At 70.8% G+C, this 57,671-nt stretch carries 50 protein-coding genes and 2 riboswitches (1 of these 52 running past the window's edge); of the genes, 33 read left to right on the top strand and 17 right to left on the bottom strand.

The features are described 5' to 3' along the window. The 9 genes from KE274_RS15580 to KE274_RS15620 all read left to right on the top strand — a co-directional run bounded on the left by KE274_RS15580 (position 1) and on the right by KE274_RS15620 (position 10,934). On the top strand, positions 1-159 hold the full coding sequence (locus tag KE274_RS15580) for an ABC transporter ATP-binding protein (RefSeq protein ID WP_439957718.1): 159 nt from the start codon (positions 1-3) through the stop codon (positions 157-159). A gap of 71 nt (positions 160-230) precedes the next feature. Further along, a riboswitch (glycine riboswitch) is annotated at positions 231-325 on the top strand. Position 326: 1 nt separating this feature from the next. Further along, positions 327-422, top strand: a riboswitch (glycine riboswitch). Between the two features lie 54 nt (positions 423-476). Then, positions 477-1,592 carry a glycine cleavage system aminomethyltransferase GcvT gene (gcvT, locus tag KE274_RS15585; RefSeq protein ID WP_211545402.1) on the top strand — a complete coding sequence of 372 codons (1,116 nt, stop codon included), beginning with the start codon at positions 477-479 and terminating at the stop codon, positions 1,590-1,592. Further along, entirely contained in the window at positions 1,589-1,966 is a 378-nt protein-coding gene (gcvH, locus tag KE274_RS15590) for a glycine cleavage system protein GcvH (RefSeq protein ID WP_211545404.1), read from the top strand. Before gcvT ends, gcvH begins: the two co-directional genes overlap by 4 nt. A 61-nt stretch (positions 1,967-2,027) precedes the next feature. After that, a complete protein-coding gene (gcvP, locus tag KE274_RS15595) occupies positions 2,028-4,868 on the top strand; it encodes an aminomethyl-transferring glycine dehydrogenase (RefSeq protein WP_249186544.1) in 2,841 nt (946 codons plus the stop codon). 215 nt (positions 4,869-5,083) lie between these two features. After that, positions 5,084-6,736 (top strand): peptide ABC transporter substrate-binding protein, encoded by a 1,653-nt coding sequence (locus tag KE274_RS15600; protein ID WP_211545408.1) that lies wholly within the window; start codon positions 5,084-5,086, stop codon positions 6,734-6,736. 101 nt (positions 6,737-6,837) lie between these two features. After that, positions 6,838-7,764 (top strand): ABC transporter permease, encoded by a 927-nt coding sequence (locus KE274_RS15605; RefSeq protein ID WP_211545410.1) that lies wholly within the window; start codon positions 6,838-6,840, stop codon positions 7,762-7,764. Continuing rightward, positions 7,757-8,698 carry an ABC transporter permease gene (locus tag KE274_RS15610; RefSeq protein WP_211545412.1) on the top strand — a complete coding sequence of 314 codons (942 nt, stop codon included), beginning with the start codon at positions 7,757-7,759 and terminating at the stop codon, positions 8,696-8,698. Before KE274_RS15605 ends, KE274_RS15610 begins: the two co-directional genes overlap by 8 nt. Beyond that, positions 8,695-10,368, top strand: a complete 1,674-nt coding sequence (locus tag KE274_RS15615) for a dipeptide ABC transporter ATP-binding protein (RefSeq protein ID WP_211545414.1) — start codon at positions 8,695-8,697, stop codon at positions 10,366-10,368. Before KE274_RS15610 ends, KE274_RS15615 begins: the two co-directional genes overlap by 4 nt. A 2-nt stretch (positions 10,369-10,370) precedes the next feature. After that, positions 10,371-10,934, top strand: coding sequence for a PH domain-containing protein (locus tag KE274_RS15620; RefSeq protein ID WP_211545416.1), 564 nt, complete (start codon positions 10,371-10,373; stop codon positions 10,932-10,934). Positions 10,935-10,943: 9 nt separating this feature from the next. Here the strand turns inward: KE274_RS15620 and KE274_RS15625 are convergent, their stop codons facing one another. After that, on the bottom strand, positions 10,944-11,735 hold the full coding sequence (locus KE274_RS15625) for a CPBP family intramembrane glutamic endopeptidase (RefSeq protein ID WP_211545418.1): 792 nt from the start codon (positions 11,733-11,735) through the stop codon (positions 10,944-10,946). A gap of 102 nt (positions 11,736-11,837) precedes the next feature. Between KE274_RS15625 and typA the strand changes: the two genes are divergently transcribed. The 4 genes from typA to KE274_RS15645 all read left to right on the top strand — a co-directional run bounded on the left by typA (position 11,838) and on the right by KE274_RS15645 (position 17,589). Beyond that, positions 11,838-13,751, top strand: a complete 1,914-nt coding sequence (typA, locus tag KE274_RS15630; protein ID WP_211545420.1) for a translational GTPase TypA — start codon at positions 11,838-11,840, stop codon at positions 13,749-13,751. Between the two features lie 176 nt (positions 13,752-13,927). Further along, the gene (locus KE274_RS15635; protein WP_211545422.1) at positions 13,928-14,812 is read left to right on the top strand and encodes a phospholipase; all 885 of its coding nucleotides are present in this window, start codon (positions 13,928-13,930) and stop codon (positions 14,810-14,812) included. 108 nt (positions 14,813-14,920) lie between these two features. Continuing rightward, the gene (glsA, locus tag KE274_RS15640; protein WP_211545424.1) at positions 14,921-15,967 is read left to right on the top strand and encodes a glutaminase A; all 1,047 of its coding nucleotides are present in this window, start codon (positions 14,921-14,923) and stop codon (positions 15,965-15,967) included. Then, positions 15,964-17,589, top strand: coding sequence for an MFS transporter (locus KE274_RS15645; protein WP_211545426.1), 1,626 nt, complete (start codon positions 15,964-15,966; stop codon positions 17,587-17,589). The genes glsA and KE274_RS15645 overlap by 4 nt, the downstream gene beginning before the upstream one ends. Positions 17,590-17,596: 7 nt before the next feature. Here the strand turns inward: KE274_RS15645 and KE274_RS15650 are convergent, their stop codons facing one another. Next, positions 17,597-18,145, bottom strand: coding sequence for a helix-turn-helix domain-containing protein (locus KE274_RS15650; RefSeq protein WP_211545428.1), 549 nt, complete (start codon positions 18,143-18,145; stop codon positions 17,597-17,599). A 102-nt stretch (positions 18,146-18,247) separates the two neighbouring features. Here KE274_RS15650 and KE274_RS15655 point away from each other — a divergent pair, with 102 nt between their 5' ends. The 6 genes from KE274_RS15655 (at position 18,248) to KE274_RS15680 (ending at position 22,659) form a co-directional block, all read left to right on the top strand. Continuing rightward, the gene (locus tag KE274_RS15655; RefSeq protein WP_211545430.1) at positions 18,248-18,964 is read left to right on the top strand and encodes an AzlC family ABC transporter permease; all 717 of its coding nucleotides are present in this window, start codon (positions 18,248-18,250) and stop codon (positions 18,962-18,964) included. Next, the gene (locus tag KE274_RS15660) at positions 18,961-19,275 is read left to right on the top strand and encodes an AzlD domain-containing protein (protein ID WP_211545432.1); all 315 of its coding nucleotides are present in this window, start codon (positions 18,961-18,963) and stop codon (positions 19,273-19,275) included. The genes KE274_RS15655 and KE274_RS15660 overlap by 4 nt, the downstream gene beginning before the upstream one ends. Positions 19,276-19,315: 40 nt before the next feature. Continuing rightward, a complete protein-coding gene (locus KE274_RS15665; RefSeq protein WP_211545434.1) occupies positions 19,316-19,726 on the top strand; it encodes a histidinol dehydrogenase in 411 nt (136 codons plus the stop codon). 9 nt (positions 19,727-19,735) lie between these two features. Continuing rightward, a complete protein-coding gene (fdxA, locus tag KE274_RS15670; protein ID WP_017203330.1) occupies positions 19,736-20,056 on the top strand; it encodes a ferredoxin in 321 nt (106 codons plus the stop codon). Between the two features lie 10 nt (positions 20,057-20,066). Continuing rightward, complete coding sequence (gene dapC, locus KE274_RS15675) at positions 20,067-21,179, top strand: succinyldiaminopimelate transaminase (protein WP_211545436.1); 1,113 nt, start codon at positions 20,067-20,069, stop codon at positions 21,177-21,179. A 190-nt stretch (positions 21,180-21,369) separates the two neighbouring features. Continuing rightward, on the top strand, positions 21,370-22,659 hold the full coding sequence (locus tag KE274_RS15680; RefSeq protein ID WP_211545438.1) for a citrate synthase: 1,290 nt from the start codon (positions 21,370-21,372) through the stop codon (positions 22,657-22,659). Positions 22,660-22,789: 130 nt separating this feature from the next. Here KE274_RS15680 and KE274_RS15685 read toward each other — a convergent pair whose 3' ends face one another. Continuing rightward, complete coding sequence (locus KE274_RS15685; protein ID WP_211545440.1) at positions 22,790-24,193, bottom strand: DEAD/DEAH box helicase; 1,404 nt, start codon at positions 24,191-24,193, stop codon at positions 22,790-22,792. 236 nt (positions 24,194-24,429) lie between these two features. Next, positions 24,430-25,383 (bottom strand): 2,3,4,5-tetrahydropyridine-2,6-dicarboxylate N-succinyltransferase, encoded by a 954-nt coding sequence (gene dapD / locus KE274_RS15690; protein ID WP_211545442.1) that lies wholly within the window; start codon positions 25,381-25,383, stop codon positions 24,430-24,432. A gap of 66 nt (positions 25,384-25,449) precedes the next feature. Here dapD and dapE point away from each other — a divergent pair, with 66 nt between their 5' ends. The 3 genes from dapE to KE274_RS15705 all read left to right on the top strand — a co-directional run bounded on the left by dapE (position 25,450) and on the right by KE274_RS15705 (position 27,990). Next, positions 25,450-26,523: a succinyl-diaminopimelate desuccinylase gene (gene dapE, locus KE274_RS15695; RefSeq protein ID WP_211545444.1), complete on the top strand. Its 1,074-nt coding sequence runs from the start codon at positions 25,450-25,452 to the stop codon at positions 26,521-26,523. After that, entirely contained in the window at positions 26,505-27,722 is a 1,218-nt protein-coding gene (locus KE274_RS15700) for a hypothetical protein (protein ID WP_211545446.1), read from the top strand. Before dapE ends, KE274_RS15700 begins: the two co-directional genes overlap by 19 nt. Before the next feature lie 94 nt (positions 27,723-27,816). Continuing rightward, positions 27,817-27,990, top strand: a complete 174-nt coding sequence (locus tag KE274_RS15705; protein WP_136033199.1) for a DUF3117 domain-containing protein — start codon at positions 27,817-27,819, stop codon at positions 27,988-27,990. Positions 27,991-28,075: 85 nt separating this feature from the next. On the opposite strand, the gene KE274_RS15710 is transcribed toward KE274_RS15705, so the two are convergent. Then, positions 28,076-28,714, bottom strand: coding sequence for an O-methyltransferase (locus KE274_RS15710; RefSeq protein WP_211545448.1), 639 nt, complete (start codon positions 28,712-28,714; stop codon positions 28,076-28,078). Positions 28,715-28,804: 90 nt separating this feature from the next. On the opposite strand from KE274_RS15710, the gene KE274_RS15715 reads away from it, so the two are divergent. Continuing rightward, on the top strand, positions 28,805-29,179 hold the full coding sequence (locus tag KE274_RS15715) for a twin-arginine translocase TatA/TatE family subunit (protein ID WP_211545450.1): 375 nt from the start codon (positions 28,805-28,807) through the stop codon (positions 29,177-29,179). Positions 29,180-29,189: 10 nt separating this feature from the next. On the opposite strand, the gene KE274_RS15720 is transcribed toward KE274_RS15715, so the two are convergent. Genes KE274_RS15720 through KE274_RS15735 form a run of 4 tightly spaced genes read right to left on the bottom strand, consistent with a single transcriptional unit; the run spans position 29,190 to position 32,613 of the window. Continuing rightward, the gene (locus tag KE274_RS15720) at positions 29,190-29,684 is read right to left on the bottom strand and encodes a YcxB family protein (RefSeq protein ID WP_211545452.1); all 495 of its coding nucleotides are present in this window, start codon (positions 29,682-29,684) and stop codon (positions 29,190-29,192) included. Positions 29,685-29,702: 18 nt separating this feature from the next. Further along, positions 29,703-30,824: an Mrp/NBP35 family ATP-binding protein gene (locus KE274_RS15725; protein ID WP_211545454.1), complete on the bottom strand. Its 1,122-nt coding sequence runs from the start codon at positions 30,822-30,824 to the stop codon at positions 29,703-29,705. Continuing rightward, on the bottom strand, positions 30,821-31,345 hold the full coding sequence (locus KE274_RS15730; RefSeq protein ID WP_211545456.1) for a DUF1003 domain-containing protein: 525 nt from the start codon (positions 31,343-31,345) through the stop codon (positions 30,821-30,823). The genes KE274_RS15725 and KE274_RS15730 overlap by 4 nt, the downstream gene beginning before the upstream one ends. Then, the gene (locus KE274_RS15735; RefSeq protein ID WP_211545458.1) at positions 31,345-32,613 is read right to left on the bottom strand and encodes a magnesium transporter MgtE N-terminal domain-containing protein; all 1,269 of its coding nucleotides are present in this window, start codon (positions 32,611-32,613) and stop codon (positions 31,345-31,347) included. Before KE274_RS15735 ends, KE274_RS15730 begins: the two co-directional genes overlap by 1 nt. Positions 32,614-32,697: 84 nt before the next feature. On the opposite strand from KE274_RS15735, the gene KE274_RS15740 reads away from it, so the two are divergent. Then, a complete protein-coding gene (locus KE274_RS15740; RefSeq protein WP_249186538.1) occupies positions 32,698-33,486 on the top strand; it encodes a general stress protein in 789 nt (262 codons plus the stop codon). Positions 33,487-33,502: 16 nt separating this feature from the next. Continuing rightward, positions 33,503-34,162 carry an alpha/beta hydrolase family protein gene (locus KE274_RS15745; protein ID WP_211545460.1) on the top strand — a complete coding sequence of 220 codons (660 nt, stop codon included), beginning with the start codon at positions 33,503-33,505 and terminating at the stop codon, positions 34,160-34,162. A 264-nt stretch (positions 34,163-34,426) separates the two neighbouring features. On the opposite strand, the gene KE274_RS15750 is transcribed toward KE274_RS15745, so the two are convergent. The 3 genes from KE274_RS15750 to KE274_RS15760 are packed head-to-tail and all read right to left on the bottom strand — an operon-like array spanning position 34,427 to position 37,818. Then, positions 34,427-35,332 (bottom strand): phosphotransferase, encoded by a 906-nt coding sequence (locus tag KE274_RS15750; RefSeq protein WP_211545462.1) that lies wholly within the window; start codon positions 35,330-35,332, stop codon positions 34,427-34,429. Between the two features lie 6 nt (positions 35,333-35,338). Continuing rightward, positions 35,339-36,760 carry an aminopeptidase P family protein gene (locus KE274_RS15755; protein WP_211545464.1) on the bottom strand — a complete coding sequence of 474 codons (1,422 nt, stop codon included), beginning with the start codon at positions 36,758-36,760 and terminating at the stop codon, positions 35,339-35,341. Between the two features lie 35 nt (positions 36,761-36,795). Continuing rightward, positions 36,796-37,818, bottom strand: coding sequence for an endonuclease/exonuclease/phosphatase family protein (locus KE274_RS15760; RefSeq protein WP_211545466.1), 1,023 nt, complete (start codon positions 37,816-37,818; stop codon positions 36,796-36,798). Between the two features lie 98 nt (positions 37,819-37,916). Here KE274_RS15760 and KE274_RS15765 point away from each other — a divergent pair, with 98 nt between their 5' ends. Next, positions 37,917-38,789 carry a PHP domain-containing protein gene (locus tag KE274_RS15765; RefSeq protein ID WP_211545468.1) on the top strand — a complete coding sequence of 291 codons (873 nt, stop codon included), beginning with the start codon at positions 37,917-37,919 and terminating at the stop codon, positions 38,787-38,789. A 102-nt stretch (positions 38,790-38,891) separates the two neighbouring features. Here the strand turns inward: KE274_RS15765 and KE274_RS15770 are convergent, their stop codons facing one another. Continuing rightward, positions 38,892-40,415 carry a DEAD/DEAH box helicase gene (locus tag KE274_RS15770; protein ID WP_211545470.1) on the bottom strand — a complete coding sequence of 508 codons (1,524 nt, stop codon included), beginning with the start codon at positions 40,413-40,415 and terminating at the stop codon, positions 38,892-38,894. Positions 40,416-40,609: 194 nt separating this feature from the next. On the opposite strand from KE274_RS15770, the gene KE274_RS15775 reads away from it, so the two are divergent. Continuing rightward, positions 40,610-41,323 (top strand): ferritin-like fold-containing protein, encoded by a 714-nt coding sequence (locus KE274_RS15775; protein WP_211545472.1) that lies wholly within the window; start codon positions 40,610-40,612, stop codon positions 41,321-41,323. 18 nt (positions 41,324-41,341) lie between these two features. Here the strand turns inward: KE274_RS15775 and KE274_RS15780 are convergent, their stop codons facing one another. Both KE274_RS15780 and KE274_RS15785 read right to left on the bottom strand, forming a co-directional pair. Beyond that, positions 41,342-41,629 (bottom strand): hypothetical protein, encoded by a 288-nt coding sequence (locus KE274_RS15780; protein WP_211545474.1) that lies wholly within the window; start codon positions 41,627-41,629, stop codon positions 41,342-41,344. A 6-nt stretch (positions 41,630-41,635) separates the two neighbouring features. Beyond that, positions 41,636-41,860 (bottom strand): DUF3107 domain-containing protein, encoded by a 225-nt coding sequence (locus tag KE274_RS15785; RefSeq protein ID WP_101846597.1) that lies wholly within the window; start codon positions 41,858-41,860, stop codon positions 41,636-41,638. Positions 41,861-42,010: 150 nt separating this feature from the next. On the opposite strand from KE274_RS15785, the gene KE274_RS15790 reads away from it, so the two are divergent. Further along, positions 42,011-45,223 carry an ATP-dependent helicase gene (locus KE274_RS15790; RefSeq protein WP_211545476.1) on the top strand — a complete coding sequence of 1,071 codons (3,213 nt, stop codon included), beginning with the start codon at positions 42,011-42,013 and terminating at the stop codon, positions 45,221-45,223. Positions 45,224-45,225: 2 nt separating this feature from the next. After that, positions 45,226-48,714 (top strand): ATP-dependent DNA helicase, encoded by a 3,489-nt coding sequence (locus tag KE274_RS15795; protein WP_307872232.1) that lies wholly within the window; start codon positions 45,226-45,228, stop codon positions 48,712-48,714. On the opposite strand, the gene KE274_RS15800 is transcribed toward KE274_RS15795, so the two are convergent. Further along, positions 48,660-50,042 (bottom strand): phosphotransferase, encoded by a 1,383-nt coding sequence (locus KE274_RS15800; protein WP_249186539.1) that lies wholly within the window; start codon positions 50,040-50,042, stop codon positions 48,660-48,662. The genes KE274_RS15795 and KE274_RS15800 overlap by 55 nt on opposite strands. Positions 50,043-50,106: 64 nt before the next feature. Between KE274_RS15800 and nudC the strand changes: the two genes are divergently transcribed. Both nudC and KE274_RS15810 read left to right on the top strand, forming a co-directional pair. After that, a complete protein-coding gene (nudC, locus tag KE274_RS15805) occupies positions 50,107-50,988 on the top strand; it encodes an NAD(+) diphosphatase (RefSeq protein ID WP_211545478.1) in 882 nt (293 codons plus the stop codon). Next, positions 50,985-52,706, top strand: coding sequence for an ATP-dependent helicase (locus KE274_RS15810; protein ID WP_211545480.1), 1,722 nt, complete (start codon positions 50,985-50,987; stop codon positions 52,704-52,706). The genes nudC and KE274_RS15810 overlap by 4 nt, the downstream gene beginning before the upstream one ends. Positions 52,707-53,527: 821 nt before the next feature. Here KE274_RS15810 and KE274_RS15815 read toward each other — a convergent pair. Continuing rightward, positions 53,528-54,961, bottom strand: coding sequence for a zinc-dependent metalloprotease (locus KE274_RS15815; protein ID WP_211545483.1), 1,434 nt, complete (start codon positions 54,959-54,961; stop codon positions 53,528-53,530). Positions 54,962-55,079: 118 nt separating this feature from the next. On the opposite strand from KE274_RS15815, the gene KE274_RS15820 reads away from it, so the two are divergent. Then, positions 55,080-56,171 (top strand): YlbL family protein, encoded by a 1,092-nt coding sequence (locus tag KE274_RS15820; RefSeq protein ID WP_211545485.1) that lies wholly within the window; start codon positions 55,080-55,082, stop codon positions 56,169-56,171. Between the two features lie 82 nt (positions 56,172-56,253). After that, positions 56,254-57,671, top strand: the beginning of a protein-coding gene (locus tag KE274_RS15825) for a UPF0182 family membrane protein (RefSeq protein WP_211545487.1). The gene runs 1,504 nt beyond the window's last position; the window shows 1,418 of its 2,922 coding nt (coding positions 1-1,418); the start codon lies at positions 56,254-56,256; its stop codon lies beyond the right edge, outside the window.

A 57,671-nucleotide genomic window follows, 5' to 3' on the forward strand; every position in this document is an offset into this window, starting at 1 on the left:
GTGCTCTACAAGGGCGACGTCGTCGAACGAGGACCCGCGGACCAGGTCATCCTGCACCCGCAACACGAGTACACCAAGACCCTCCTCGCCGCCGCCCCCGAACCCGACAACCTCGGCCGCCTCCGCGACGAAGTCCGCACCGAACTCGCGGGGCTGTGATCCGGGTCCGCACGGTACGGGACGCGGACGTGCGTCGGGCTAGACTGAACCCACAATCGAAGACAGGCCGAAAGACCGACGCGGGAGAGCCCCGGCGCACGCAGCCGGGCACCGAAGGAGCAAGCCTCCCCGCCAATCTCTCAGGTACGCGTACCGCGGAGGTCCGGCCGCTCTGAAAAGCGATCCCGATGTCGGGGATCCGCCGACGGTGAAAGCCCGCGTGCTCGTGCGGGCGAAGCTCTCAGGCCCATGACAGAGGGGGAGTTCCCTGGAACGGCGCCGTCGCCGTTCCGCCCGACCCAGCCCGGGAGAACTCCATGTCCGAACCCCGCTACACCCCGCTGCGCGAGCGCCACGAGGCCCTCGGCGCGTCGTTCACCGACTTCGGCGGCTGGCAGATGCCGGTGCGCTACACGTCCGACCTCGCCGAGCACCACGCGGTGCGACAGGCGGCGGGCATCTTCGACATCTCGCACATGGCCGAGTTCACGGTGCGTGGCGTCGACGCGGGTGCCTACCTCGACTACGCGCTCGCGGGGCGCCTGTCGGCTCTTGCGGTCGGCAAGGCGAAGTACTCGCTGCTCCTCACGGCCGAGGGCGGCATCGTCGACGATGTGATCGTGTACCGCCTGGCCGACGACGACTACCTCGTCATCTCGAACGCGGGAAACCGGGACGCTGTGCGCGATGCGCTCGCGGAGCGGGTCGCCGACTCCGGGGCCCCGCACGTCGAGGTCGCCGACGTGTCCGACGACTACGCGCTGATCGCGGTGCAGGGCCCGCACGCCGAGAAGATCCTCGCGGCGACCCCCGGTATCGCCGACGTGAGTGCGCCGTGGGACTCCCAGCGCTACTACGCCTGGGCCTCGGCGACTTTCGCGGGGGAGCCGCTGCTCCTGGCACGCACGGGGTACACCGGGGAGGACGGCTTCGAGCTGCTCGTCCCCGCGGCCCACGCGGTTGCGCTGTGGGACGCCGTGCTCGACGCCGGCACGCCCCACGGCCTCGTTCCCGCGGGTCTCGCGGCGCGCGACACCCTGCGCCTGGAGGCCGGGATGCCCCTTTACGGCCACGAGCTGAACCGGGAGACGTCTCCCGCGCAGGCGGGCCTCGGCCGCGTCGTGGTCGCGGCGAAGGACCGCTTCGTCGGCAAGGACGCCCCGGCTCCCGCACCCGACGCACGCGTGCTGGTCGGCCTGACCGCCGAGGGGCGACGTGCCGGTCGCGCCGGCTACGCGGTCGTCGACGCCGATGGCGCCCCGCTCGGGGAGATCACCAGCGGCGCCCTGAGCCCGACGCTGGGGCATCCGATCGCGATGGCCTACGTCGACCCTTCTTCCGCGGAAGAGGGAACCGCAGTATTCCTTGATGTGCGGGGGACCCGTATCCCCGCGACCGTGACCGCCCTGCCTTTCTACCGGAGGAACTCATGACCGACCTCAGCGCACTCCGCTACACCGACGAGCACGAGTGGATCGCCGGTGACGGCGACACCGTGACCATCGGCATCACCGACTACGCCGCCGAGAAGCTGGGTGACGTGGTGTTCGTCGAGCTGCCCGCCGTCGGCACCGAGATCACCGCGGGCTCCGTGGTGGGTGAGATCGAGTCGACCAAGTCGGTCGGCGAGCTGTACGCCCCGGTGGCCGGCACGGTCGTCGAGGTCAACGACGCGGTGGTCGACGACCCGTCGCTCGTGAACGCCGAGCCGTTCGAGGGCGGCTGGCTCCTCAAGGTCTCGGTCGCCGCCGGCGCCCTGGACGGACTGCTCGACCGCGACGCCTACGTCGCACTCACGGAGGGCTGAGACAGAAGTGGTTGCTTTCGCCGATCGTCACATCGGACCCACCGAGACCGCCCAGCGCACGATGCTCGACGCGCTCGGCCTCGGCGGCGCGGAGGAGGGCCCCACGAGCCCGGTCGAGACGCTCATGCGCCAGGCCGTCCCCGCCTCGATCTACCTGGCGCCGGAGGCCGCGGTCGCGGAATCGCGTATCCCTGTCGCCGCGAGCGAGACCGAGGCGCTCGACGAGTTGCGCGCTCTCGCGTCGCGCAACACGGTCCGCCGCACGATGATCGGCCTCGGGTACTACGGCACCATCACGCCGCAGGTGATCCAGCGCAACGTGCTGGAGAACCCGTCGTGGTACACGGCCTACACGCCGTACCAGCCGGAGATCTCGCAGGGGCGCCTGGAGGCGCTCATCAACTTCCAGACCATGGTCGCCGAGCTCACCGGGCTCAGCACCGCGAACGCGTCGATGCTCGACGAGTCGACCGCGGTGGTGGAGGGCATGCTGCTCGCACGCCGCGCCTCGAAGTCCGCGTCGAACGTGTTCGCGGTCGACGCCGATGCGCTGCCGCAGACCAGGGCCATGCTCGCATCGCGCGCGGAGGCCCTCGGCATCGAACTCGTGACGGTCGACGTCGCCGCGGGTGAGGAGCTGCCGGACGAGCTGTTCGGCGTGTTCGTGCAGTACCCGGGCGCCTCGGGTCGCGTGTGGGACCCGACGGCGGTGTTCGAGGCGGCTCACCTCGCGGGTGGCCTCGCGGTGGCCGCGGCCGACCTGCTCGCGCTCACGCTGCTGACCGCCCCCGGCACGCTCGGGGCCGACGTCGCGGTGGGCACGACGCAGCGCTTCGGTGTGCCGATGGGCTTCGGCGGACCGCACGCCGGGTACATGGCGGTGCGCTCGGGGCTCGAGCGCCAGCTGCCCGGTCGCCTGGTGGGCGTGTCGGTCGATGCCGACGGCAAGCCCGCGTACCGGCTCTCGCTGCAGACGCGCGAGCAGCACATCCGCCGCGAGAAGGCCACGTCCAACATCTGCACCGCGCAGGTGCTGCTGGCCGTGATGGCGTCGATGTACGCGGTGTACCACGGGCCGGACGGGCTGCGCGCGATCGCGGGGGACGTCGCCGCCAAGGCCACGCTGCTGCGCGACTGGCTGGTCGAGGCCGGGGCCGAGGTCGTGCACGAGCACTTCTTCGACACGCTCACGGTGCGCGTGCCCGGCCGCGCGGCGGAGCTCGCCGCGCGGGCACGTGACGAGCACGGAATCCTGCTGCGCGTGGCGGACGCCGACACGATCGGTGTCGCGGTGGACGAGACGACCACGTTCACCGACCTGCACCGGGTGGCGCTGGTGTTCGGCGGCAAGACGGAGCGGGCGTTCGCGTTCTTCGGCGGCGGGACGAACGCACTGCCGACGGCTCTGCGCCGCGAGGACGAGTACCTTACGCACCCGGTGTTCCACGCGCACCGCAGCGAGACCGCGATGATGCGCTACCTGAAGACCCTGTCCGACCGCGACTACGCGCTCGATCGCGGCATGATCCCGCTGGGGTCCTGCACCATGAAGCTGAACGCGGCGACGGAGATGGCGGCGATCACGTGGCCGGAGTTCGCCGGCATCCACCCGTTCGCTCCCGCGGACGACGTGCAGGGCTACCTCGAGCTGATCGATCAGCTCGAGAGCTGGCTCGCCGAGATCACCGGGTACGACGCGGTGTCGCTGCAGCCCAACGCGGGTTCGCAGGGCGAGCTCGCCGGGCTTCTCGCGATCCGCGGCTACCACCACGCGAACGGCGACACCCACCGCACGGTGTGCCTCATCCCGTCGTCGGCGCACGGCACGAACGCGGCGTCGGCCGTGCTCGCCGGGATGCGGGTCGTGGTCGTGGCGAGTGATGCGCTCGGCAACGTCGACCTCGACGACCTGCGGGCCAAGATCGCGCAGCACGCCGAGGAGCTCGCGGCGCTGATGATCACCTATCCCTCGACGCACGGCGTGTACGAGGAGCAGGTGGTCGACATCACGACCGCGGTGCACGAGGCCGGCGGCCAGGTGTATGTCGACGGTGCGAACCTCAACGCGCTGCTCGGTTATGCCCGCTTCGGCGACCTGGGCGGCGACGTGTCGCACCTCAACCTGCACAAGACGTTCGCGATCCCGCACGGCGGGGGCGGCCCCGGCATCGGGCCGGTCGCGGCGAAGGCGCACCTGGCGCCGTACCTGCCGTCGCACCCGCTCGCGCAGCGCGCCGAGCACTTCGGCGGATACACGTTCGACGGTGCGGTCATCTCGGCGGCGCCCTACGGTTCCGCGGGAATCCTGCCGATCTCGTGGGCCTACGTGCGCATGATGGGCGCGGACGGCCTGCGTCGTGCGACCGCTGCGGCGGTGCTGTCGGCGAACTACATCGCGGAGCGGCTGGGCGCGCACTTCCCGGTGCTCTACACGGGCGAGAACGGTCGGGTCGCGCACGAGTGCATCCTCGATCTGCGTCCGCTCAAGGAAGCCACCGGCATCACGGTCGACGACGTCGCCAAGCGCCTGATCGACTACGGCTTCCACGCCCCGACGATGTCGTTCCCGGTCGCGGGCACGCTCATGGTCGAACCGACCGAGTCGGAGGACCTCGACGAGATCGAGCGGTTCATCGAGGCCATGATCATGATCAAGGCGGAGGCCGATGCGGTGGCCGCCGGTCGCTGGCCCGCCGACGACAACCCGCTCGTACACGCGCCGCACACCGCGGTGTCGCTCATCGCGGGGGAGTGGACGCACGCCTACACGCGCGAGGAGGCCGCCTATCCGGTGCGCTCGCTCATCGCGGCGAAGTACTGGCCGCCGGTGCGCCGCATCGACCAAGCGTACGGCGACCGCAACCTGGTGTGCGCGTGCCCGCCGGTGGAGGCGTTCGCCTGAGCAGTTGACGGTTCGCGGACGGCGTCGCGATGGCCCTCGGGTCGCGCGACGCCGTCCGCGTTTCCGTATGTTTCGCGCGTGTGACGATTGGTCACCACTCAGTAACAGTTCGTTAGCCGAGTGCGTCGGCGAGCGGACTCGCGGGTTACGCTCAGGTATCCCTGCGTGCTCGATGATGCGCACGCAGAATTCCCACGTCCACAGGAGGACACAAAGTGAAGCGCAACAAGATCGCCCTGGCGGGCGTCGCGCTGTTCGCGGGTGGCGCTCTGGCGCTCGCGGGCTGCGCGGGCGGATCCGGCAACACCGGTGACGGCGGCAACGGTGGGGCCAAGGCCGACCCCGACGCCATCATCACGACCAACGGCTCGGAGCCCGAGAACCCGCTGATCCCGACCAACACGAACGAGGTCGGTGGCGGCAAGATCCTCGACGAGATCTTCGCCGGGCTCGTCTACTACGACGCCGAGGGCAAGCCGGTCAACGACATGGCCGAGGAGATCACCACCGAGGACCCGCAGCACCTCACCGTGAAGCTGAAGGAGGGCCAGACGTTCTCCAACGGCGAGGAGGTCACGGCCGACAACTTCATCAAGGCGTGGAACTACGGCGCACAGGCCGACAACGCTCACCTCTCGAACTACTTCTTCGAGGACATCGAGGGTTTCCAGAACACCCCGGACGTCTACGGCGCACAGGGCGACATGTCGGGTCTGGAGCAGGTCGACGACTACACCTTCAAGATCACGCTGAACAAGCCGGCCGCCGACTTCGCGCTGCGCCTGGGCTACTCGGCGTACTACCCGCTGCCCGACGTCGCGTTCGAGGACATCGACGCGTTCGGTGAGAACCCGATCGGCAACGGCCCGTACAAGCTCGACGGTGAGGGGGCCTGGCAGCACGACGTGCAGATCGACCTGGTCCGCAACGACGACTACGACGGCGGTCGCAAGGCGAAGAACGGTGGTCTGACGATCAAGTTCTACGCGACGCAGGACGCGGCCTACGCCGACCTGCAGGGCAACAAGGTCGACGTCATCGACGTCATCCCCGCGGTGTCGCTGCCGACCTTCCAGGACGACCTGGGCGACCGTGCGGTGAACCAGCCGTCGGCCGTCTTCCAGTCGTTCACGATCGGTCAGTTCCTGCCGCACTTCTCCGGCGAGGAGGGCATCCTCCGTCGCCAGGCCATCTCGATGGCGTTCGACCGCGACCAGATCACCGACAAGATCTTCTTCGGCACCCGCACCACGGCCTCCGACTTCACGTCGCCGGTCATCGACGGCTGGTCTGACTCGATCAAGGGCAACGAGGTCCTGAAGTACGACCCCGAGAAGGCCAAGGAACTGTGGGCCGAGGCCGACGCCATCTCCCCGTGGGAGGGCGAGTTCAAGATCGCTTACAACACCGACGGTGGCCACCAGGAGTGGGTCGACGCCGTCACCAACGCGATCTCGAACACGCTGGGCATCGAGGCGTCGGGCGACCCGTACCCGACCTTCTCCGTGATCCGCGAGGAGATCAACAACAACAGCATCAAGACCGCTGCCCGTTCGGGTTGGCAGGCCGACTACCCGGGTCTGTACAACTTCCTCGGCCCGCTCTACGCGACCAACGCCGGTTCTAACGACGGTGACTACTCGAACCCCGAGTTCGACGAGCTGATCGCCGAGGGCATCAGCAACACCGACACCGCGGCGCAGGTCGAGGAGTTCACCAAGGCGCAGGAGATCCTGTTCAACGATCTCCCCGCGATCCCGCTGTGGTACTCCAACGTGACCGGTGGTTACGCCGACACCGTCGACAACGTCACGTTCGGCTGGAACTCGGTCCCGCTGTACTACGAGATCACGAAGGCTGCCGAATAGGCCTGACGGAGCTCGCACCCGCGAGGCGGTGACGGTTTCCGTCACCGCCTCGTCGGGTGCTCCCGTTCGGTCTGTTCGCGCCCTCCCGAAAGGGACTGCGGATGCCCAGCTATATCATCAGACGTCTTCTCCAGGTGATCCCCGTGTTCTTCGGGGCCACCCTGCTCATCTACTTCCTCGTGTTCGCGATGCCAGGCGACCCGATCCTGGCCCTGTTCGGTGATCGCACGCCGAGCGAGGCACTCGTCAACGCCCTCCGCGAGGAGTATCACCTCAACGACCCGTTCCTGGTCCAGTACTGGTACTACATCACCGGTGTGTTCCAGGGCGACCTCGGCACGACCTTCTCCGGTCGTCCGGTCTCCGCGGTGCTCGTCGACACGCTTCCGGTCACCGGCCGTCTCGCCATCATGGCGATCGCGATCGAGTTCACCCTCGCGATCCTGATCGGCACGATCTCTGCGCTGCGCAAGGGCAAGCTGTTCGACACGACGGCCCTGCTCGTCGCGCTCGTGGCCCTGGCGATCCCGATCTTCGTGCTGTGCTTCCTGGCCCAGTACTTCCTGGCGATCCAGTGGGGCTGGTTCAGCCCGACCGTCGGCTCCGACAACGACTGGGGCGGCCTGTGGCTTCCTGCACTCGTGCTCGGGTTCAGCCTCTTCGCCGTCAGCATGCGCCTGATGCGCAGCTCGGTGATCGACACCCTCAACCAGGACTGGGTGCGCACGGCATACAGCAAGGGACTCTCGCGCACGCGCGTGATCCCGGTGCACGTGCTGCGCAACTCCCTGCTCCCGGTCATCACCAACTCCGCCACGAACTTCGGTGTGCTCCTCGTCGGCGCCACCGTGACCGAGGGGATCTTCAACATCCCCGGTGTCGGCAACACGCTCTACCAGGCGGCGATCCGCGGGGAGGGGCCCACCGTGGTCTCCTTCGTGACCGTGTTCGTCATCCTGTACGTGCTGGTGAACCTTGTCATCGACCTGCTCTACGGTCTGCTCGACCCGAGGATCCGCTATGTCTGACCCCACCACGCAGAAGCACTATGTCGCTCCTGTCGAGACCGAGTCGATCGCGATCGACGCGGTGCGCGTCGCCGAGAAACCCAGCAACCTGTGGCGCGACGCCTGGCGCGACCTGCGCCGTCGCCCGATGTTCTGGTTCTCGGTGCTGCTCGCCGCCCTGTTCATCCTGATGTCGTTGTGGCCGACCCTGTTCACGCAGGTCAACCCCCGCGCGTGCGACCTGACGTACAGTAACGAGGGCCCGACGCCGGGCCACCCGCTCGGGTACAACTTCCAGGGGTGCGACATCTACGCGCGCGTCGTCTGGGGTGCCCAGGTCTCGCTGTCCGTGGGTCTGATCGCCACGGCGATCTCCGCGGTCCTCGGCCTGATCATGGGTGCCCTGGCGGGCTTCTACGGCGGCTGGCTCGACGCGCTGCTGTCCCGCATCGGCGACATCTTCTTCGCGATCCCGTACATCCTGGCCGCCCTGGTCGTGATGACGGTGTTCTCGGACTACCGCTCGGTGTGGACGCTCGCGCTCGCGATCGGTGGCTTCTCCTGGGCATCGACGGCACGCGTCGTGCGCGCGGAGATCCTCCGGGTGCGGCAGGCGGACTTCGTCATGGCCTCGCGCTCCCTCGGACAGTCCCGCTTCAAGACGCTGCTGACGCACGTGATCCCCAACGGCATCGCACCGCTGCTGGTCGTGTCGACCCTGGGCCTCGCAGCGGCGATCGTGGCGGAGGCCACGCTGTCGTTCCTCGGTGTCGGGCTCGGCGGCACGGTGGTGTCGTGGGGTAACGACATCAGCCAGGCACAGGCGGCACTGCGCATCGCCCCGATGTCGCTCATCTATCCATCGATCGCGCTCACCCTCTCGGTGCTCGCGTTCGTCGGCCTCGGCGAGCTCATCCGAGACGCCCTCGACCCGAAGGCGAGGGCCCGCCGATGAGCGACCACAACGCCGCCCAGATCCCGCTGCTGAGTGTCCGCGACCTCACGGTCGCCTTCCGCTCCCAGGAGGGGATGCGCGAGGTCCTGCACGGTGTCACGTTCGACGTGTTCCCCGGCGAGACCGTCGCGATCGTGGGGGAGTCCGGCTCGGGCAAGTCCACCACGGCCACGGCCATCGTCGACCTGCTGCCGGGGACCGGAAAGGTCACCGGAGGCTCGATCACGCTCGAGGGCCGTCCGCTCACGGGCCTGAGCCGCCGCGACATCGAGGCGGTGCGCGGCCGGGACATCGGCTTCGTCCCGCAGGACCCGATGTCGAGCCTCAACCCGGTGTGGAGCATCGGGTTCCAGGTGAAGGAGGCCGTCCGCGCCAACGGCATCGCCCAGGGTCGCGCCGCCGTCAAGGCACGCACGATCGAGGTGCTGCAGCAGGCGGGACTCGCCGACGCTGAGCGCCGCCTGCACCAGTATCCGCACCAGTTCTCCGGTGGCATGCGCCAGCGTGCGCTGATCGGCATCGGTCTCGCGGCCGACCCGAAGCTCCTGATCGCCGACGAGCCGACCTCGGCGCTCGACGTGACGGTGCAGCGGGTCATCCTCGATCACATGGCCTCCCTCACGCGGGACAAGGGCACTTCGGTGCTTCTGATCACGCACGACCTCGGTCTCGCGGCCGAGCGCGCGGAGAAGATCATCGTGATGAACGGTGGCAACATCGTCGAGGCCGGCCCGAGCCGTCAGATCTTGGAGAACCCGCAGCACCCGTACACCAAGCGGCTGGTCGCCGCGGCACCCAGTGTGGCGTCGCAGCGCATCCAGGCGGTGGTGGAGGACCGGGGCATCGAGACGCTGGAAGACCTCGCGGACATCCCGCCGACGGTCCGGGTGGCCGGCCTGACGAAGGACTACAAGATCCGTCAGGGCAACTTCCGCAGCGAGGCCTTCCGGGCGGTCGACGACGTGTCGTTCGAGATCCCGCGCGGCAAGACGCTCGCTCTGGTCGGGGAGTCCGGTTCGGGCAAGTCCACCGTCGCGAAAATGGTGCTCAAGCTCGAGGATCCGACCAGCGGCACGATCGAGATCGACGGTCAGGACGTGTCGGGACTCTCGAACGCCCAGGCGTTCGGGCTCCGGCGGCGCATGCAGCCGGTGTTCCAGGACCCGTACGGCTCGCTCGACCCGCTGCGCAACATCGGCAACACGATCGCCGAGCCGCTGCAGATCCATGGTGTCGGCGACCGGGCCTCGCAGCGGGCGCGCGTGGAGGAACTGCTGGAGCAGGTCGCCCTGCCCCAGGCCCTCGCCTCGCGCTACCCGAACGAGCTGTCGGGCGGTCAGCGGCAGCGCGTGGCCATCGCCCGCGCTCTCGCGCTCAAGCCCGACATCATCGTGCTCGACGAGGCGGTGTCGGCGCTCGACGTGCTGGTGCAGGACCAGATCCTGAAGCTGCTCGCCGACCTGCAGTCCGAGCTCGACCTGACGTACCTCTTCATCACCCACGACCTCGCGGTCGTGCGGGTCTCCAGCGACCTGGTGTGCGTGATGGAGAAGGGCCGCGTGGTGGAGCAGGGCACGGTCGACGAGATCTTCGCGAACCCGCAGGAGGAGTACACCGAGCGCCTGCTGCAGGCGATCCCGGGTGCGTCGATCTCCCTCGGCGGCCGCTGAGCGTGGCATCGCCGGCACAGCCCGAGGACGCACGGACCTACCGTGCGTCCTCGGGCACCGTCGTCCTCGTGCTCAGCGTGCTGCTCGTGCTCTTCCTGCTGGGCGACACGGTCATCAACGGCAGCATCGTGCAGGCGCTGCTGATCGCGCCGTGGATGCTCCTGGCGCTGTGGATCGTGTACGAGATCAGCTTCGTCTCGCACGTGCGCGTGGACGCACACGGGGCGACCGTGCAGAACCTGCTGCGTCGGACCAGCTTCGGCTGGGGTCACGTGCGCGACATCGATCTGCGCTGGCAGCTCGAGTTCGCGCTCGACGATGGCCGTACGCTCACCTGCTGGGGTGGCCCGGCCCGTGCCCGTCCGCCGCGCCCGCGTCGGGATGAGGACGCGGAGCCCCGGGTGCCGTCCGGGCTGCAGGCCCTCACCGACATCCGTGATCGCTGGTCTGCCGCGGCGGCCGCCGACGCCCCGATCCGTCGCACGTGGGACGGTCCTGCGCTGATCGCACTCGCGGTGATCGTGCTGTGGGCCGCGGCCGCCCTCGTCGTGGTCAACCTGGGCTGAGCGCCCCGCTCACCCGGGCAGCCCGAACAGCGCAGGCCAGGTCGCGGCCGCCCACGGGTAGCCGACGAACACGGTCGCGTCGATCAGGAAGTGCGCCACCAGGAACGGCAGCAGCCGTCCTGACCGCTGGTACAGCCACCCGAAGAGCAGCCCCATCGCGAGGTTCCCGACGAAGGCCCCAGGTCCCTGATACAGGTGGTAGGTCGCGCGGAGTACGGACGTGGCGACGATGATCGTCCACGGCGACCAGCCGAGCTGCCGCAGCCGGGCGAACAGGTAGCCCAGCACGACGAACTCCTCCTGCAGCGAGGCGCGGGCGGCCGCGAGCAGCAGGACCGGCACGGTCCACCAGTAGGCGTCGAGTCCCGCGGGGTTCACCGCCACGAACAGGCCGGTCGCGCGCCCCACCAGGTAGAGCGCGAGCCCCGGCACGCCGATCGCCACCACCAGCAGCACCCCGCGCGCGACATCGGCGCCGACCCGGGTGCCGTCGAGTCCGAGCCGCCCGAGGTGCGGGCGCCGTCGCTGCCACAACAGGAAGCACACCAGCAGCACGGGCACGAGCGAGAAGCCGATCGAGAGCAGCTGATAGATGAGGTCGAACACCTCGCGGTCGCTGCGGGAGGGGTTCAGCGTGGCGGTCTGGTCGGCCAGGGGCACGTCGTCGGTGAGGCGGTAGGCGAGCTGCACGATCGCGTACACCGCCGACTGCCCCAGCCCCAGGGCCAGCACGATCGCGATCTCCCACCACAGGCGCGCACGGGCCGGACGACGCGGGTGGGCGGGGGGAGCGGGGGTCACGGAGTCGATGCTACGACGTGGGCTCGGAGATCCGATCCGCGCGTACGTTATCCTGGAACGTCGGCTTCCCGGCGCAACCCCACACTCTTTGAGGACCCTTGTATGGCGCACGCCCTCCGCTCTGACCTCCGCAACGTCGCAATCGTCGCCCACGTCGACCACGGCAAGACCACGCTCGTCGACGCGATGCTCCGCCAGACGGGCTCCTTCGGCGAACACTCGCACGTGGAGGAGCGCGCCATGGACTCCAACGACCTGGAGCGCGAGAAGGGCATCACGATCCTCGCCAAGAACACGGCGATCACCTACAAGGGCAAGCACGCCGACGGCAAGGAGATCACGATCAACGTGATCGACACGCCGGGTCACGCCGACTTCGGCGGCGAGGTCGAGCGCGGCCTGTCCATGGTCGACGGCGTGGTGCTGCTCGTCGACGCGAGCGAGGGCCCACTGCCGCAGACCCGCTTCGTGCTGCGCAAGGCGCTCGAGGCGAAGCTGCCCGTGATCCTGCTGGTCAACAAGACCGACCGTCCCGACGCGCGCATCGCCGAGGTCGAGGAGGAGGCGCACGACCTGCTGCTGGGCCTGGCATCCGACCTGGTCGACGACGTGCCCGACCTCGACGTGGACGCGCTGCTCGACGTCCCGGTCGTGTACGCCTCGGGCCGCGCGGGTGCCGCGTCTCAGAACCGTCCCGCCGACGGCTCGCTGCCCGACAACGACGACCTCGAGCCGCTGTTCGAGGCCATCCTGGAGCACGTGCCCGCGCCGTCCTACGACGACGAGGCGCCGCTGCAGGCGTGGGTCACCAACCTCGACTCCAGCCCGTTCCTCGGCCGCCTCGCGCTGCTGCGCATCTTCAACGGCACGCTCAAGAAGGGCCAGACGGTCGCCTGGGTGCGCGCGGACGGCACCACCAGCAACGCCAGGGTCACGGAACTCCTGATGACCCGTGCGCTGGAGCGCTACCCCGCCGAGTCGGCCGGCCCCGGCGACATCGTCGCGATCGCTGGCTTCGAGAACATCACGATCGGTGAGACCATCGCCGACCCGGAGGACGTGCGTCCGCTGCCGGCCATCACGGTCGACGACCCCGCCATCTCGATGACGATCGGCACCAACACCTCGCCGCTCATGGGCAAGGTCAAGGGGCACAAGCTCACGGCACGCATGGTGAAGGACCGGCTCGACCGGGAGCTCATCGGCAACGTGTCGCTCAAGGTCGTCGACATCGGCCGTCCCGACGCGTGGGAGGTGCAGGGCCGCGGTGAGCTCGCCCTGGCGATCCTCGTCGAGAACATGCGCCGCGAGGGCTTCGAGCTCACGGTCGGCAAGCCGCAGGTGGTCACGAAGAAGATCGACGGCAAGACGTACGAGCCCTTCGAGCACCTCACGATCGACACGCCGGAGGAGCACCTCGGCGCCATCACCCAGCTGCTCGCTAACCGCAAGGGCCGCATGGAGAACATGACGAACCACGGCACCGGCTGGGTGCGCATGGAGTTCGTGGTGCCCTCGCGCGGTCTGATCGGCTTCCGCAGCGAGTTCCTCACCACCACGCGCGGCACCGGCATCGCGAACGCCATCTCGCACGGCTACGAGCCGTGGGCGGGCCAGATCGTCACGCGCCAGAACGGCTCGATCGTGGCGGACCGCGCCGGTGTGGTGACCCCGTTCGCGATGATCGCGCTGCAGGAGCGCATGTCGTTCTTCGTGCAGCCCACCGAAGAGGTCTACGAGGGCATGGTCATCGGCGAGAACTCGCGCGCCGACGACATGGACGTCAACATCACCAAGGAGAAGAAGCTCACCAACATGCGCTCCTCCACGGCCGACAACTTCGAGTCGATGACGCCGCCGCGTCTGCTGACGCTGGAGGAGAGCCTGGAGTTCGCGCGTGACGACGAGTGCGTCGAGGTGACGCCGGAGAAGGTGCGCATCCGCAAGGTCATCCTGGATCAGACGGTCCGTGGCCGCGAGGCGTCGCGCCTGAAGCGTCAGGACGCGAACGCCTGAGCGACCCCGCCGCACCCCCTTCCGAAGAGGGCCCCACGCCGCCGCGTGGGGCCCTCTTCTCATGAAAATGCCAGGTCGGGGCTAGGTCGATGACGCAGAATCGTTCACTTGCGTCCGGGGCAAGCTCCCGATGAGTGTCCCGCAGAGGGCGCACGACGACCCGAAAGTCGAACCCTATGCTTCAGAAGACCCGTGCGCTTCGGCGCGCCTCCGAGGTGGCCGCCGCGCGCGCCGCCGTCACTCGTACACCCCTGCTCGTCCTGGGCACCGCGGCCGCCGCGCTCGTGGGGATCACCCTCACGGTCGGTGTCACTGCCGCCCCTGCCGCCGGCGCCGCGCACCCCGACGCGTCGTCGGCGATCACGAGCCAGGCCTTCGGCGCCGAGCCCCTGACCCGCATCGCCGATGAGGCCGTGACGACGGTGTCGAAGGCGCAGGACGCAGTCGCGGCCGCCGACGCCCTGACGACGGAGGTCACCGCGTCCGGCCTCGACGTGAGTGCCGCCGCGCCCGTGGACACGACCCAGCTCAAGAACGACCTCGAGACCCTCGACGACCGCGCGACCCTGCCGCTGCTGCTCGTGACCGTGGCGACGGAGCAGGCCGCCACCGAGACGGAGAAGGTCGTCGCGGAGACCGCGGCACTGCAGCAGGCCTACACGGCCGCGCAGGAGCAGAAGGCTGCAGAGGAGGCCGCGCGCGTCGCCGCCGAGCAGGCCGCCGCCGCAGCTGCAGCTCTCGCCGCCGCCAACACCGTGGACGGGGCGAAGGCGACCGCGCAGCAGATGATGGCCGACCGCTACGGCTGGGGCGGGGACCAGTTCTCCTGCCTGAACTCGCTGTGGACCAAGGAGTCGGGCTGGAACTACCAGGCGTACAACTCCAACGGCGGGGCCACCGGGATCCCGCAGGCGCTGCCGGGAAGCAAGATGGCGTCCGCGGGAGCCGACTGGCAGACCAACGCCGCGACCCAGATCGCCTGGGGCCTGAAGTACATCGCCGACGCGTACGGCACACCGTGCAGCGCGTGGGGGCACTCGCAGGCGATGAACTGGTACTGAGCCAGGTGTTCCGTGACGGCATCGTCCGTCACGAAACTACCCCGGGAGGTCGTCGAGCGCTACGGTGACACTGACGGCTGGGGAGCGTCGCGAATCCGAGGAGGAGTGGTGCTCGATTCCGTGGCTTGGCTCGACGTCCCGCAGGAGGTGTCGACCGGCTCGCTGCCCGGCTGGGAGCGCGTCGACGAGATCGTCCGCGAGGCCCACGCGCGCTACGCCTCCGAGCGAGGGGGCCGCGTGGCCGACTACATCCCGGTGCTCGCCGAGGTGGACCCCGAGCTGTTCGGCCTGGCCGTCATCGAGGTCGGTGGTGGCGTGCATGACGCAGGCGATGCGCTGCACCCCTTCTCGATCCAGTCGATCTCGAAGATGTTCGTCTACGCCCTGGCGATCCAGGAGCACGGGCACGAGCGTGTGCGAGACATCGTGGGCGTCAACAACACCGGGCTCGCGTTCAACTCCGTCGTCGCGCTGGAGCTGAACGAGGGCCACCCCCGCAACCCCATGGTCAACGCCGGGGCCATCGCGACGACCGCACTGATGCCCGGCGCCACCGCGGTCGAGCAGTGGGAGCGCGTGCGCGAGGGACTGTCGGCGTTCGCCGGTCGCCCGTTGAGCCTCGACGGCGAGGTGTACGCGTCCGAGGCGGCATCGAACGAGCGCAACCGCGCCCTCGGGTGGCTGCTCAAGAGCTACGGACGCCTAGACGGCGACCCGGACGAGATCGTCGACGTCTACACGCGGCAGTGCGCGCTCAGCGTCACCGCGCACGACCTCGCCGTCATGGGGGCGACGCTCGCCGACGGCGGCGTGAACCCGGTCACGGGGGAGCGGGTCGTGTCGGCGGACGTGTGCCGCGACACGCTCGCGGTGGTCGCGGCGAGTGGGCTGTACGAGAACTCGGGTGACTGGCTGTTCGAGATCGGTCTCCCGGCGAAGTCCGGCGTCGCGGGCGGGATCGTCGCGGTCTCTCCGGGCAAGGGCGCCGCGGCCGGGTTCTCGCCGCGCCTGGACGAGGCGGGCAACTCGGTGCGGTCGCAGATGGCGATCGGGCACCTGTCGCGCTCCCTCGGACTCAATCTGTTCGCCTCCGCGCCCGCGGCGGTCGACACCGCGGGGAGCGATCCCCGCCCGGCGGAGAAGGAGCAGTCATGACAGAGACGGTTCAGGCGCCAGTGAAGACCTCCTGGCTGCCGATGGTGAGCCTGTTTCTCGCGCAGGTGCTGATGTCGTTCAACGTCGCGGCGCTGCCCATCTCCCTGGGTGGCATGGTCAGTGAGTTCGGGGTGCCCCCGACCGTCGCGAGCACCACCATCGTGATGTACGGCCTGGCGGTGGCGGCACTCGTGATGACGGGCGCCAAGCTCGGTCAGCGCGTGGGGTGGGTGCTCATCTTCCGCGTTGTCGTCGCGCTGTTCGCGGGATCCGCGATCATGATGCTCACGGCTCCCGGCATCTGGTGGGCCATTGCGGGGCAGGCGGTGGCGGGGGCGGCCGCGGCGATCATCGTGCCGTCGATCGTGGCGCTGATCGCCGAGAACTACCGCGGTTCGCAGCAGGCCACGGCGATCGGGGCGATCGGATCGGCGCGCGCCATCTCGGGCGTGAGTGCGTTCCTGATCGGCGGCACGCTCGGCACGCTCGTGGGGTGGCGTCCGCTGTTCTTCATCGTGCTGGCCATCGCGATCGCGGTCTTCGCCCTCAGCTTCACGCTCCGCGGTGACCGAGGTGATGCCTCCATCCGCATCGACCTGGTGGCCTCGCTCCTGATCGGCGCGGCGATCGTGCTGCTGACGCTGGGGTTCAACAACCTCAACGGCTGGGGTGCTCTGGCTGCGACGCCCGCGGCCCCGTTCAGCCTGCTGGGGCTGTCGCCGGCGCCGGTGTTCATCGTGCTCGGCGTCGTGCTGGGGCAGGCGTTCTTCCTCTGGACACGGCGTCGGATGAAGGAGGGCAAGGTCCCGCTGATCGACCTCAGCGTGCTGGGGTCGTCGCGCGAGCGGGCGGCGGTGTACGCGATGTTCATCGTGGTCGCACTCGAAGCGTGCGTGAACTTCACGATCCCGCTCTACATCCAGATCGTGCAGGGGAGGACGCCGTTCGACACGTCCCTGGCGATGATGCCGTTCAACCTCACCGTCTTCCTCACCGCGACGCTGGTCGTGCGGTTCTACAAGCGCTACCCGCCTCGCACGATCGGCGTCTTCGGCTTCATCCTGACCACCGCGGCGCTCGTGTGGTTGTCGGTGGTGGTGACGAACAACTGGGAGACCGTGCCGACCATCGCCGGGCTCATCGTGTTCGGGATCGGGCAGGGCGCGCTGGTCACGCTGGTGTTCAACGTGCTGGTCACGGCGGCCCCCGCGGAGCTGGCCGGGGACGTGGGCTCGCTGCGCGGCACGACCCAGAACCTCGCCTCGGCCGTGGGGACCGCGCTGGCCGGTGCTCTCCTGGTGTCGCTGCTCGCGCTGAACGTGGGTCGCGCGGTGGTGGAGCACCCCGAGCTCCCGCCGTCGCTGGTGGCTCAGGTGCCGATGGACGATGTGAACTTCATCAGCAACGACGACCTGCGCGTGGTGCTGGAGGGGACGGACGCCACCCCGGAGCAGGTGGACGCGGCGGTCGCTTTGAACGAGCAGGCGCGTCTGAACACGCTCAAGCTGGGGCTGCTGCTGCTCGCCGCGGTGAGCGCGCTCGCGATCCTGCCGGCGTCGCGGTTGCCGCAGTACCGGCCCCACGAGATTCCGGACCCGTCGCCGTCGGGCGGCGCGGAGTGAGGTGACGTCAGCGGAGCTCGGAGATGAGCACGGCGCTCGTGCCCGGCTTCGTGGCCTCGAAGATGTGCGACACGTCTCCGGCGTAGGTGAGGTAGTCGCCGGGGTTGAGTTCCACCGGCTCGTCGGGCGGCCCGATGCGGGCCTGCCCGGCGATCAGGATCACGTGTTCGATCGTGCCGGGGTGGTGCGGGTCGGAGCGGCGCGGATCACCGGGTTCGGCCTGGATGAGGTACACGTCGCGTCGCGCACCCGGGGGGCTGGCCGAGAGCAGGGTCGCGCTGTAGGCCGCGGCGGACGAGGGCACCCCGGCGAGCTCATCGGCGCGGATGAGGGTGGGCGCGTTGGCCTGCTGGTCCACGAGCACCGCGAAAGGCACGCCCAGCGCGACGCCCAGCGCCCAGAGGGTCTCGACGCTGGGGTTGCCCGCGCCGCTCTCGAGCTGCGAGACGGTCGCCTTGGAGACGCCGGCGCGCCGCGCGAGCTCGGACACCGATAGGTTCGCGGCCTCGCGCTCGCGTCGGAGCGCGCGGGCGAGGCGGGTGCGGAGATCCTCCATCCGTTCATCATGTCAAACGATCGTTCGCTTGACTATCCTCTCGCGCGTGTTCAGAATGATGGTCATGCGTTCACTCAAACGAACACTGCATGCGGTGCGCCTGTGACCGCGGAGCGTGAGGTCTGGCGCGAGGCACTCGGCGTCGTGCTCGCGACCAGCGCCTACGGCATCTCTTTCGGAGCACTCGCGGTGGCTTCCGGCCTCGACGTGTGGCAGACCTGCGTACTGAGCCTGCTGATGTTCACCGGTGGATCGCAGTTCGCGTTCATCGGCGTCTTCGCCTCGGGCGGATTGGCCGCTCTTCCCTCCGCGATCGCGTCGGCGGCCCTGTTGGGCGTGCGCAACGTCGCCTACGGCATGCGCATGTCGCCCGTCGTCGGGGGAGGGCCGTGGCGACGTGCCGCGGCCGCACACTTCACGATCGACGAGTCGACCGCCGTCGCCATCGCACAGAACGACCCGCGTCTGCGCCGTGTCGGATTCTGGGTCACCGGCGTGGGCATCTTCGTCGGCTGGAACCTCACGACCCTGATCGGCGCCCTGGTCGGCGACGTGCTGGGCGACCCGAAGACCTGGGGGCTCGACGCGGCGGCCGCGGCGGCCTTCCTCGCGCTGCTGTGGCCGCGTCTGCGACAGCGCCAGGCCGTCGCGGTGGGCATCGCCGCCGCGGTGGTCGCGGCCGCCCTCACCCCGTTCCTCATGCCCGGCCTGCCGGTGCTGATCGCCGCGCTGGTCGCGATCGCGGTCGGATGGTTCAACTGGCTCGGACGTGACGACGCCGCCGCGGCGAGCCCCGTGACGCGGGAGGCGGACGCATGAGCCTGTGGAGTGCCGTCCTCCTGGCCGCGCTGATCTGCCTCGCGCTGAAGGCCGCGGGCTACCTCGTGCCACCGAAGGTGCTCGAGGCGCCGCGCCCCGCTCGCATCTCGGACCTGCTCACGGTGGCGCTGCTCGCGGCGCTCGTGGCCGTGCAGACCCTCGGGGACGGTCAGGCCGTCACGGTCGACGCCCGCGTCCCCGCGCTGCTCGTGGCCGGGGGATTGCTGTGGCTGCGGCAGTCGTTCCTGGTCGTGGTCGTGGCGGCGGCGCTCGTGGCCGCGCTGCTGCGTCTGTTCGGCCTCGCGGACTGACCGTCGGGACCCGGGTCCGTCGCGCGGATAGGATCGAGGGGTGCGCGTGAACTGGGTCTCGAGGGTGCTGTCGTGGGTCGCGGCGGCCCTGGTCGGTGGCGTCTACGGCGTGGCGGGCACCATTGCGCACAGCGTGATGTGGGGGCCGATCCCGATCGGCCTGATCGTCGCCGCGATCGCCTGTGCCGCGATCCTCGTGGCGGTGCGGGCGCTCACTCATGACCGCGGTGCGGCTGTCGCCGCGGGGCTCGGCATGCTCGGCATGCTCGTGCTGATCTCCGGCGTCGGCCCCGGCGGTTCCGTGGTGGTGCCGGACTCGCCGACCGGCCGCATCTGGACCTACCTGGCCGCGGGCATCGTGCTGCTCGTGGTGGCGTGGCCGTCGCTGTCCCGCACGCCCGCGCGACCCGCGAGCGCGCCGACGGAGGACCGGGGCCCGAGCGCGACGTAGACTGGAGCGGTGACGTATGTGATCGCCCTCCCGTGCGTCGATGTCAAGGATCGCGCCTGCATCGACGAGTGCCCCGTTGACTGCATCTACGAGGGCGAACGGTCGTTGTACATCCACCCCGACGAGTGCGTCGACTGCGGCGCCTGCGAGCCGGTGTGTCCCGTCGAGGCCATCTACTACGAAGACGACCTGCCCGACGAGTGGCAGGACTACTACAAGGCCAACGTCGAGTTCTTCGACGAGATCGGCTCCCCGGGGGGTGCGGCCAAGGTCGGCGTGTACCCGTTCGACCACCCGATCATCGCCGCGCTTCCGCCGCAGGGCGAGTAGGCGCCCGCCTGTGAGCGTCCGCGACCTCGCCGACTACCCGTGGGACGCGGTCGTCCCGTTCCGTGAGCGCGCCGCGCAGCACCCCGACGGACTGGTCGACCTCTCGGTCGGCTCGCCCGTCGATCCGACGCCCGAGCTCATCCGCCGCGCGCTCGCCGACGCGACCGACGCCCACGCGTACCCGCAGACCGTCGGCACGCCCGCCCTGCGCGAGGCGATCGTCGACTGGTACGCACGCCGTCGCGGGGTGCCGGATCTGCGCATCGACAACGTGCTGCCCACGATCGGCTCGAAGGAGCTGGTCGGGCTGCTGCCCACCCTGCTGGGTCTCGGACCGGGCGACATCGTGGTGCACCCGCGCATCGCCTACCCCACCTACGACGTGGGGGCGAGGGTCGCGGGGGCCACGCCGCTCGCGGCCGACGATCCCGCCGACTGGCCGGAGGGCACGAGGCTGATCTGGATCAACACGCCGGGCAACCCGGACGGCCGCACCTGGACTGTTCCGGAGCTCGCGGCGGCCGTGCGCCGCGCGCGCGAGCTGGGCGCGGTGCTCGCGAGCGACGAGTGCTACGCCGAACTCGGCTGGGACGGTGCGTGGGCGACCGAGCCGATCCCGTCCGTGCTGGATCCGCGCGTGACCGAGGGCAGCCGCGCCAACCTGCTGAGCGTCTACTCCCTGAGCAAGCAGTCGAACCTCGCCGGTTACCGGGCCGCATTCGTGGCCGGCTGCGCGCGTATCGTGGGGGAGCTGCTCACGGCGCGCAAGCACCTGGGACTTATGCCGCCCGCTCCCGTGCAGCACGCGATGGCCGTGGCGCTCGGCGACGACGAGCACGTGGCCGCGCAGAAGGAGCTGTACCGCACCCGGCGGGATGCGCTGCGTCCTGCGCTGGAGGCGGCGGGCTTCCGCATCGACGGCTCGGAGGCGGGGCTGTACCTCTGGGCGACCGAGGGGCGTGACGCGTGGGAGTCGATGGGGCGGCTCGCCGACCTCGGCATCCTGGCCGGTCCGGGTCCGTTCTACGGAGCGGACGCAGGGCAGCACGTGCGGCTCGCGCTGACGGCGCCGACCGAGCGGGTGGCCGCCGCGGCTCGGCGCCTCCACGGCGCGGAACTGTAGCTTCCCTCCTCACACCGGCGATCTGTTTGGCGGTTGTCACAGTAGGCCGGTGGGACTACTAGGCTGTAAAGGCGATTCGGTCGTCACCCGACCAGGCGCTCGGCGCCCGAGAGATCGCCACTTCCGGCTTGATCACGAACGTGCTGACACCCCCGCGACGCGCAGGCGGTCAGACAAAGGAGGAGGGCGCGTGAGCGCTGCAGCAGACCAGACGGCGAAGCTGACGATCGGTGACACCACCGCCGAGTTCCCCGTGGTGCGCGGGACGGCCGGCCACGACAGCATCGATTTCTCGACGCTCACCCGGCAGACCGGCTACACCGGACTCGACTACGGCTTCGTGAACACCGCCTCCACCAAGTCGGAGATCACGTTCATCGACGGCGACAAGGGGATCCTGCGTTACCGCGGCTACCCGATCGAGCAGCTCGCCGGCAGCACCAGCTACCTCGAGGTCGCCTGGCTGCTCATCTACGGGGAGCTGCCGTCGGCGTCGGAGCTGGCGGAGTTCGACGAGAAGATCCGCCGCCACACGCTGCTGCACGAAGACCTCAAGCGCTTCTTCTCGGCTCTGCCGCACACCGCACACCCCATGTCGGTGCTGTCCTCCGCGGTCGCCGCGCTGTCGACCTACTACGAGGGTCAGACCGACCCGCACAACCCCGAGCACGTCGAGCTCAACATGATCCGCATGCTCGCCAAGCTCCCGGTCATCGCGGCGTACGCGCACAAGAAGAGCGTCGGGCAGGCGTTCCTGTACCCCGACAACTCGCTCGGCTTCGTGGAGAACTTCCTCAAGCTCAACTTCGGCGTCAACTCCGAGCCGTATGAGATCAACCCGGTCATGGCGAAGGCGCTGGAACTGCTCCTCATCCTCCACGAAGACCACGAGCAGAACGCCTCCACGTCCACGGTCCGCCTGGTCGGGTCGACGGGCGCGAACCAGTTCGCCTCCGTCTCCGCCGGTATCCAGGCGCTGTCGGGCCCGCTGCACGGCGGTGCGAACGAGGCCGTGCTGACGATGCTCGGCCAGATTCGCGACTCGGGTCAGAGCGTCGCGCGGTTCGTAGAGCGGGTGAAGAACAAGGAAGAGGGCGTGAAGCTGATGGGCTTCGGGCACCGGGTCTACAAGAACTACGACCCGCGCGCCAAGCTCGTCAAGGACGCGGCCGATGAGGTGCTCGCCTCGCTGGGCGTGACCGACCCGCTGCTCGACCTCGCGAAGGAGCTCGAGGAGCTGGCGCTCGCCGATGACTACTTCCGTGAGCGTCGCCTCTACCCGAACGTCGACTTCTACACCGGTGTGATCTACAAGGCGATGGGTTTCCCGACGCGCATGTTCACGGTGCTGTTCGCGATCGGACGGCTCCCGGGCTGGCTCGCCCAGTGGCGCGAGCTGCAGCTCGACCCGCAGACGAAGATCGGCCGCCCCCAGCAGCTGTACACGGGGTCGCCCGAGCGGTCGTTCCCGACCCGCTGACGACACGGCCACGACGCGCTCCCTCCGCCGTACCGGAGGGAGCGCGTCGTCGTTCGAGGGAAGCCTCGACGCATACGCAGAACGGTGCCCCCCCAGGAGCGGAGGGGCACCGTTCGTCGGTCTGGCGGGGTCAGCGGCCCTGCGAGCCGCGTCCACCGCCCTGACGGGACTGGCCGCCCTGTCGGGAGCCGCCGCCGGTCTGCGTGGAGTAGCTGGTGCCCTGGCCACCGCCCTGGCCGCCGGAACGGCGACGCCGACGGCGCGCGGGCGGGGTCGCGGCGCCACTGCGCTCGCCACCCGCCGGGCGCTGCTTGGCGGACGGGCGCTGAGTCGACTGCTGCTGCACGGGCGCGGGGCGCACGTGCGGCGCACGCTCGGGCACGAGCTCGGTCACCGCGGCGGGCGTGACGTCCTCGAGCGGAGCCGAGATCGCTGCCTTGCGCAGCAGGTCCTTCACGTCACGACGCTGCTCGGGGAGCACGACCGTGACCACGGTGCCGGCGGCACCGGCGCGAGCGGTGCGGCCCGAGCGGTGAAGGTAGGCCTTGTGCTCGACGGGCGGGTCGACGTGCACCACGAGATCGACGTTGTCGACGTGCACGCCACGTGCCGCGACATCGGTCGCCACGAGCACGCGCACGCCGCCCTCCTCCGGCGCGGTCGAGAACGCGCCGAGGTTGCGCTCGCGGGCGTTCTGCGACAGGTTGCCGTGCAGGTCGACCGCGGGGATGCCGGCGGCCGTGAGCTGCTTCGCGAGCTTCTTGGCCTGGTGCTTCGTCCGCGTGAACAGGATGCGACGGCCGGTGCCGGACGCCAGGTCACGCACGAGCACCGTCTTGTTCTCCGTGGAGTCGACCACCAGCACGCGGTGGGTCATCTCGCCCACGGGAACGCTCGCCTCGTCGACCTCGTGGCTCACCGGGTTCGACAGGAACCGGCGGGCCAGGGTGTCGATGCCGCGATCGAGCGTGGCACTGAACAGCAGCCGCTGACCGCCGGCCGGGGTCGCCGAGAGGATGCGCGTGACGCCGGGAAGGAAGCCGAGGTCGGCCATGTGGTCGGCTTCGTCGAGCACCGCGACCTCGACCGCGCTCAGGCGCACGATCTGCTGCTTCATGAGGTCTTCGAGGCGTCCGGGGCAGGCCACCACGATGTCGACGCCGCCCTGCAGCGCCTTCTCCTGCGGTCGCTGGCTGACACCGCCGAACACGGTCGTGACGCTGAGGCCGACGGCCTCGGCGAGGGGAGCGACCGTGGCGGCGATCTGCGTCGCGAGCTCACGGGTCGGCGCCAGCACAAGGCCGCGGGGGAGTCCCGCGCGCCGCTTGGTGCCGGAGGCCGCGAGCCGCGCCACGAGGGGCAGGGCGAACGCGATGGTCTTGCCGCTGCCGGTGCGTCCGCGACCCAGGAGGTCACGGCCGGCGAGCGAGTCGGGAAGGGTGTCGCGCTGGATGGCGAACGCCTCGGTCTTGCCGGAGGCGGCGAGAACGGCGGCGAGCTCGGCGGGAACGCCGAGATCGAGGAAGGAAGGCATGCAGAAAGCTCCGTCAGCGCCCGACAGGGCGCGGTAGTGGGGTGAGGTGGGCGAGGACGCGGCGGATCGCGCGTCCGTTCGCCGTGCGTATAGCCAGTTCGGGCTGGTGATGGGAGCGCGTTGCGCTCGCTTCGGTCCTCGGAGACCCCTAGACGACGACGATGCTGTCCGGCCGGCGGCGAGAGCAGCGACCCCAGTCTACCAGCGGGGGCGTGCCGGAGGCTGCAAGCCCCGTGTCAGACGTGCAGCGCGTCGTTCAGCGTCACGCCGACGCCCGCGCGGCGCACGGCCTCGACCGCGCCCGAGAGGGAGTTGCGGCGGAACAGGATGCCGTTCTGGCCGGACAGCTCCGCGCCCTTCACGGTCGTGCGGCCCCCGTCGGGGGTGACCGGACCGTCGGCCAGCACGATCTTGGTGCCCGCCGTGACGTAGAGCCCCGCCTCGACCACGCAGTCGTCGCCGAGCGAGATTCCGATGCCCGCGTTGGCGCCGAGCAGCGTGCGGGACCCGATCGAGACGCGGTGCGTGCCGCCGCCGGAAAGCGTGCCCATGATGGACGCACCTCCGCCGATGTCGCTGCCGTCGCCCACGACCACGCCCTGGGAGATGCGACCCTCCACCATCGAGGCGCCGAGGGTGCCGGCGTTGAAGTTCACGAAGCCCTCGTGCATCACGGTGGTGCCGGGGGAGAGGTGAGCGCCGAGACGGACGCGGGAGGCGTCGGCGATGCGTACACCCGCGGGCTGCACGTAGTCGGTCAACCGCGGGAACTTGTCGAGGCTCTGCACCTGGATGCCCGCGCGCTGGAGCTGCGGACGCAGGCGGGCGGCGTCCGCCGGAAGCACGGGCCCTGCGGTGGTCCACGCGACGTTCGGCAGATGCGCGAAGATGCCGTCGAGGTTCAGTTCGTTCGGGCGCACCACCAGGTGCGACAGCGCGTGCAGGCGCAGGTAGGCGTCCGCGGTGGAGGCCGGAGCGGCATCGAGGTCGATCGACAGCTGCACCACCTCCACCGTGACGTTGCGGCGCTCGTCCGGTCCGCCGAGCGGGGCCAGCGCCTCGACGGCGGTCGCGGTCTCCTCGGCCGAGGGAGCGGCGGTGCGCACCTCGGGGAACCACGCGTCCAGGACGGTGCCGTCGCCGGCGGTCGTGGTCAGTCCGATGCCCCACACAGTTCGCGCGTCACTCATACCTCCACGGTAGCGCGCGCAAGGACGCGCCTCCGTCCGCATGACACCGGTCGGTAGGCTGGGGCCATGGTGCTCGATCTGACCGCGTCCTCCGTTGCCCTCACCCGCGCGATCTGCGACATCCCGAGCGTGTCCGGCGAGGAGAAGACGCTGGCCGACGCGATCGAGGAGGCCGTCGCACCCCTCGCGCACCTCGAGGTGATCCGGCACGGGAACACGATCGTCGCCCGCACCGACGGCGGTCGTGACCGTCGCGTGGCGATCGCGGGCCACATCGACACCGTGCCCGTGAACGACAATCTCCCCACGCGCGACATCGAGATCGACGGCGAGCCGTACCTGTGGGGTCGCGGCACGGTCGACATGAAGGCGGGCACCGCCGTGCAGCTCAAGCTCGCGGCCGAGCTCACCGATCCCGCGGTCGACATCACGTGGATGTGGTACGACAACGAAGAGGTCGAGGCCACCAAGAACGGGCTTGCGCTGCTGGCGGCGGCGCGCCCCGACCTGCTCCAGGCCGACTTCGCGATCCTCGGCGAGCCATCGAACGGCGAGGTCGAGGGCGGCTGCAACGGCACGCTGCGCGCGATCGTGCGCACCTCGGGCGTCCGCGCCCACAGCGCCCGCGCGTGGATCGGCGAGAACGCCATCCATCGCGCCGCGCCGATCCTGGCACGACTGGCCGAGTACCGCGCGCGCGAGGTGCCGGTCGAGGGGCTGGTGTACCGCGAGAGCCTGAGTGCCGTCCGCATCGCGGGTGGGGTTGCGGGCAACGTCATCCCCGACGCGTGCGAGGTCGAGGTGAACTATCGCTTCGCGCCGAGCAAGTCCGCCGCCGACGCCGAAGCCCACGTGCGCGCGGTGCTCGCCGGGTTCGACGTGGAGATCACGGATGCGGCCGAGGGCGCCCGCCCCGGGCTCGATGCCGAGATCGCGCGGGACTTCGTGGCGGCGGTCGGCGCAGAACCGCGGCCGAAGTACGGCTGGACCGACGTCGCGCGCTTCTCGGCGCTGGGCATCCCCGCGGTGAACTACGGCCCCGGCGACCCCCACCTCGCCCATCACGACGAGGAGCGGGTGCCGCTCGCGCAGATCGAGGCGGTCGAGCGAGGCCTGCGGGCATGGCTCACCTCGCGCTGAGCACCGCCCGACGCTGGGCGCGGCTCCCCCTCCCGCTGCGCATCGGCCTGATCTACCTCGGGGCGCGGCTCGTCACCACGGGTTTCCTGATCGCGGCGGCGTCGCTGTCGACCGTGTTCTCGCGTTTCGGCGACGACGCAGGCCTGATCGACTTCGTGCTCGGCTGGGATGCGCAGTGGTACTGGCAGGTCGCCGTGCACGGGTACCCGACCGAGCTGCCCCTGACCGACTCGGGTGAGGTGGCGGAGAACGCGTGGGCGTTCATGCCGGTGTTCGCATACGCAGCGAAGGCCCTCGGGTTCCTCCTCGGTTCCTGGGGAGCGGGTGCGTTCGTTCTGTCCGTGGTCGCCGGGTATCTCGCGTGCCTCGCGCTGCATCGCCTGCTGCGCGATCGCATCGGGAGCGGGGCGGCGCTGTGGGCAGTCGTGTTCTTCGCCTCGGGGCCCCTCGCCGCGATGTTCCAGGTGGGCTACGCCGAGACACTGTTCCTGCTGCTCCTGTTCCTCGCTCTGGATGCGACCGTCCGCCGTCAGTACGTCTGGCTGTACGTGCTCGTCCCCGTGATGGGCTTCACGCGTCCCGGAGTGCTCGCCTTCGCGCTGTACCTCGGCCTGCACGGCATCCTCCGCTGGGTCCACCGCCGCGACGATCCGCTCGCCGCACGCGAGATCGTGCACATCGTCGCCGTCGGTGCGCTCGCCACGGCGACGGGCTTCGCCTGGCAGCTGATCGCCGCCGTCGTCACGGGCGACCCCGGGGCGTACCTCGCGACGGAGCTCGCCTGGCGGCGGCACTGGATCGCCGGCGGGGTCGACGGCTTCGTCCCGTTCGAGGGGTGGGTGCAGGCGTCGCAGTTCTGGTTCTCGCTGTGGGGTCTTCCCGCGCAGTGGGGCCCGGTCGCCCTCGTGCTCATCGCGGTGGGCGCGGGCCTTGCGCTGCTGTTCGTGCCGCAGGTGCGAGCACTCGGCGCGGACCTGCGCCTGTGGAGCGCGAGCTACCTGCTGTATCTGCTGGCGGTGTTCTTCCCCCAGTCGAGCACCTTCCGGCTGCTGCTGCCGCTCAGCCCGGCCTGGGGGGCGGTCGCCGTGCCGCGCTCGCGCCTGTGGCGCCTCACCGTCCTGGTGCTGTGCCTGCTCGGGCAGTGGGTGTGGATCTACCACGTGTATGCGCTGGGAAGCACGTTCTGGCAGGTGCCCTGATCGCGCCGGGAATCGGGATTGTGCACGCGTGACGTCCACCGCGCGGTGTCACCCGATAAACTCGTTCCATACCACCGGAGGAAAGGGAGCCACGATGGCAGCGATGAAGCCGAGGACCGGAGACGGACCGATGGAGGCCGTGAAAGAAGGACGACTCATCATCGTGCGCGTTCCGCTCGAGGGCGGCGGCCGCCTGGTCGTCTCCGTGAACGACGCCGAAGCGAAGGAGCTCCACGACGTGCTGGGTGCCGTCGTGACGCCGGCCTGATCGAACCGGATCCGCTCGCGCGGAACCGAGAGGGCGATGGATCCGCGGATCCATCGCCCTCTTCGCTGTCTCCTCGCGTCCTCGGTCAGTCGTGGTCGTCGAGGCGCACCAGCTGAAGGAGGCCCTCTCCGGCCGGCGACACGGTCGCCAGGACCGCCGAGGATTCCTGTGTCGCCTGCACCAGTGAACGGTAGGCGGACGTGATGTCGTCGCGTTGCACGGGATCGGCCACGCGCCCGCCGGCGAGCACGCGCGGCACCAGCACGAGGCCGCCGATCCGGGCCAGGCGAAGTCCGTGCTCGACGTATTCGATGACGTTCTCCGGGTCGGCGTCCACCAGGACGATGTCATACGAGGACTCGTTCATGCGCGGGAGCACATCGCTCGCGCGACCCGTGATGAGGCGGGCCCGCGTGGAGGGGACCCTGGCGTCCGCGAACGCCTGACGTGCGGCGGCGAGGTGCTCCGGCTCGTTATCGATCGTGGTCAGCACGGCCTGGGGCGCGCCGCGCAGCAGCCAGAGCCCGGAGACACCGGCACCGGTGCCGATCTCGACGATGGATCGCGCGCCCGCGGCGGCGGCGAGTACCGCGATCTGGGATCCGACGGCGGCGCTGACCGGCGCGGCGCCGAGCTCGACCGCGTGGGCCCGCGCTCTGGCCAGGGAATCCGGTTCGACGATGGATTCGCGAAGGAAGCGCGCGTTGGCGTCGTGCTCGCTCATGGCCTGCCTCTCCCTGCCTGCATGGGTGATGCCTCCAGCGTATGGGCTGTCTGCGCGCAGACATCGCAGGCGCGGCGGTAGCCTGGTCACATGACGTTCGGTCTGACCTTCGAGAAGCTGCTGCTGATCGGCCTCATCGCTGTGCTGATCATCGGGCCCGAGCGTCTTCCCCGTGCGGCCGAGAGCTTCGCGCGCCTCGTGCGCAAGGCCGGCGAGTACCTGCGCGACACCAAGTCCCGCATGCGCGAGGAGATGGGGCCGGAGCTCGACGACGTCGACTGGCGCAAGCTCGACCCGCGGCAGTACGACCCGCGGCGCATCATCCGCGACGCCCTGTTCGAGGAGCCGCAGCCGACCACGCCGGCCGTCGCGACCGCGACGATCGCGGAACCCGTCGCTCCGCGCACCGCGCCGCCGGTGTTCGACGGCACGAACCGTCCTCCGTTCGACTCCGAGGCCACCTGAGCCGGGCGGCTCAGGAGACGCGGGACCGCAGTCGAGCGATGTCGTCGTCGCTCAGCAGCACGCGGGGAATCGCGGTCGCGACCGAGGCGTCGCGCACCTTGAGCAGCACGGCGTCGCGGCCCACCCGCACGTGCTGGAACGTCGAATAGGGGATCTCGGAGCGCCGCCGGTCACTGCCCAGCTGCAGCCGATCCTCCTCGAGCGCCACCCACACCACGCTCTCCACGGGCATCGCGGCTCGCACGGCCCGACGTGCACTGGAGACCGAGAGCACCACCGCGTAGAGCCCGAGGGCGACCGCGACCGCCGGGGTGAAGGCCACGATGGCGGACACCTCCTGTCCGGCGCGAGAGGTGGCGGTGAGGTTGAGCACGCCGATCACCAGCGCGGCGGCCAGCGCCACCCACATCACGATCGCCACGGGCCGGGTCAAGGTGTAGATCGCGGCGTCCCTCGCCATGTGGCGGAGGAGACGCTCATCCACGGTCACGGAGCGGTGCGGCATCCGGTCATCCTCCACGGTTCAGGAGATCGACATCGGCAGCGGACGACCGGCCAGTCCCCGCCCCTGTCGTCCGAGGTTCTCGGCAAGGGCGCGGATCGCGGAGGCCGCGGTGTCGTCCGGGTCGGCGATCACGACGGGTTCGCCCTCATCGCCGCCCCGGCGCAGGGCGGGGCTCAGCGGGATCGAGGCCAGCAGCGGAACCGCGGCGCCCGGCTCGGAGAGGGCCTCGGCGACCGCCGCGCCTCCGCCCGCGCCGAACAGATCCACCACGGTGCCGTCCGGGAGCGTGTACGCCGCCATGTTCTCGACCACTCCGATCACCCGCTGGCCGGTCTGCCGCGCCACCAGCCCGCTGCGGATGGCCACGTCGGACGCGGCCGCCTGTGGCGTGGTCACCACCACGACCTCGGCGTGGGGGAGCAGCTGCCCGATCGAGATCGCGATGTCGCCGGTGCCGGGCGGCATGTCGATCAGGAGCACGTCGAGGTCGCCGAAGAACACGTCGGTGAGGAACTGGGACACGGTCCGATGCAGCATGGGCCCGCGCCAGGCCACCACCGACTCTCCGTCCCGGAGGAACATCCCGATCGAGATCGCTTTCACCCCGTGGGCGACGGGGGGCAGCATCAGATCGTCGATGCGCGTGGGCTGCGTGCCGGCGGGGATGCCGAGCAGGCCGGGGATCGAGAAGCCGTGCACGTCGGCGTCGACCAGCCCGACCGTGAGACCGCGCTGCGCAAGAGCGACCGCGAGGTTGGCGGTGACGGTGGATTTGCCCACGCCGCCCTTGCCGCTGGACACCAGGATCACGCGGGTGAGCGAGTCGGGGCCGAACGGCATGTGCCGGGGCGGACGCCCGGCGCGCAGCCTCTCGGTCAGGGCCTTCCTCTCGGCCGGGGTCATGACTCCCACGGCCACCTCCACGCTGTCGACGCCGGGCACGGCGGCTGCCGCGGCGCGCACGTCCCTCTCGATGCGGTCGGCCGCCGGGCAGCCGACGATGGTCAGCGCGATCCCGACACGGGCGACCCCGCCGTCGACGGCGATCTCGCGCACCATGTCGAGCTCGCCGATCGGGCGTCGCAGCTCGGGGTCCGTGACCGCGGAGACCGCGCTCCGGACGTTGTCGGCCGTCGTCATGAGGTCGCGCCGGCGGCCGGCTTGCCGTCGGCGTCGTTCAGCTCGGCCAGCAGCGCCTTCAACTCCTGGCGGAGCACATCACGGGTGACCGTCTGCGCGTTGCGCTCCTCCAGCGACATCCGCAGTGCCACGATCTCCCTCGCCAGGTACTCCGTGTCGGCGAGGTTGCGCTCGGCCCGCTGCCGGTCCTGCTCGATCTGCACGCGGTCGCGGTCATCCTGCCGGTTCTGCGCAAGCAGGATCAGGGGCGCGGCATACGAGGCCTGCAGAGACAGCATCAGGGTCAGCGCGGTGAACCCGAGGGCGGCGTCGTCGAAGCGGAGGTGACGCGGCATGAGCGTGTTCCACCCGATCCAGAGGATGCAGAACAGGCTGAGGATCACCAGGAACGCGGGGGTGCCCATCGCCCGGGCGACCCACTCGGTGAAACGCCCGAATCGATCGCGCGAGGTCGTGCGGGGGCGCGTGGTTCCCCGGCCCGGCGCATCGAGGCGCGGCGTCGAGCGGCTCATCCTCGCCATCAGCGCACCTCCGTCGCGGGTGGTGCGGCGTCATCGCTGTCGTGCGTGCGCCAGTCGTCCGGCAGCAGATAATCGAGCACGTCGTCGATGCTGATGGCGCCGACGAGGCGGTGAGCGGCGTCGACCACCGGCAGCGACACCAGGTCGTAGCTGGCGAGCATGCGGGCGACCTCGGCCGCCGACGCGGTGACCGGGACCGGTTCGAGACTGTCGTCGAGGATCGCTCCGAGTCGCTCATGCGGGGGATAGCGCAGCATCCGCTGGAAGTGCACGAGCCCGAGCAACCGCCCGGTCGGGGTCTCGAACGGCGGCAGCGTGACGAAGACCGCGGCCGCGAGAGCGGGGTGCAGCTCGTGGCGACGAATGAGCGCGAGCGCCTCGGCGACCGTCGCGTCGGCGGAGAGGATGATCGGCTCGGGCGTCATGAGCCCGCCCGCGGTGTCCGGGCCGTAGCGGAGCAGCATCCGCACGTCCTCGGCCTCCTCCGGCTCCATCAGCTCGAGCAGCTGCTCCAGGCGGTTGGGCGGCAGCTGGGCGAGCAGGTCGGCGGCGTCGTCCGGCTCCATCTGATCGAGGATGTCCGCGGCGCGCTCGTCACCGAGGCGGTCGAGGATGTGCACCTGCTCGTCCTCGGGCATCTCCTCCAGAGCATCGGCGAGACGGTCGTCGGAGAGCTCCTCGGCGACCTCGATCATCCGCTGCTGCGGGAGGTCCAGGAGCGTGTTGGCGAGGTCGGCGGCGTGCAGCTCGGAGTAGGACGCCACGAGCTGCTCCGCGGACTGCGCCTCGCCAGGCGCACGTTCCTCCGCGACCTCGTTCCACGCAGCGAACGTCGTCGGGCCCTTCGCGAAAGGGGAGGCCCCGGTCTTCGGCCGACGGAGGAACAACTGGCTGATCGCCCATTCGCCCAGGCGGTTCGGCTCGATGGCGACGTCTTCGATCACGGCGGTGCCACTGCCGTCGATGAGGTTCACCCGACGCCCGAGAAGCTCGGCGAGCACCCGCACCTCCCCGGCGCGCGGCGAGAAGCGGCGCACGTTGATGAGCCCGGTGGTGATCACCTGGCCCGAGCGGATCGAGGTGACCCGGCCGATCGACAGGAACACGTGGCGACGTCCGGGAATCTCGACCACGAGGCCGATCACACGGGGGGCCGCGGTACTTCGATACACGACGACGACATCCCGGACCTTGCCGAGCCGGTCGCCGAGGGGATCGAAGACGGCGCACCCGGCGAGGCGCGCGGCGAAGACCCGTTGTGTGCTCACGCGTCCAGCGTATCCCGCGGCTTCGGCCGTCGCGGCCGGACGGCGGACGGGGCGCCGGTGTGCACGGCATGGAAGAATGGCTTGATGAGCATGCTTAATCGCCCAGCGAACGGCACGGACACCGGCGAGATCGTCGCCTCGATGCGCGACTACGAGAGCGCACAGAAGACGGTGTCGAAGCTGATCGCCGGAGAGGTGCCGGCGCGGGACATCGCGATCGTCGGACAGAGCGTCCGTACCGTCGAGCGCGTGACCGGGCGACTCGGATACGCGGCCGCTGCCCGGTCCGGGGCGATCAACGGCATTCTGATCGGCCTGTTCCTGTCGGCGATCCTGGTGCTCGGCAACCCTGAGGTGCCGATCCAGCTCTTCGTCGGCTTCGTGTTCATCGGCGTCGCGGTCGGCATGCTGCTCAGTCTCATCACCTACGCGATCGTCCGTCGCCGCCGCGACTTCGCGAGTGTGACGCAGTTCGCGGCCGACCACTACGAGGTGACCGTGCAGGCCGCCTCGCTCGCCAAGGCGCGGCAGGTGCTCGGCGCCACCCGCGTCGCTCCGGTGCGCCCGCCGGTGAACCTCGACGAGCCGCCGCGCTACGGGGAGCGCATCACGCCAGGCGGTGGCGCCCCCGCGCCCGCTCCGGCACCGCCCGCCGCTCCTGCTCCGCCGGCGACCCCGACTCCCGCACCTCAGCCTGCGCCCGCACCGGAGCCTGCGCCCGCACCGGAGCCCGCGCCGGAGCCTGCTCCCGCGCCGGCACCCGAGCCTGCGCCCGCACCGGAGCCTGCCCCCGCGCCCGAGCCCGCGCCGGCACCGGAGCCCGGTGTCCCGCCGCGCCCAGCGGATCCCGGAGCCGCGGGCACCGCGCGATGACACGGCGCGGGGATCGATGAGCACCCTCGAGGTCGCGCTGCCCAACGGCACCGTCACCGTGACCGTCGATGCCACCGAGGCCGAGAGCGACCACGTCGTGCTGATCGCCCACGGCGCGGGCGCGGGCAAGGACCACCCGTTCCTCGTCGGACTCGCCGGAGCGCTCGACGGCCTCGGCCTCGCGACAGCGCGGTTCTCCTTCCCCTACAGCGAGCAGGGGCGGAAGATGCCGGGACCCGCGGCGCATGCCGTCGCCACCTGGCGTGCGGTCGTCGAGTCCGCGCGCGCTGCGCATCCTGGCCGTCGCATCTGGGCGGCCGGCAAGTCGTACGGTGGCCGGATGGCGTCGCTCGCGGTCGCCGAGGGCCTTGTCGTCGACGGACTCATCTATCTCGGGTATCCGCTGCACCCGCCGGGACGACCCGACCGGCCGCGCACCGAGCACCTCCCGACCATCACGGTGCCGCAGTTGTTCATCGAGGGGACCGCTGACCCGTTCATCCAGCCGCTGTCGCAGTTCGAGGAAGCGCTTGCCACCTGCCAGGACGCCCGCGTGCACTGGATCGAGGGCGGCGGGCACTCCTTCGAGGTCAAGGGACTCAAGCGCCCCGCCGCCGACGTGGGGGGCTCACTCGCTCCGATCATCCGCGACTTCCTCGCCGCCCGGCACGCCTGAGCAACCTTCTCCGATTTTTCTCACGACTCGCGTAATGAATCGCGTGCGGGAGCGTCTCATCAGGTGGAGACAGCCGTACGAACTCCTCCGGGGGGCGGAGTTCGGGCGCCGGTGCGGGGGGTTCTGCGCCGGTCGGGTGGGCTCGGGAGCCTCGGGGGAGGAGTTCCCGGCCCGGCCCGCTCCGATTCAGGGGGGATGGGCCGCCGATCTGGGGAGAACGGCGGCCCGCCACCCCTCCCGGCCGAAGGGCGTCACCGGGGTCGCCTAGACCAGTCGGCGCAGCTCGTCGTCCATGAGCAACCGACGCATCGTCGAACGCCCCAGCGCACTCATCGACGGATTCGAGCGCTCGTAGTACCAGCCGAGCCCCGCCGCCTGCTGGAACGCCCACCCCGCGCCCCGCAGCCACGTCGCCGCGTCCGCCTCGACGACCGCACGCAGCACCTCCCGGGCCGACGGCTCGAACAGGTGCCACGCGCAGACGAGATCGAGCGCGGGGTCGGCCGGTCCGAAGTCGCCGCCGTCGAGCACACCCACGAGTCGCGCGCGATCGATGTCGTCCGCGACCAGCAGGTTGTACGGGGTGAGGTCACGGTGGCTCATGACCACGGTGCCCGCGGGTGGCAGTGAGCGCAGTGCCGCCCAGAGCGCGGTCGCCAGGGGAACATCGAACAGGTGACCGCTGCGGCTCAGGCACCCCGCGACCCACTCGTCGTGGTCGGCCAGCACGCCGCCCCTCCCACGGCCGTCGAATTCGCGCCCGGCCGTGTCGACGCGGCGCAGCGCGCGGATCAGGGTTCCCAGGTCGTCCGCGAGTCCTGTCGCCTCGGCGTGGGCCCGCGGATCGGCGGTTCGGCCGGGAACCCACGTCTGCACCGACCATGCCGAGGCGTACTCGGAGGAGGGCGGGAGGATGTGCACGGGCAGCGGCGCTGCGAACGGCACGGCCGCCGCGAACTCCCGCAAGGCGGACGCCTCGGCCCGGAGCCGGTCCTCATCGGCGGCGAGCAGCGGGAACCGTGCGACGAGATCGTCGCCGAGCCGCACGATCGTGTTGACGGTACCCGCTCCGGGCGCCGGGCGCAGCGGCCGGCCGTGCAGGTCGGGAAGGAGACGGGCGAGCAGACGGTCGGCGAGCGCCTCGTCGACCGTCAGCTCACCGTCGTGCATCGCCGATCAGCCGCGGAGCCGAGCCATCCACGCCTCGACCTCGTCGGCCGTCCGGGGGATGCCGGCCGAGAGGTTCACCGGGCCGTCCTCGGTCATGAGGATGTCGTCTTCGATGCGGACGCCGATGCCGCGCAGCTCGGCGGGCACCGTGAGGTCGTCGATCTGGAAGTACAGGCCGGGCTCGATCGTGAAGACCATGCCGGGGGCGAGGATGCCGTCGTAGTACATCTCGCGGCGGGCCTGCGCGCAGTCGTGCACGTCGATGCCCAGGTGATGCGAGGTGCCGTGCACCATGTAGCGACGGTGCTGTCCGCCGGCATCCGCGTCCAACGCCTCTTCGGCCGTGACGGGCAGCAGGCCCCACTCGGCGGTTCGCTCGGCGATCACGGCCATCGCGGCCGCGTGCACATCACGGAACCGCACCCCCACGCGAGCTGCGGCGAACGCGGCATCCGCGGCCTCGCGCACGGTCTCGTACACCCGTCGCTGCACCTCGGTGAACGTGCCGGAGACGGGCAGCGTGCGGGTGATGTCGGCGGTGTACAGGCTGTCCGCCTCCACGCCCGCATCGACCAGGATCAGGTCGCCGGGCGCGACCACACCGTCGTTGCGCGTCCAGTGCAGGTAGCAGGCGTGCGGGCCGGATGCCGCGATCGTGTCGTAGCCCTCGCCGTTGCCGTCTTCGCGCGCGCGGCGGTGGAAGACACCCTCGACGACACGCTCACCGCGCACGTGTGCGATCGCGGCGGGAAGCTCGCGGATGATGTCGTCGAAGCCGTTCGCGGTGATCTCGACGGCCCGACGCATCTCGGCGATCTCGAACTCGTCCTTGATGAGTCTCAGCTCGGACACGGTCCGCGTCAGGGTGTCGTCCTCGTCCAGCACGAGGTCGCCGTCGGCGGGCGCGAACTCGTGCAGGTGGGCCGTGGCGATCTGCAGATCGGCGGCGACGCCCGCCAGAGACGGGCGAGGGCCGATCCAGAACTCGCCGATCGTCGCGTCGGCGTAGAACTCGGTGGTGGTGCGGTCGGCACGCTCCCGGAAGTACAGCGTGACGTCGTGACCGTCGTCGGTCGGCTCGAACACCAGCACCGAGTCGGGCTCGGCGTCCGACGCCCAGCCCGTGAGGTGAGCGAACGCGGAGTGCGCGCGGAACACATAGTCGGTGTCGTTGCTGCGCTGCTTGAGCGAACCGGCGGGGAGGACCAGGCGCTTGCCGGGGAACGCGGCCGACAGTGCGGCACGGCGCTTCGCGGCGAACGGAGCCTGTGCCCGCGGCTGGGGAACAGTCTCAGGGCGCTCGGCCCAGCCGGTCGAAATCGTCTCGAGGAAACCCCGCGGGAAGGGCTGCTTGCGATTCGTCGAGCTGTTCTCGACGGGGGCCGCGGCGGCCTCTTCGGCGATCGTGTCGTGTTCTCCGGTGCTCATCGCTCCAGTCTCTCATCCGGGGCGGGCCCGCAGGATCAGCCGGCCGGCTCCAGCTGCACGACGAGGGCGCGGTGATCGCTGCCTCCCGCATCGTCGAGGACGACGGAACCGGTCGGCCGCCAGTTCGGGGATGCCATGACGTGATCGATGGGGGCACCGGCCAGCGCGGGAAGCGAGCTGGGCCACGTGCCGGCCAGACCGTTGCCGGTGCGTGAGGCGACGTCACGGCAATAGCCCATGTCGCCACCCTCCACGCCGAGCGAGGCCATGTGATCGACCGTGGCGTTGAAGTCGCCCGCGAGGATGAAGTCGCCCGCCGGGCACTGGTCGGCGATCCACTGCAGGTCGCTCTGCCACTGCTGCATCTCCTCCATGCGCGGAGCGACCGCGTGCACGGCCACGATCGTCGGGCCCTCGCCGTCGACCGGCATCAGCACCACGCTCGGAACGGATCCCGTGTTGCTGGTGCCGTCCTTCGACGACTCGATCACGGAGTACTCGCCCAGTTCCGGAGCCACGAGCACCGTCGTCTGCCACGACTGCGGGCCGTTGGGCACGTCCGGGCGGAACTGCACATGGTGCACCCACATCGGGTGACCCTGCTCGCGCAGCATCAGGGCGATGCGCTCGCCCACCGCCTCGGTCGTCTCCGGCAGCGCGACGACGTCGGCACCCTGCTCCAGGATGCGCTGCGCGATCTCCTCCGCCGGTACGGCCTCGCCGGCGGTGTTCCACGTGAGCACCCGCAGGCTGGTGTCGGTCGCCGCCGGAAGCGTCGCGCCCTCGAAGCCGCGCGTCGCGCCGATCACTCCGGTGGCGCCGGCGCCCAGCAGCGCGACGATCAGGATCGACGCTGCGAAGCCGCGCAACGGCCGTGCCAGCAGCAGCAGGAGCGCCAGCACGGCGACCACGAGGAGCGCGACGAGCACCAGGCCGCGCGCGGCGACGAGCTGCGCGAACGGATAGGTCTGCTCGAGACGGAAGAACTGCGGCCACACCACGATCGCCGTCGCGATCGCGAACAGCACGGTGAACAGGATCCCCAGGAGACGAAACATCCCCACCAGCCTAGAAGCGACGCCTGTGAAGTCGCTGCCGCGACGCCGGTCGGCGCGACCTCGAAGCCGGGGAGCCCAGCGCTGGGTACGCTCAGAGGATGCCCGCCGCGTCACACAGGTTCACCGGTCCCGCCGACCTGCATCTGCACTCGAACCACTCCGACGGCACCGAGTCGCCCGCCGAGGTCATGCGACAGGTGCACGCGCACGGCGTGCGAACCGCCGCGCTGACGGATCACGACCGCACCAGTGGGTGGACCGAGGCGGGAGACGCGGCCGTCGCACTCGGCATGACGTTCCTCCCCGGCATGGAGCTCTCCGCCAAGCACGAGTGGCGCAGCGTGCACGTGCTCGGCTACCTGTTCGACCCGGAGGACTCCGCGCTGCGCGCCGAGACCGACCGCATCCGTGACGACCGGATCGGACGCGCCGAGCGCATCGTGCGCAACATCGGCCGCGACTACGACCTGCACTGGGACGACGTCGTCGCACAGACCACCCTGGACGCCACGGTCGGGCGCCCCCACATCGCCGATGCGCTGGTCGCCCGCGGCATCGTGCGGGATCGCACCGAGGCGTTCGACGGCATCCTGCACCCGCGGGAGGGGTACTACGAACCCCACTATGCGCCCGATCCGCTCACCGCCGTGCGACTCATCACGGAGGCGGGGGGCGTGGCGGTCATCGCCCACCCCGTCACGGCGGGTCGCGACCGCATGATGCCGGTCGCCTACATCGAGCGGCTCATCGCGGCCGGGCTCGGCGGCTTCGAGGTGGACCATCGCGAGAACACCGCGCAGGGCAAGCGGATCCTCCGTGAGCTCGCCGAACGGCACGACCTCATCGTCACGGGATCCAGCGACTACCACGGCACCGGCAAGCCGAACCGGCCGGGGGAGAACACCACGGCCGACGAAATGGTGCAGCGGTTGATCGACCGCGCGTCCGGATCCGCACCACGCTATCCCTGATCTGGCAGCGAGCCACCCGCGGTCCGACGTGGCGACCAGGTCGGAACGACGAAGGGCGCCGCACGGGTGACCGCGCGGCGCCCTTCGGGACGGAGGTGACGCTCAGGCGCCGGCGACGGGGGCGGCGCCGGCGGCACCGGAACCCCCGCGACGGCGACGACGGCGGCGCGCCGGAGCGGGCTTGCCGTCGTGGTGCTCCTTACCGGCGCCGTCGTGCGTTCCGGCGCCCTCGGCAGCGCGGTCCGTGGACGTCGCGGCGGAATCCGCGGACGAGGCGCCATCGGCGGCACCCTCTGCGAACGTCGAGCCGACCTGGCTCGAGCCGTTGCGGCGGCGGCGACGTCGACGCGTGCCCGCCTCACCCGTGCCTTCCGCGGCAGCGTCGGCGGCGCGCTCGGGACGGCGGGTGCGCTCGGTCTTGACCGCGTCCTTCTTCGGCGCCGTCACCAGACGGCCCTTGGTGCCCTCGGGGATGTCGAGGTCGGTGTACAGGTGCGGGCTCGACGAGTAGGTCTCGATCGGCTCGGGCTGACCGAACTCGAGGGCCCGGTTGATGAGGGCCCACTTGTGCAGGTCCTCCCAGTCGACGAACGTGACGGCGATGCCCGTCTTGCCGGCGCGGCCCGTGCGGCCGGCGCGGTGGAGGTAGGTCTTCTCCTCGTCCGGGATCGTGTGGTTGATCACATGTGTGACGTCGTCGACGTCGATGCCACGGGCGGCGACGTCGGTCGCGACGAGCACGTCCTTCTTGCCCGCCTTGAACGCCGCCATCGACCGCTCGCGCTGATCTTGACCCATGTCGCCGTGCACGCCGCCGACGTTGAAGCCGCGGTCGCTCAGCTCATCGACCAGACGCTGCGCCGCCCGCTTGGTGCGCGTGAAGATGACGGTCTTGCCGCGGCCTTCAGCCTGCAGGATGCGGGCGATCACCTCGTCCTTGTCGAGCGAGTGAGCCCGGTAGACGAGGTGCTTGATGTTGGCCTGCGTCAGGCCCTCATCCGGGTCGTTCGCACGGATGTGGATCGGGTTCGTCATGAAGCGCCGCGCGAGAGCCACGATCGGGCCGGGCATGGTCGCCGAGAACAGCTGGGTGTGCCGGACGGGCGGCACCTTCTGGAAGATCTTCTCGATGTCGGCGAGGAACCCGAGGTCGAGCATCTTGTCCGCCTCGTCGAGCACGACCTCGGTCGCGTTCGACAGGTCGAGCAGACGCTGGCCGGCGAGGTCGATCAGACGACCCGGGGTGCCGACGACGATCTGTGCGCCCGCCTTGAGCTGGTCGATCTGGCCCTCATACGCCTTGCCGCCGTAGATCGCGACGACGCTCGTGGAGCGGTTGCTGGTGAGCAGGTCGATGTCCTCGTACACCTGCACCGCGAGCTCGCGGGTCGGGACGACGATCAGCGCCTTCACGCCGGGCGCCGGGTCCTTCCCGAGCCGCTGCACCACGGGGATGCCGAAGCCGAAGGTCTTGCCGGTGCCGGTCTTGGCCTGACCGATGATGTCCTGGCCCGGGAGGCCGAGGGGGATGGTCTGCTCCTGGATCGGGAAGGCATCCACGATGCCCTTCGCGGCCAGTGCGTCGACGATGTCCTGATCGATGCCGAGATCGGCGAAAGTTGTCACTGTTTTCAGATTGCCTGTCCGGCGATCCTCGGGATCGCCACGTTAACGGAGCCACGCCGTCTCTTGTGCCACAGGCGCGGGGCCCCGCTCCGACGGCGGGGACAGGGACAGCCTACCGGAGGGGTCCTCTCCGCCAGGAAGAAGCGCGTCCCCGAGTATTGTGAACGACGTGGTGGACTCGGGAGGACGGCCTCGTGGTTAAGTGGTTCTGGCAGCGCGACCGCGCACCCCGCCGAGCGCTGGCATTGCGCAGTCGCGGCGAGCAGAGCGATGCGACGCGGGTCGACTTCGCGGAGCTGGCGCCCGAGCTGCCGCGGTTCCTCGGGCAGGCCGCGTACCTGCAGCTGGGCTACTTCGAGACGCTGACCCGCCTGATCCGCGCGACGCCGGAGCTGTCCGAGAAGGAGGCCCTGTCACGAGCCGCGGGCGCCGCCCTCACCAAGCACCGGGGGATCGTCGACTTGATCGCCGAGCGCGGTGACGACCCCACGCAGCTCATGCTCCCGTTCCGCGAGCACCTGGACGCGTTCCGACGGAAGACGATCGGTGCCCGGCCGCGCGAGACCCTGCTGGCGGTGTACATCACGGCGGGCATGCTCGACGACTTCTATCTGGCGCTCGCGTCCAGCTACGGCGAGCCGGGGCGCCGTGTCGCCGAGATCCTTCGCGAGGACGATGCGAGGCACGAGATCGTCGCGATCATCCAGGAGACCATCGAGAGCGACGAGGAGTGGCGCTCGCTGTTGTCGATGTGGGCGAGACGACTCGTGGGCGACACGATCCTCGTGTGCCGTGCGGCGCTGCGGCCTGAACTGCTCGCGGTCGAGGAGGAGCGCATCGAGCCGGTGTACACCGAGCTGATGGGTGCCCACGCGCGACGGATGGACGCGATGGGGCTGGCCTCCTGAGCGGTCGCCCCCGCGGGGTCAGATGCCGAGTGCGGCCTTCGCTTCGGCGTCCGTGCGACGACGAAGCGCGGTGACCGCGAGCGTCGCCACGACCGACACCGCCACGGCGCCGAGGATGCTCGCGAGCCAGAGCCAGGGGCTGTCCTCGCCGACACCGGCCCACTGGAGCGCGGTGTAGAGGATCGCGGCCGCGGCCGTGGCGACGGCCGGAGCAAGGGCGACGCCCCGAAGCTCACGGCCGCCGATCGCGTAGTGCACGGCGATGCCGAGCGCGCACGCGGCGATGAGGGCGAGGAGGATGTACATCCGCGGTCAGGCGACGAAGCCGACGCGACGCGACTCCTCGGTGCCCAGCTCGATGTAGGCGAGGTTCGCGGTCGGCACGATGTAGGAGTTGCCCTTCACATCGGCGAAGCTCAGGTGGCTCGCGCTCTGCTCGAGAGCGGTGGAGACCTGGGTGCGAACCTCGTCGGCCGTCGCGGCGGTGTCGAAGCTCAGCTCGCGGCCGGTGTTGATGATGCCGATGCGGATTTCCACGCGTGCTCCTTGCAGTTCGTCGGACTCGCCAACTCTATCGCGCGGCACCGGGACGGGATCGGCGCTCGGCGCCGGTTTCGCCAGGAGCGCACAGGTGCGTGCCTCGCGGCGGCGACGCCCATGTCGGCCGCTCCCGTTAGCGTGGAGGACATGACTTCGGATGCCGCCCAACGTGCCGTGATCACGGCGCCGCCGACCGCCTCCGGCGTCATCATCGGCGCCCCGGGGACGGGGAAGACGAGCACCCTGGTCGACCGGGTCGTGCGGCTCATAGAGGAGGAGGGCCTGCGTCCCGAGGAGGTCCTCGCCCTCACGCCGAGTCGGCAGGCCGCGACCGCCCTGCGCGACCGTATCGGTGTGCGCGTGAGCCAGGCGACCCCCGGCCCCCTGGCCCGCTCGCTCGGGTCGTTCGCGTTCCAGCTGGTGCGCGGGGCGATGGTGCGAGAGGGTGCGGAGCCGCCCGCCCTGCTCACGGGTGCCGACCAGGACCGCATCATCGCCGAACTGCTCGCGGGCGACGCGGAGGACGAGCGCATCGCCTGGCCGGCGTCGCTCAGTGCGTCCGTGCGGGCGTCCAGGGGCTTCCGCTCGGAGCTGCGCGCATTCCTCGCCGAGTGCACCGAACTCGGCGTCGGCCCGGACGAGCTGCGGTCGTCGGGCAACGACGTGTGGGCGGCGGCGGCCGAGTTCCTGGTGGAGTACCGCACGGTGCTGGACGCCCTGCGCTCGGCCCACCGGGACGCGGCCGACCTGCTGGCCGAAGCCAGCGCGATCCTGCGCACGGCCGACGCCGCGACCCTCGGCCCGCTGGCTCCCGTGCGCGTCGTGCTCATCGACGACGCGCAGGAGCTCACGCGCGGGGGCATCGCGGTGGTCCGCGCGCTGCTCGACCGGGGCGTCGCGGTGCTGGCCTTCGGCGACCCCGACATCTCCTCCGGGGCGTTCCGCGGAGCGAGCCCCGAACTGTTCTCACAGCTCGCCGGCGCACTGGGCGAGGTGCACGTGCTCGACGGCGCCCATCGCCAACACGCCAGACTCACCTCCCTGACCCGCACCGTGACGCAGGCGATCGGCGTCTCCGGGCGCGTGGAGCATCGCCGGCCGCCGGCACCGGCCGCGGCGGACGACGATCCCGCGGTCGTGTCGACGTTCCTCGCCCCGTCGCCGTACGAGGAGTTCGACCGGATCGCCGGGGTCATGCGCGACTGGCACCTGAGCGACGGCGTTCCGTGGGAGCGGATGGCCGTGATCGCGCACGACACCCGTCAGGTGACGGCGCTGGAGACCGAGCTGGCGGCACGGGAGATCCCGACCAGAGCCGCCGGAGTCCAGCGCCCTCTCGGCAGCGAGGGCGTGGTGCGCGACATCGTGGGGATCGTGCGGCTCGCGCTCACCCCCGACGACGAGCGCACGGTTCAGGCGTGGGAAGAAGCTCTGCGCACCCCGTTCGGCGGCATGGACGCGATCGCGCTGCGGCGGCTCCGGGCCCGGCTGCGGCACCTCGAACTCGCGGAGGGCGGCTCCACCCCCGCGCGTGAGCTGCTGCGCCAGGCGCTCTCGCAGCCCGCGACCCTCACCCTCATCGACGCGCCGGAGTCGCGCACGGCGGAGCGCTTCGCGGAAACCGTCGCCGCGGTCGCCGGGGCGGCCGCCGAGGGCGAGACCATCCACGACCTGCTATGGCGGGTGTGGGAGCAGGCACGGGCGGTGGACGGGCGGCGTTTGCAGGTGGCCTGGCGCGAGATGTCGCTCCTGCCGACGGGAGCGGAGACCGCTCGATCGCTCGACGCGCTGGTGTCGCTGTTCGACGCGGCGAAGCGCTTCGTGGAGCGCACGCCGAACGAGAAGCCCGAGGTGTTCGTGCGCGACATCCTCGACAGCGAGGTCCCGGAGGACACGCTGTCGACTCCGGAGCGGCCGGGCAAGGTCACCCTCCTCACGCCGGCGACGGCGCTGGGCACGGAGTTCGACGCGGTCGTGGTCGCCGGGGTCCAGGACGGTGTCTGGCCCAACGTGCGGCTGCGCGGTGGGCTCCTGCAGACGTGGCGCCTGCCCGGCGCGCTCGAGGCCGCCCGTACGGGCGTGCCGGAAGAGCCGCCCGGGGTCCTCGATCGTCGACGGGCCGCCCTGCACGACGAGCTCCGGCTGTTCGTGCGGGCGATCTCGCGAGCCCGCACACGGCTGCTGATCACGGCCGTGGACGACGACGACCTCACGCCGAGCCCGTTCTTCGGGTTCCTCCCGCCGCCCGATCCGCCGGAGCGGCACGCCTCCGCGGAACACCCGCTCACCCTGCGCGGTCTGGTCGCGCGGCACCGGCGTGCCCTCACGACCGCGTCGCCGGAGCCGGTTCGCCGGGAGGCGGCGGCGCAGCTGGCGGTGCTCGCGCGCGAGGGTGTGCCCGGTGCCGCTCCCGCGGAATGGTACGGCGTCCGGCCACTCTCGACACAGGCGCCGCTTCGCGATCTCGCCGTCACGGGTGCGCGCGTCTCGCCCTCCACGGTCGAGTCGTACGAGGAGTGCGGCGTGAACTGGGTCGTGTCGGCTCTCGGCGGCGACACCGTGATGCCGCCCACGGCCGGAATCGGCACCATCGTGCACGAGGCCATGGAGCGCGTGCCCGATGGCGACCTGGAGCGCATGAGGGCGATCGTGGCGGAGCACTGGCCGGAGCTCGACTTCGAGACGGAGTGGATCGGCCGCAAGGAGCGCCGCCGCGCCGACCTCTTCGTGGATCGGCTGCACACCTACCTCGGCGATGTCGCGCGCGACGGAGGGCGCGTGCTGGGCAGCGAGGTGGAGTTCCGTTTCGCGGTCGATGTCGCGGAGGGCGTCGACGAGCCGACGGTGCACGCGGTCGACGAGCAGCGGGCGCACCGGGCCATCGTGCACGGATACATCGACCGCGTGGAGTCGTATCCGGCCGGAGCGGGAGATCACCCGCACGCTCGAGGACGTGGATGGGAGCGCATGACAGGCGATCAGGAGGGCACCACGGTGGTCGTCGATCTCAAGACGGGCAAGACGGACCCGGAGACCGACGGCGCGGTGCTCGAGCACGCGCAGCTCGCGGCCTATCAGATCGCCGTGCAGGAGGGACTCGTGCCGGGGGCGAGTCCGCGGTCGCTGGGCGGGGCGCGACTCGTGATCGTGTCGAAGACTCTGGCGAAGAGCGACTACCGGATCGCGCACCAGCACGCGCTCGACGGCGAGGCGCGGCGGCGGTTCCTGCAGCGCGTGGCCGAGGTGGCGCGGGGCATGTCCGCCGCGGGCTTCACGGCGCAGGTGGAGTCGCACTGCGCCGATACGCAGCGCCGTGTGCACCCGTGCCGCATCCACACGATTCCGGCGGTGAGCTCGTGAGCGTGGCGACACCCGAGGTGGTGCTCGCGGCGACCGACCTCGCGGCAGCCCTCGGCCTCCCCGCGCCGACGCCCGCGCAGCAGGAGGTGATCCAGGCGCCGTTGGAGCCGGCGCTCGTGGTGGCCGGGGCGGGTAGCGGCAAGACCGAGACCATGTCCGCACGGGTGGTGTGGCTGGTGGCCACGGGACGCGTCCGGCGGGACGAGATCCTCGGCCTCACGTTCACCCGCAAGGCGGCCGGCGAGCTGGCGGAGCGTATCGGCGCTCGGCTCGCGGTCGTCGACGAGTACAGTCGCCGCGGGCTGCTGCCGCATCTGCCGGAGATCGTGGCCGGCGGCGCGCTCGGCCGCGTGGCGGAAGCCGCATCGGGCCGGCAACGCGAACTGGTGCGCGCGACCGTGCTCGACGATCTCGCCCGCCAGTTCGGCACGGGCTGGGACCCCGCGGCACCGCGGACGGTCGAAGACCTGATGATCCGGCCGCGCGTCTCGACGTACAACGCGTTCGCGGATGGCATCGTGCGGGAGCACGCCGCCCGGATCGGCCGCGACCCCGACGTGGCGATGCTGAGCCAGGCCGCCTCGTGGATGCTTGCCCGCGAGGTGGTGCTGCGCAGCGACCTGCCGGAGCTGGAGGAGATCGACTACGCGCTGGGCACCGTGATCGACGCGGTGCAGCGTCTGGCGGGCGACGTGCTGGACCACCGCGTGGACCTGGCCGTCGCCGAGCGCCTCGCCGCGGAGCAGGCGCGCGCGTTCGAGCCGTACCGGAGCAACGCCGATGTCGACAAAGCCGCGGTCAACCTGCTGAGCCTGCCCACGCTCACCGCTCTGGTGCGGGAGTACATCGCCGAGAAGCAGCGGCGCGGCGTGCTCGACTTCGCCGACCAGGTCGGTGGCGCCTACGACATCGTGGAGTCCGCGGCGGACGTGCGAGCCGAGCTGCGGGAGCAGCACCGCGTCGTGCTGCTCGACGAGTATCAGGACACCTCCGTCATCCAGACCCGGTTCCTGGCGGAGCTGTTCCGAGACAGCGCCGTCATGGCGGTGGGTGATCCGCATCAGTCGATCTACGGGTGGCGGGGCGCCAGTGCCGACAACCTCTACGCGTTCTCGCGGTCGTTCGCGAGCACGGGGTCGGTGCACACCTACAGCCTCATGACCAGCTGGCGCAACGACCGGGGGATCCTCGAGGTGGCGAACCGCGTGCTGGAGCCGCTGCAGCGTCCTGGTCTGGACGTCCCGCCACTGCAAGCGCGACCCGGAGCGGGGGAGGGCGGCATCGAGGTGCGCTTCCCGCTCACGGTCGATGAGGAGGCGGCGGCGGTGGCGGACTGGTTCGTCGAGCGCCGCGCCGCGCACGAGGCGGCGGCCGCTGGACGCGGAGGTTCCCCGCACACCGGTGCCATCCTGTTCCGTTCGAAGCGACACATGCAGACGTTCGCGGGGGCGCTGGCCGCGCGCGGTGTTCCCCACCGCATCCTCGGCCTGGGCGGCCTGCTCGCCACCCCGGAGGTGGTCGACGTCGTCTCGACGCTGCGGGTCGTCCACGATCCCACGGCCGGATCAGCTCTCATCCGACTGCTGACGGGTCCGCGTTTCGGTGTGGGGGTCGCCGACATGGCGGCGCTGTACGATCTCGGGCGCACGCTGGCCGAACGGGACACGAGCATGCTGCCGCTGCCGGACGAGGTGAGGGTGCGACTGCGCTCGTCGCGCGGCGCCGACGAGGCCGTGTCGATCGTGGACGCGGTGGACGTGGTGCGCGCGGTCCGGGACGACTACCGCCTGCTCGAGGCGTTCACCCCGGAAGGCCGAGCGAGGATCCGGGCCGCGGGGGAGATGCTGGAGCGCTTGCGTCGCGCGTCCTCGCAGCCGATCCCCGAGCTGATGCGCCTGATCGAGCTGGAGCTCCGCCTCGATATCGAGCTGGCCGCGAACGAGACGCGCGGTCCGGCGAGGATCGCGGCGACACAGCTGCGCGCCTTCGCCGACGAGGTGCGCGCGTTCCTCGCTGCGGATGACCGCGGGACGATCGGCAGTCTCCTCGCGTGGCTCGACAAGGCGGAGAGCACGGACGAGCTGATGCCTCGTCCCGAGCCGCCCGAGCCCGGCGTGGTGCAGTTGCTCACGATCCACGGCTCCAAGGGACTCGAGTGGGACGCCGTGGCGGTGGTGCGATTGGTGTCGGACGAGCTTCCCGGTCGCATCGCCGACACGTCGGGCTGGTTCGGCTTCGGCGTGGTGCCGTTCGAATTGCGCGGCGATCGTGACGCACTGCCGCGCTTCACGTGGGACCCGGAGGGCGCCATGGGCGACGAGACCGATCCCGACAAGCGACAGAAGCTCGCGCAGGCGTCGCTGTCGGGCGGCGCGACCAAGGCCAACCCGCAGGGTGGCGCCCTCAAGCGCTTCAAGGACGCCTACCGCGAGTATCAGCGGCAGGAGGAGCGGCGCCTCGCGTATGTCGCCGTGACGCGGGCACGGAGCGACCTCTTGCTGACGGGGGCGCACTGGGCGGGGCAGAAGGCGCCCCGCACACCGAGTCCGTACCTGCTGGAGGCGATCGAGGTGCGGGGGCTGGCGCCGATCGAGGCGGTGGATCCCGACGACAACCCGTACGACCGCCCCGGGGCGACCCTGCACTGGCCGCTCGACCCGCTGGGTGCCCGGCGCCCCGTGGTCTCAGCGGCCGCGGCGGAGGTGGAGGCGGAGCTTCGTGCCGGGGTGGCCGAGCCCACGCCGGAACTGCGGCGGCTGCTCGCAGAGCGCGAGGCACGACAGCGGGGCACGGATGCGGATGCCCCGACGCGCGTGCCGGCCTCGCGCTTCAAGGACTACGTCACCGACTACGCGGGAACGCTCGCGTCGATCGTGCGCCCCATGCCGGAGCGCCCCTATCGCCAGACCCGCCTGGGGACGCTGTTCCACGCCTGGGTGGAGCAGCGCTCTGAGCTGGTCGGCGTCGGTTCCCGGGTCGATGAGGCGCTGTGGGAACAGGACGAGGATGAGCCGTTCGCTGATGCCCTCATCGACGGGGGTGCCTCCGGCGCGGCGGCCGACGCCGCGGACCTCGCGGCCCTGCAGCGCACGTTCGAGCAGAGCGAGTGGGGACCGCTACAGCCGATCGCGGTGGAGATCGAGATCGACTTCGCCTTGGGCGCTGGTACGGGCGAGGCCACCGACGACGACCGTGGGCACATCGTGATCTGCAAGCTCGATGCCGTGTACCGCCGCGCCGACCGCGGCGACCGCATCGAGATCGTGGACTGGAAGACGGGTCGTGCGCCTCGGACGGCCGCGGAGCGCGAAGAGCGGATGCTGCAGCTCGCGCTGTACCGCCTCGCCTACCACCGCCGCTTCGGGGTGCCGCTCGACGAGATCGACGTGGCGCTCTATTACGTCGCGGACGATCTGGTCATCCGCGGGGACCGGGTCTACTCGGAGGAGGAACTCTTCCAGCGCTGGAGGGCTGCGCGGGCGGCCCGCTGAGCCTCTTCGGAATCGTCGGGGTCGTCCGCCGTGTGGTCGTCGCTGCGCGCGGAGGCCGTGGGTCCGCCGTCGTGCGACGAGCCGTTGCCACGGGCATCGCCGAACAGGGAGGAGACGCCGGAGAGGTCTTCGGTGTCGAGGTCGACCGTGGCGGAGCGGGGAGCGTCGTCCGCGCGTGCGGGTGCCTCTTCTGCGGCGCGGGTCCACGGGGCTGGTGCGCCGGGTGCCGGCTCGGCGACGGCACCGCTGTCGTTCTGCTGCTCGGCGTTCACCGCCCACAACTCGTCCGGGTTGTATGCGTCGGTCTGCATCGACGTGTCGACCTCTGGCGCGCTGGCGACGGGCACCCGGTCGAGGGCCTCCATCGCGGAGTCCACGCCGCTCGGCCGCCCGCTGGCGACGATGCCGCGGTCGTTCAGTCCCTCCGCCAGCGCGGTGAGGAGCGCGGCTGCGTCGTCGACGATGTCGGGGCGGTGCAGTGCGTCGCCGTGCACCAGCCAGCGCGCGAACTCGAGTTCGGCGAGCAGGCGGGCGCGCGCCTCGAGTCCGGCGTCGGGGGCGCGGTCGACGGCGCGGGCGTAGGAGGCGTGCACGTCGGCGGCGGCGTCGGGGGCGGCGGACAGCCAGGAGAGGTCGAGCGCGGGGTCGCCGACCGCGAGCCCGTGCCAGCCGATGAGCCCGGTGACGCGCGGACCCTCGTGGGGGTCGTCGTCGAACAGGAAGGATGTGGCCTGCACGCCGCCGAGGACGACGGTGGACTCGAAACGCCACAGCTCGTCGTCGGCGATCGCGTCCCGCCAGCGGACGGTGAGCCGCGCGGGGACCCGGCCGGTGGCGGCAGCGGTGTCGACGAGGCGTTCGAGCTCGGCACGGCTCTCGTCGGCGCTGCGTGTCGGGAGCCCTGCTCCGCGCACGACCGAGGTGGGCATGCCGTGCACAGCGGCGATCGCCGCGCCCATGGACTCGGCGGCACCGCGGCCGGCCGGCACCATCGGGGCCTCGATCTGGAAGCCCGGCAGCAGCTCGGTGACCAGGGCGCGCCCGTCGCCGAGGCGCGTCTCACCGACGTACGCCGGAGCGCGGAAGGGCAGCATCGAGCGGGCGCCGTCCGTGAGCGCGCGCAGGGCGATCGCCTCGGCGGCGAGTTCGCGCGCGGCGTCGTCGTCATCGGCCACGCGGATCGCCAGCTCCCTGCCGTCGGCGAGCGAGGCCACGGCGGAGTCGAAGCGGCCGTCGCCATCGGCGGTGAGCGCTCGGGTGCCCGTGACCTCAGCGCCGGGAAGTGCGGCCGTCACCGCCGCGGCTAGAGTGAATGGAGAGCGTCCCATGCCCCCAGGGTAGGTGGGCTCAGGGGCGGTCCCGCCTCCGCCACGCCCGTGAAAGGGGGAGTCGATGAGCATTCAGCGCCCGTTCTTCGACCGCGCAGCGGAGCTCCGCGAGGAGCCCGGGGTGATCGATCGTCTGCGCGGCGAAGCCACGACCAGGGTGATCGTGGTGCGCGAAGGCCGTGTGCGCGTGGTCGACTCGGCACTCGTCCGGGTCTCCGCGGAGACGGTGGGCGAGGCGACCTGGGCACTGCTCGGGCGCGATGCGGACGGTGCTCCGCTGCTTCTTGCCGCGGCACCTCCCGAGACCGACGCCCTCGATGCGGCTCCCGACGAGATCTGGCTCGGGCTGCGCGATCTGGGCGGCCGCATCGACGCCGCGGAGTCCGACGTGCTGGTCGGCGCGATCGCGCTCGCCGGCTGGTTGCGCGACGCCCCGTTCTGCCCCACGTGCGGTGGAGGCACGGAGCTGCGTCAGGCGGGGTGGTCGCGCCGCTGCCTCGTGTGCGGCCGCGAGCACTTCCCCCGTACGGATCCCGCCGTGATCGTCGCGGTCGAGAGCACCGACGGCGAGCGGCTGCTGCTCGGAGCGAACGCCAACTGGGGCGGTCGCATGTACTCCTGCTTCGCCGGTTTCACGGAGGCGGGTGAGTCGCTCGAGTCCACGGTGCATCGGGAGATCGAGGAGGAGTCGGGCGTGCGCCTCTCCGCGCTGCGGTATGTGTCCTCCCAGGCGTGGCCGTTCCCTCGTTCGCTCATGATCGGCTTCCGGGCCGTCGTGGAGGATGAGAGCGCCGCCCGTGCCGACGGCGAGGAGATCATCGACGTGCGCTGGTTCACCAGGGCAGAGATCGGATCCGCGCTCGCGGGCGACGGGCCCGTCGGTCTCCCCGGCCCTGCGTCGATCGCGCGCGCCCTGATCACGCAGTGGTACGAGGAGCGCGCGTGAGTGCACTCGATGCCCTGGATGAGCGGCAGCGTGCAGCGGCTTCCGTCCTCCGGGGTCCGGTCGCTGTGCTCGCGGGTGCCGGAACCGGCAAGACTCGCGTGATCACGCATCGCATCGCTCACGGCGTCGACACCGGCGCGTACTCTCCGTCACGCGTGATGGCGGTGACCTTCACGGCGAAGGCCGCCGGTGAGCTGCGCGGGCGTCTTCGCGCGTTGGGCGTCGAGGGTGTCGCCGCTCGTACGTTCCATGCGGCTGCTCTGGCGCAGCTCAATTTCTTCTGGCCGACGCTCGCCGGTTCGCCCGCACCGTCGATCATCGACAACAAGGTGCGCATGCTCGGGCAGGCCGCCGATGCGCTGCGTCTGCGGCCCAGTACGGCCACGTTGCGCGACATCGCCTCGGAGATCGAGTGGCGCAAGGTGTCGATGCTGTCGATCGACCGGTACGCGGAGCTCGGGCGGCCCGTCAGCGGCATCGACGCGGGTCAGCTCGTCGAGCTCATGCGCGGCTACGAGGCGCTCAAGGACGAGCGGCACCAGCTCGACTTCGAGGACGTGCTTCTCGCGTGCGCGGGCATGCTGGAGACCGAGCCGCGCGTCACGGCGGCGGTGCACGAGCAGTACCGCCACTTCACCGTCGATGAGTTCCAGGACGTCTCGCCGTTGCAGAACCGCCTGCTGGAACTGTGGCTCGGGGACCGCCGTGACATCTGCGTGGTCGGCGATGCGAGTCAGACGATCTACTCCTTCGCGGGCGCCGAGCAGCGTTTCCTGCTGGAGTTCGAGCGCCGCCACCCCGACGCCACGGTCGTGCGGCTCGAGACCAACTACCGGTCGCAGGAGCCGATCCTGACCGCGGCGAACGCGCTGATGCGCGGGCGACCGGGCGCGCTCGAACTGGTGCCGGCACGGGAGCAGTTCACCGCCGACGCCCCGACGGTCACCGCCTACGACTCGGAGTCCGAGGAGGCGGCGGGCATCGCGGCGGGTGTCGCGGCGCGGATCGCGGCGGGAGCGTCGCCCGCGGAGATCGCGGTGCTGTATCGCGCGCATGCCCAGTCGGCGGTGCTGCAGCAGGCGCTCGCCGCGGAGGGCATCGCCACGTCGGTGCTCGGCGGCACTCGGTTCTTCGCGATGCCCGAGGTGCGGCAGGCGATCCTGGCGCTGCGCGCCGCGGCCGTGGCCCCCACCGAGCACGGTTTCCTTCCCGGGGTGCGCCGGGTGTTGAGGGAGCTGGGGCTCACGGAGGAGCCGCCCGCCGCTGGGGGTGCGCAGCGGGACGGCTGGGAGGCGCGTCGCGCGATCCTGCGACTGGCGGAGGAAGCCGGACCGGAGGAGACGCTGCGCTCGTTCAGCGACGCGCTCATGGCGCGGGCGAAGGACCAGCATGAACCTACGATGCGGACCGTGACCCTGTCGACGCTGCATGCGGCGAAGGGTCTGGAGTGGCCGCACGTGTATCTCGCGGGCTGGGCTGAGGGGTCGCTGCCGATCTCCTACGCCACCACGTTCGAGGCGGTCGACGAGGAGCGTCGTCTGGCGTACGTGGGCGTCACGCGGGCCGCGCGAACGCTGGAGATCTCCTGGTCGCGGTCGGCAGGGCGAGGGGAGCGCGCACCGTCGCGGTTCCTGGCCGAGATGGGGACGACGGCTCGCGGCACAGGCATTCTTCGCGAAACGACACCGAACGCCACGCGCACCGCCCGTCGGCGCTGACCCGCGCAAGACGCCCGGCTTCGTTCGACGCGAGCAGGACAGCCGCAAGCCGCGCGGCCTCTCCCACCCGCGACGCGGGGATGCGTCCGGGATCGCGTCCGATCAGCTGACTGTGCACGAGGGGCCACGCCGGGTCTCGTTCGGTGTCCTCCAGGTCGCGGCAGCTGAGGCACGGGGTGTCGCCCGGAACCACGAGCGGCCCCACGGTCACGCGTCCAGGCTCGAAGGCCACCGGGAGGTGGGCGCGATCGTCGCGCAGCTGCCTCGCGAACTGCACCGCCGCGGCGGCTCCGGGTACCAGCACCACCGCGACGGCCTCCGGATCCTCCGGGGGTGCGATCACCACGCCCTCATCCGCCAGGGCCTCCCGCAGCCGTCCCTCCGTCCGTGTATCCGTGAGGCCGAGGCTGCTCGTCCACGCGGCTCGTGCGGGGGAGGGGTCGTCGTGCAGTGCCGGGGCGATCAGCGCGAGCATCTGTCGCGCCTCGTCCCAGGGCGCCCCGGCCGCGTGCGCGATCACGTCGTACGCGCTGCGGCGGAATCCGTGGCGCAGCCGACTCAGCAGCGGCTCCACCCACGGCTGCTCCGCGGAGAGCCGGAGTGTGCCGTCGTCGCCGAGCTGGAGGGTGGTGTCGTCGCGCCACAGCAGCGGTCGAGACGGATCGAGGCGGGTGAGGGTGGGCGGGGTGAGCGGCACCCTCCGATTCTCGTGCGGGGCTGGTGCCACGCGAGCCATCGGAGCGATCCGGTGGACAACTCCGCTCCGTGGCGCCCGCGGGGGAGGAACAGTGCCGCGGCGCGCCGGCCCCGCGGCACTCCGCTCACACCGGCCGGTCGCCCTCCGGTGTCGAGCCGCCGTCCTCATCGCGCGAGGAGTCGTCGACGGCACCCTCGTCGGTTGCGGCGTCCCCCGCGTCCGCGTCACCGGAGAAGTCGTCGCCGTCGAGCAGACGGGCCAGCGCCTCGTCGAACTCGTCCGCCACGGGCTGCTCTCCGCGCTCGGCTGCCTGGAGCCGCGCGATCAGCGCCGTGGGGTCGTCGATGTCCTCGGCGGTCGGCATGAGGTCGGGATAGTCCCACAGGGAGTCGCGCGCGGCGACGCCCACCGCATCCGTCACGGCCTGCCACATCGCCGACGCCTCGCGCATCCGTCGCGGGCGCAGCTTCAGGCCGACCAGGGCGCCGAGGGCGTCCTCCGCCGGACCGCCCACCGCGCGACGACGCCGTGCCGCCTCCGCGATGCGGGCGCCGTCGGGCAGCCGGGACGTCGCCTGCGCGGTGACCACGTCCACCCAGCCGTCGATCGTCGCGATCAGGTTCTCGAGTCGCGCGAGGGCCTCGCGCTGCGCCTCGGTCTGCGTGGGAAGCAGGGCGCCGCCCTCGATCGCGGCGCGCAGCTCCTCCGGGTCGGACGGGTCCAGCCGGCTCGCCACGTCTTCCAGGGCCTCCACGTCGACCGTCACTCCGCGGGCGAAGTCGGTGATCTGGGCCATCACGTGCAGGTGCAGCCACTTGGCGTGCCGGTAGAGGCGGGCGTACGCCAGCTCCCTGGTAGCCAGGTACAGCGCGATCTGGTCCTCCGGGATCTCCAGGCCCTCGCCGAAGGCGGTGAGGTTCTGCGGGATCACGGCGGCGGTGCCCGCGGGGAGCACCGGGATGCCGACGTCACCGCCCGACACCACCTCGAGCGAGAGGTTGCCGAGGACCTGACCGAACTGCGCCGCGAACACCGAGCCGCCGAGGCCCCGCATGAGGCGCCCCGCGCCCTGCACGACCCCGCGCATCTCCTCGGGTACCTGCGTGTCCAGCGCCGAGGTCAGCGCGTCGGCGATGCTGGTCGACACCGGACCGGCGATCTCCTTCCACACGGGGAGCGTCTTCTCGACCCACTCGCCGCGCGTCATGGCCGTCGGAGTCTCCGCGAGCTCGGAGATCGTGGTGGCCTCGCCGAGCCAGAGGGTGGCCAGCGCGAAGGAGTCCGCGATCGAGGTGCGCGAGCCGTCCGAGATGCCCTGGCCCTCGCGGTTCGCGATGTGCAGCGCCTGGCGCAGCGCGTTCTCCCACGGGTCGCCGCCGAACGCGCCCTGCAGCTGCGACATGATCGTCTGCATCATCGCGGGGTCGAGCGTGAAGCCGTCCATGCCCGAGAAGGCCTCCCGCAGGGCTTCCGGGTCGATGTCACCGCCGCCCTGGTTCGAGAGCATCCGCCGCAGGAACTCTTGGAAGTCCTCCGGGTTCGGGTCGTTGTCTGCCATGTCGCTCGCCCTCTCAGCACGTCTGTAGCCGTGGCATCTACGCTAGTCACAGGTTTCAGTGCGTGACCCCGGAGCGGGCAGATCGCTGTACGCCGCTCGCGAACGACGGAGGAATGCTGTGGAACGACCGCGCGCAGGAAAGCTCGGACTCGGCGTCTGGGCGCTGATCGTCGCGCTCGCCGCCCTGGCGGTGCTGACCTTCCTGCCGTCGCCGTACGTGATCCAGCGTCCGGGCCCCGTGTACGACACTCTCGGTACCGCGAAGAACGCCGACGGCGAGCAGGTGCCGCTGATCAGCGTGAAGGGCGCGGAGACCTACGAGACGGGCGGCACGCTCGACCTCACCACGGTGCAGGTGGTCGGCAACCGCGAGCGCACCCCCAGCTGGTTCGAGCTCGCACTGGCCTGGCTCGATTCGTCGCGGGCGGTGGTGCCGCTCGACTCCGTGTTCCCCGAGGGCGTGACCACCGAGCAGCGCGACGAGCGCAACGCGACGCTCATGATCGACTCGCAGCATGAGGCCACCGCGGCCGCCCTGAACGAACTGGGGTACGACACCGGAGCGCAGGTGGTCGTGGTCGACGCGGTCGAGGACTCTCCGGCTGACGGCCTGCTGGAACCGGACGACATCATCACGGCCGTCGACGGAACGCCCGTCACCTCGGCGACGCGGCTGCGCGAGGCCATCCAGGACGCGGGCGGAGACCCCGTCTCCCTCACGGTGCAGCGCGACGGTGCCGAGCAGACCGTGGAGGTGACGCCGGAGAAGCACGTGGAGGGCGGGACCACCACGTGGCTGGTGGGCATCACGCTGCGCACCGACTACGACTTCGAGATCGACGTGACGATCCAGCTCGACAACGTGGGCGGTCCGAGCGCCGGCATGATGTTCGCGCTCGGGATCATCGACACGCTCACGCCGGGCGAACTCAACGGTGGCAAGGACATCGCGGGCACGGGCACGATCGACGCGGAGGGCGACGTCGGCCCGATCGGGGGCATCCGGCAGAAGCTCTACGGTGCGCGCGACGCGGGTGCCGACTACTTCCTGGCACCGGAGGCCAACTGCGACGAGGTGGTGGGTCATGTGCCGGACGGTCTCCAGGTGATCCGCACGGCCACCCTGGAGGAGTCGCTGTCGGCGCTCGAGGTGATCGCCGATGGCGGCGACACGAGCGGCCTCCCGACGTGCGAGGTCCCCGCCACCTGACGGGGCGTCGCCGCCGTTGCCGTGACCGCGCCGTGACCGGCGTGACAGCCTGCGCACAGCCGCCCGTGCCTAGGATGGAGGGGTGACCTCGACCTCAGCCCCGAACCCGGCCACGCCACGAACCTCTCGACGAATCCTCGGCATCTCGCTGGTGATCATCGCCGCACTGATCGCGGCGTTCTTCGTCTTCGCTTCGCTCTACACCGAATACCTCTGGTTCGACCAGGTCGGGTTCACCGGCGTGCTCACCACGCAGTGGATCGCGACGGCGGTGATGTTCGTCGTCGGCTTCCTTGGAATGGCGGTGCCGCTGTTCGTGGTGATCCAGCTCGCGTACCGGCTGCGCCCGGTCTACGTGCGGCTGAGCTCGCAGCTCGACCGCTACCAGGAGGTCATCGAGCCGCTGCGGCGACTGGCCATGTGGGGCATGCCCATCTTCTTCGGCCTGTTCGCCGGCTTCGCGGCCGCGGGCAACTGGAAGACCGTGTGGCTGTGGGCCAACGGCGTCGCCACCGACACGGTCGACCCGCAGTTCGGCGTCGACACGGGCTTCTACATGTTCGCGATGCCGTTCTACTCGATCCTGCTCGCCTTCGTCTCGGCGGTGCTGCTGCTGTGCCTCCTCGTCACGGCGCTGGTGTCGTACCTCTACGGCTCGGTGCGGATCGGCCAGGGGGAGCTGCGCATCTCCAAGCCGGCGCGCATCCAGCTCGCCGTCATCGCGGGCCTCTACCTGCTGGTGCAGGCGGCCAGCCTTTGGCTCGACCGCTTCAAGACGCTGGTGACGCCTGACGACCGCATCACGGGTGCCGCGTACACCGGCGTGAACGCGACCATCCCCGGTCTGGCGATCCTGGCGATCATCGCCGCGGTCGTCGCGATCCTCTTCTTCGTCACGGCCGTCATCGGCCGCTGGCGCTTCCCACTGGCCGCGACGGCGCTGCTGATCGTGGCCTCGCTCGTGGTCGGCGTCGGCTATCCCTGGGTCGTCACGACGTTCCAGGTGAAGCCCAACCAGAACGCCTACCAGGCCGAGTACTACCAGCGGAACATCGACGGTACGAAGGAGGCCTACGGGGTCGCGAACCTCGAGACCACCGCGTTCGAGGCCGAGACCGACGCGGCGGCCGGCCAGTTGCGGGCCGATGCCGAGACCACGGCGTCCATCCGCATCATGGACCCGAAGGTCATCCCGCCGACGGTCCGCCAGCTCGAGCAGTACCGCGGGTACTACCAGTTCCAGACCACGATGGACGTGGACCGGTACGAGATCGACGGCGTCATGCAGGACACCGTGGTGTCGGTGCGAGACCTCGACATGTCGGGCCTGGGCGACGGCGACAACTGGAACAACCGGGTTGCCGTCTACACCCACGGCTACGGCCTGGTCGCCGCCGCGGGCAACCAGCGCACGAGCGACGGGGAGCCGGTGTTCCTCGAGCGCGGCATCCCCACGTCCGGCTTCCTGAGCGACCGCGAGAACTTCGAGCCTCGCGTGTA

It is taken from the genome of Microbacterium paraoxydans, assembly GCF_018224615.1.
GTDB classification, from domain to species: domain Bacteria; phylum Actinomycetota; class Actinomycetes; order Actinomycetales; family Microbacteriaceae; genus Microbacterium; species Microbacterium paraoxydans_B.

Bases quoted from the DNA above. Each gene is read 5' to 3' on its own strand.
- gcvT (WP_211545402.1), top strand. From the start codon at position 477: ATGTCCGAACCCCGCTACACCCCGCTGCGCGAGCGCCACGAGGCCCTC.
- gcvH (WP_211545404.1), top strand. From the start codon at position 1,589: ATGACCGACCTCAGCGCACTCCGCTACACCGACGAGCACGAGTGGATC.
- gcvP (WP_249186544.1), top strand. From the start codon at position 2,028: ATGCTCGACGCGCTCGGCCTCGGCGGCGCGGAGGAGGGCCCCACGAGC.
- KE274_RS15605 (WP_211545410.1), top strand. From the start codon at position 6,838: ATGCCCAGCTATATCATCAGACGTCTTCTCCAGGTGATCCCCGTGTTC.
- KE274_RS15610 (WP_211545412.1), top strand. From the start codon at position 7,757: ATGTCTGACCCCACCACGCAGAAGCACTATGTCGCTCCTGTCGAGACC.
- KE274_RS15615 (WP_211545414.1), top strand. From the start codon at position 8,695: ATGAGCGACCACAACGCCGCCCAGATCCCGCTGCTGAGTGTCCGCGAC.
- typA (WP_211545420.1), top strand. From the start codon at position 11,838: ATGGCGCACGCCCTCCGCTCTGACCTCCGCAACGTCGCAATCGTCGCC.
- KE274_RS15635 (WP_211545422.1), top strand. From the start codon at position 13,928: ATGCTTCAGAAGACCCGTGCGCTTCGGCGCGCCTCCGAGGTGGCCGCC.
- KE274_RS15645 (WP_211545426.1), top strand. From the start codon at position 15,964: ATGACAGAGACGGTTCAGGCGCCAGTGAAGACCTCCTGGCTGCCGATG.
- KE274_RS15650 (WP_211545428.1), bottom strand. From the start codon at position 18,145: ATGGAGGATCTCCGCACCCGCCTCGCCCGCGCGCTCCGACGCGAGCGC.
- KE274_RS15660 (WP_211545432.1), top strand. From the start codon at position 18,961: ATGAGCCTGTGGAGTGCCGTCCTCCTGGCCGCGCTGATCTGCCTCGCG.
- KE274_RS15685 (WP_211545440.1), bottom strand. From the start codon at position 24,193: ATGCCTTCCTTCCTCGATCTCGGCGTTCCCGCCGAGCTCGCCGCCGTT.
- dapD (WP_211545442.1), bottom strand. From the start codon at position 25,383: ATGAGTGACGCGCGAACTGTGTGGGGCATCGGACTGACCACGACCGCC.
- dapE (WP_211545444.1), top strand. From the start codon at position 25,450: ATGGTGCTCGATCTGACCGCGTCCTCCGTTGCCCTCACCCGCGCGATC.
- KE274_RS15700 (WP_211545446.1), top strand. From the start codon at position 26,505: ATGGCTCACCTCGCGCTGAGCACCGCCCGACGCTGGGCGCGGCTCCCC.
- KE274_RS15705 (WP_136033199.1), top strand. From the start codon at position 27,817: ATGGCAGCGATGAAGCCGAGGACCGGAGACGGACCGATGGAGGCCGTG.
- KE274_RS15710 (WP_211545448.1), bottom strand. From the start codon at position 28,714: ATGAGCGAGCACGACGCCAACGCGCGCTTCCTTCGCGAATCCATCGTC.
- KE274_RS15715 (WP_211545450.1), top strand. From the start codon at position 28,805: ATGACGTTCGGTCTGACCTTCGAGAAGCTGCTGCTGATCGGCCTCATC.
- KE274_RS15720 (WP_211545452.1), bottom strand. From the start codon at position 29,684: ATGCCGCACCGCTCCGTGACCGTGGATGAGCGTCTCCTCCGCCACATG.
- KE274_RS15725 (WP_211545454.1), bottom strand. From the start codon at position 30,824: ATGACGACGGCCGACAACGTCCGGAGCGCGGTCTCCGCGGTCACGGAC.
- KE274_RS15730 (WP_211545456.1), bottom strand. From the start codon at position 31,345: ATGGCGAGGATGAGCCGCTCGACGCCGCGCCTCGATGCGCCGGGCCGG.
- KE274_RS15740 (WP_249186538.1), top strand. From the start codon at position 32,698: ATGAGCATGCTTAATCGCCCAGCGAACGGCACGGACACCGGCGAGATC.
- KE274_RS15745 (WP_211545460.1), top strand. From the start codon at position 33,503: ATGAGCACCCTCGAGGTCGCGCTGCCCAACGGCACCGTCACCGTGACC.
- KE274_RS15750 (WP_211545462.1), bottom strand. From the start codon at position 35,332: ATGCACGACGGTGAGCTGACGGTCGACGAGGCGCTCGCCGACCGTCTG.
- KE274_RS15755 (WP_211545464.1), bottom strand. From the start codon at position 36,760: ATGAGCACCGGAGAACACGACACGATCGCCGAAGAGGCCGCCGCGGCC.
- KE274_RS15760 (WP_211545466.1), bottom strand. From the start codon at position 37,818: ATGTTTCGTCTCCTGGGGATCCTGTTCACCGTGCTGTTCGCGATCGCG.
- KE274_RS15765 (WP_211545468.1), top strand. From the start codon at position 37,917: ATGCCCGCCGCGTCACACAGGTTCACCGGTCCCGCCGACCTGCATCTG.
- KE274_RS15780 (WP_211545474.1), bottom strand. From the start codon at position 41,629: ATGTACATCCTCCTCGCCCTCATCGCCGCGTGCGCGCTCGGCATCGCC.
- KE274_RS15790 (WP_211545476.1), top strand. From the start codon at position 42,011: ATGACTTCGGATGCCGCCCAACGTGCCGTGATCACGGCGCCGCCGACC.
- KE274_RS15800 (WP_249186539.1), bottom strand. From the start codon at position 50,042: ATGGGACGCTCTCCATTCACTCTAGCCGCGGCGGTGACGGCCGCACTT.
- nudC (WP_211545478.1), top strand. From the start codon at position 50,107: ATGAGCATTCAGCGCCCGTTCTTCGACCGCGCAGCGGAGCTCCGCGAG.
- KE274_RS15815 (WP_211545483.1), bottom strand. From the start codon at position 54,961: ATGGCAGACAACGACCCGAACCCGGAGGACTTCCAAGAGTTCCTGCGG.